At 73.1% G+C, this 57671-nt stretch carries 40 protein-coding genes, 1 tRNA gene and 1 pseudogene (1 of these 42 only partly in view); 18 read left to right on the top strand and 24 right to left on the bottom strand.

All coding sequences use genetic code 11. From position 1 onward, the window contains the following. The 7 genes and pseudogenes from ACFWZH_RS17580 to ACFWZH_RS17550 form a co-directional block, all read left to right on the top strand. Nucleotides 1–754: the 3' portion of a PP2C family protein-serine/threonine phosphatase gene (locus tag ACFWZH_RS17580; RefSeq protein ID WP_384431155.1), read on the top strand. 605 nt of this gene lie to the left of the window's left edge; only the last 754 of its 1359 coding nucleotides appear in the window; its start codon lies off the left edge, out of view; the stop codon is at nt 752–754. Nucleotides 755–780: 26 nt separating this feature from the next. Continuing rightward, nucleotides 781–984 (top strand): annotated as a pseudogene (locus ACFWZH_RS17575) (hypothetical protein); the annotation flags it as partial. 85 nt (nt 985–1069) lie between these two features. Then, nucleotides 1070–2695, top strand: a complete 1626-nt coding sequence (locus ACFWZH_RS17570; protein ID WP_384431152.1) for an FHA domain-containing protein — start codon at nt 1070–1072, stop codon at nt 2693–2695. 133 nt (nt 2696–2828) lie between these two features. Then, complete coding sequence (locus ACFWZH_RS17565) at nt 2829–3233, top strand: globin (protein WP_384431150.1); 405 nt, start codon at nt 2829–2831, stop codon at nt 3231–3233. A 166-nt stretch (nt 3234–3399) separates the two neighbouring features. After that, nucleotides 3400–6795, top strand: a complete 3396-nt coding sequence (locus ACFWZH_RS17560; RefSeq protein ID WP_384431148.1) for an FtsX-like permease family protein — start codon at nt 3400–3402, stop codon at nt 6793–6795. Between the two features lie 61 nt (nt 6796–6856). Further along, the gene (locus ACFWZH_RS17555; protein ID WP_384431145.1) at nt 6857–9586 is read left to right on the top strand and encodes a hypothetical protein; all 2730 of its coding nucleotides are present in this window, start codon (nt 6857–6859) and stop codon (nt 9584–9586) included. Continuing rightward, nucleotides 9583–10656, top strand: a complete 1074-nt coding sequence (locus tag ACFWZH_RS17550; protein ID WP_384431142.1) for an ABC transporter ATP-binding protein — start codon at nt 9583–9585, stop codon at nt 10654–10656. The genes ACFWZH_RS17555 and ACFWZH_RS17550 overlap by 4 nt, the downstream gene beginning before the upstream one ends. On the opposite strand, the gene ACFWZH_RS17545 is transcribed toward ACFWZH_RS17550, so the two are convergent. The 7 genes from ACFWZH_RS17545 to ACFWZH_RS17515 form a co-directional block, all read right to left on the bottom strand. Then, nucleotides 10643–11374, bottom strand: coding sequence for a hypothetical protein (locus ACFWZH_RS17545; protein ID WP_384431139.1), 732 nt, complete (start codon nt 11372–11374; stop codon nt 10643–10645). The two genes, ACFWZH_RS17550 and ACFWZH_RS17545, sit on opposite strands and share 14 nt — an antisense overlap. Then, nucleotides 11371–11805: an acyl-CoA thioesterase gene (locus ACFWZH_RS17540; RefSeq protein ID WP_384431136.1), complete on the bottom strand. Its 435-nt coding sequence runs from the start codon at nt 11803–11805 to the stop codon at nt 11371–11373. The genes ACFWZH_RS17545 and ACFWZH_RS17540 overlap by 4 nt, the downstream gene beginning before the upstream one ends. Before the next feature lie 5 nt (nt 11806–11810). Continuing rightward, nucleotides 11811–13475 (bottom strand): energy-dependent translational throttle protein EttA, encoded by a 1665-nt coding sequence (gene ettA / locus ACFWZH_RS17535; RefSeq protein ID WP_384431133.1) that lies wholly within the window; start codon nt 13473–13475, stop codon nt 11811–11813. A gap of 229 nt (nt 13476–13704) precedes the next feature. Next, complete coding sequence (locus ACFWZH_RS17530; RefSeq protein ID WP_384431131.1) at nt 13705–15102, bottom strand: LAETG motif-containing sortase-dependent surface protein; 1398 nt, start codon at nt 15100–15102, stop codon at nt 13705–13707. A 233-nt stretch (nt 15103–15335) separates the two neighbouring features. Beyond that, nucleotides 15336–15950 (bottom strand): single-stranded DNA-binding protein, encoded by a 615-nt coding sequence (locus tag ACFWZH_RS17525; RefSeq protein ID WP_384431128.1) that lies wholly within the window; start codon nt 15948–15950, stop codon nt 15336–15338. A 144-nt stretch (nt 15951–16094) separates the two neighbouring features. Continuing rightward, nucleotides 16095–17660 (bottom strand): YfjP family GTPase, encoded by a 1566-nt coding sequence (locus ACFWZH_RS17520; protein ID WP_384431125.1) that lies wholly within the window; start codon nt 17658–17660, stop codon nt 16095–16097. 782 nt (nt 17661–18442) lie between these two features. Then, entirely contained in the window at nt 18443–20272 is a 1830-nt protein-coding gene (locus ACFWZH_RS17515; protein ID WP_384431244.1) for a dynamin family protein, read from the bottom strand. Between the two features lie 310 nt (nt 20273–20582). Between ACFWZH_RS17515 and ACFWZH_RS17510 the strand changes: the two genes are divergently transcribed. Together ACFWZH_RS17510 and fxsT are read left to right on the top strand one after the other, a co-directional pair. Then, a tRNA-Arg gene (locus ACFWZH_RS17510) sits at nt 20583–20658 on the top strand. Between the two features lie 173 nt (nt 20659–20831). Further along, on the top strand, nt 20832–23732 hold the full coding sequence (fxsT, locus tag ACFWZH_RS17505; protein WP_384431122.1) for an FxSxx-COOH system tetratricopeptide repeat protein: 2901 nt from the start codon (nt 20832–20834) through the stop codon (nt 23730–23732). A gap of 102 nt (nt 23733–23834) precedes the next feature. Here fxsT and ACFWZH_RS17500 read toward each other — a convergent pair whose 3' ends face one another. From ACFWZH_RS17500 to ACFWZH_RS17490, 3 genes are all read right to left on the bottom strand, one after another. Next, a complete protein-coding gene (locus ACFWZH_RS17500) occupies nt 23835–24872 on the bottom strand; it encodes an alpha/beta fold hydrolase (protein WP_384431119.1) in 1038 nt (345 codons plus the stop codon). Nucleotides 24873–25008: 136 nt separating this feature from the next. Next, a complete protein-coding gene (locus ACFWZH_RS17495) occupies nt 25009–26088 on the bottom strand; it encodes a rod shape-determining protein (RefSeq protein ID WP_384431116.1) in 1080 nt (359 codons plus the stop codon). 214 nt (nt 26089–26302) lie between these two features. After that, nucleotides 26303–28486: an FUSC family protein gene (locus ACFWZH_RS17490; RefSeq protein WP_384431113.1), complete on the bottom strand. Its 2184-nt coding sequence runs from the start codon at nt 28484–28486 to the stop codon at nt 26303–26305. 290 nt (nt 28487–28776) lie between these two features. Between ACFWZH_RS17490 and ACFWZH_RS17485 the strand changes: the two genes are divergently transcribed. Beyond that, nucleotides 28777–29799, top strand: a complete 1023-nt coding sequence (locus ACFWZH_RS17485) for an alpha/beta hydrolase (RefSeq protein ID WP_384431110.1) — start codon at nt 28777–28779, stop codon at nt 29797–29799. Nucleotides 29800–29835: 36 nt separating this feature from the next. Here ACFWZH_RS17485 and ACFWZH_RS17480 read toward each other — a convergent pair whose 3' ends face one another. The 10 genes from ACFWZH_RS17480 to iolC form a co-directional block, all read right to left on the bottom strand. Beyond that, a complete protein-coding gene (locus tag ACFWZH_RS17480) occupies nt 29836–30306 on the bottom strand; it encodes a hypothetical protein (RefSeq protein WP_384431106.1) in 471 nt (156 codons plus the stop codon). 143 nt (nt 30307–30449) lie between these two features. Beyond that, nucleotides 30450–31310, bottom strand: a complete 861-nt coding sequence (locus ACFWZH_RS17475; protein ID WP_384431103.1) for an ABC transporter permease — start codon at nt 31308–31310, stop codon at nt 30450–30452. Then, nucleotides 31307–34015, bottom strand: a complete 2709-nt coding sequence (locus tag ACFWZH_RS17470; RefSeq protein WP_384431100.1) for an alpha/beta fold hydrolase — start codon at nt 34013–34015, stop codon at nt 31307–31309. Before ACFWZH_RS17470 ends, ACFWZH_RS17475 begins: the two co-directional genes overlap by 4 nt. Nucleotides 34016–34144: 129 nt before the next feature. Next, nucleotides 34145–34696: a GNAT family N-acetyltransferase gene (locus ACFWZH_RS17465; protein WP_384431097.1), complete on the bottom strand. Its 552-nt coding sequence runs from the start codon at nt 34694–34696 to the stop codon at nt 34145–34147. A 232-nt stretch (nt 34697–34928) separates the two neighbouring features. After that, entirely contained in the window at nt 34929–36032 is a 1104-nt protein-coding gene (locus ACFWZH_RS17460; protein ID WP_384431094.1) for a hypothetical protein, read from the bottom strand. Nucleotides 36033–36169: 137 nt separating this feature from the next. Then, nucleotides 36170–37663 (bottom strand): CoA-acylating methylmalonate-semialdehyde dehydrogenase, encoded by a 1494-nt coding sequence (locus ACFWZH_RS17455; protein ID WP_384431091.1) that lies wholly within the window; start codon nt 37661–37663, stop codon nt 36170–36172. Between the two features lie 44 nt (nt 37664–37707). Beyond that, nucleotides 37708–39591 (bottom strand): 3D-(3,5/4)-trihydroxycyclohexane-1,2-dione acylhydrolase (decyclizing), encoded by a 1884-nt coding sequence (gene iolD / locus ACFWZH_RS17450; RefSeq protein WP_384431088.1) that lies wholly within the window; start codon nt 39589–39591, stop codon nt 37708–37710. Then, nucleotides 39588–40511 carry a 5-deoxy-glucuronate isomerase gene (iolB, locus tag ACFWZH_RS17445; RefSeq protein ID WP_384431086.1) on the bottom strand — a complete coding sequence of 308 codons (924 nt, stop codon included), beginning with the start codon at nt 40509–40511 and terminating at the stop codon, nt 39588–39590. The genes iolD and iolB overlap by 4 nt, the downstream gene beginning before the upstream one ends. Nucleotides 40512–40609: 98 nt before the next feature. Continuing rightward, nucleotides 40610–41497, bottom strand: a complete 888-nt coding sequence (locus ACFWZH_RS17440; RefSeq protein WP_384431083.1) for a deoxyribose-phosphate aldolase — start codon at nt 41495–41497, stop codon at nt 40610–40612. Nucleotides 41498–41588: 91 nt separating this feature from the next. Then, complete coding sequence (gene iolC / locus ACFWZH_RS17435) at nt 41589–42581, bottom strand: 5-dehydro-2-deoxygluconokinase (protein WP_384431080.1); 993 nt, start codon at nt 42579–42581, stop codon at nt 41589–41591. 547 nt (nt 42582–43128) lie between these two features. Between iolC and ACFWZH_RS17430 the strand changes: the two genes are divergently transcribed. The 5 genes from ACFWZH_RS17430 (at nt 43129) to ACFWZH_RS17410 (ending at nt 48750) form a co-directional block, all read left to right on the top strand. After that, nucleotides 43129–44049, top strand: coding sequence for a sugar phosphate isomerase/epimerase family protein (locus tag ACFWZH_RS17430; RefSeq protein WP_384431078.1), 921 nt, complete (start codon nt 43129–43131; stop codon nt 44047–44049). 214 nt (nt 44050–44263) lie between these two features. Next, entirely contained in the window at nt 44264–45283 is a 1020-nt protein-coding gene (locus tag ACFWZH_RS17425) for a Gfo/Idh/MocA family protein (protein ID WP_384431075.1), read from the top strand. Nucleotides 45284–45711: 428 nt separating this feature from the next. Next, nucleotides 45712–47256: a sugar porter family MFS transporter gene (locus ACFWZH_RS17420; protein ID WP_384431073.1), complete on the top strand. Its 1545-nt coding sequence runs from the start codon at nt 45712–45714 to the stop codon at nt 47254–47256. A gap of 210 nt (nt 47257–47466) precedes the next feature. Next, nucleotides 47467–47661 (top strand): AlpA family transcriptional regulator, encoded by a 195-nt coding sequence (locus ACFWZH_RS17415; RefSeq protein ID WP_033265761.1) that lies wholly within the window; start codon nt 47467–47469, stop codon nt 47659–47661. Nucleotides 47662–47757: 96 nt separating this feature from the next. Continuing rightward, nucleotides 47758–48750 (top strand): 2-dehydropantoate 2-reductase, encoded by a 993-nt coding sequence (locus ACFWZH_RS17410; protein WP_384431070.1) that lies wholly within the window; start codon nt 47758–47760, stop codon nt 48748–48750. Here ACFWZH_RS17410 and ACFWZH_RS17405 read toward each other — a convergent pair. Continuing rightward, on the bottom strand, nt 48747–49793 hold the full coding sequence (locus tag ACFWZH_RS17405) for a LacI family DNA-binding transcriptional regulator (RefSeq protein ID WP_384431067.1): 1047 nt from the start codon (nt 49791–49793) through the stop codon (nt 48747–48749). The two genes, ACFWZH_RS17410 and ACFWZH_RS17405, sit on opposite strands and share 4 nt — an antisense overlap. 249 nt (nt 49794–50042) lie before the next feature. Here ACFWZH_RS17405 and ACFWZH_RS17400 point away from each other — a divergent pair, with 249 nt between their 5' ends. Continuing rightward, the gene (locus ACFWZH_RS17400; protein WP_384431064.1) at nt 50043–51074 is read left to right on the top strand and encodes a Gfo/Idh/MocA family oxidoreductase; all 1032 of its coding nucleotides are present in this window, start codon (nt 50043–50045) and stop codon (nt 51072–51074) included. Then, nucleotides 51071–51937, top strand: coding sequence for a TSUP family transporter (locus ACFWZH_RS17395; protein WP_384431061.1), 867 nt, complete (start codon nt 51071–51073; stop codon nt 51935–51937). Before ACFWZH_RS17400 ends, ACFWZH_RS17395 begins: the two co-directional genes overlap by 4 nt. Nucleotides 51938–52143: 206 nt before the next feature. Here ACFWZH_RS17395 and ACFWZH_RS17390 read toward each other — a convergent pair whose 3' ends face one another. Beyond that, nucleotides 52144–52770 (bottom strand): DedA family protein, encoded by a 627-nt coding sequence (locus tag ACFWZH_RS17390; RefSeq protein WP_384431059.1) that lies wholly within the window; start codon nt 52768–52770, stop codon nt 52144–52146. Between the two features lie 278 nt (nt 52771–53048). On the opposite strand from ACFWZH_RS17390, the gene ACFWZH_RS17385 reads away from it, so the two are divergent. Next, entirely contained in the window at nt 53049–53336 is a 288-nt protein-coding gene (locus tag ACFWZH_RS17385; RefSeq protein WP_384431056.1) for a heavy-metal-associated domain-containing protein, read from the top strand. A gap of 521 nt (nt 53337–53857) precedes the next feature. Here the strand turns inward: ACFWZH_RS17385 and ACFWZH_RS17380 are convergent. Together ACFWZH_RS17380 and ACFWZH_RS17375 are read right to left on the bottom strand one after the other, a co-directional pair. Next, complete coding sequence (locus tag ACFWZH_RS17380; RefSeq protein WP_384431053.1) at nt 53858–55147, bottom strand: citrate synthase; 1290 nt, start codon at nt 55145–55147, stop codon at nt 53858–53860. 177 nt (nt 55148–55324) lie between these two features. Then, nucleotides 55325–57532 (bottom strand): ATP-dependent RecD-like DNA helicase, encoded by a 2208-nt coding sequence (locus ACFWZH_RS17375; RefSeq protein WP_384431050.1) that lies wholly within the window; start codon nt 57530–57532, stop codon nt 55325–55327. Between the last annotated feature and the right edge of the window lie 139 nt (nt 57533–57671).

The following is a 57671-nucleotide window of genomic DNA, read 5'->3' as shown; positions in this document are numbered from 1 at the left end:
CTTCTTCGCGCTGCGGGCCACCGCGCTGCCGGACGGTTCGCCCGCCGTGGCCGCGGTGGTCTGCGACGGCGTCTCCTCCGCGACGCGCCCGGACGAGGCGTCCAAGGCGGCGTCGGAGGCCGCCGGCGAGGCGCTGCTGGCGTCGCTGCCGCGCGGTACGCACCCCCAGCAGGCCATGCACGAGGCCGTCCTGGCGGCCTCCGCCGCGGTCGACTCGCTGGCCGCCGACCCGTCCCTGGCGCATGACGAGCACCGTCAGCAGAACGCCCCGGCCTGTACCTTCGTCGGCGCGGTGGTCGGTGGCGGACTGCTGACCGTCGGCTGGGTCGGCGACAGCCGCGCCTACTGGATCCCCGACGACCGCACGGCGCCGCCCGTACGCCTCACCGAGGACGACTCCTGGGCCGCCCAGATGGTCGCCAACAACCTGATGTCCGAGGCCGAGGCGAACGCCGACGAGCGGGCGCACGCCATCACCGGCTGGCTCGGCGCCGACGCCTACGAGGTCGAGCCGCACACCGCGACGTTCAAGCCGGACGGCCCCGGCATCGTGGTGGTGTGCACGGACGGGCTGTGGAACTACGCCGAGTCCGCGGAGCAGATGGCCGCGGTGCTGCCCCACGACGCCCCCACCCGGCCCCTGAACGGCGCCCGCACGCTGGTCACCCACGCCCTCGACGGCGGCGGGCACGACAACGTAACAGTGGCGCTGGTGCCGTTCCCCGCGCCGTCGATGCGGGCAGGATCGGTCTGACCGGACCAAAACCGAACGAGTCGGCCGATGTCTCCCGCGCGACGGCGCAACCGGGTCGCGGGGGACAGCGCGCCGACACCTGGGGGAACGGGGAGTCGGCGAAACTCCTTGCGAAGGTGGTGGGCGTCGCCGACAGGGCGACCGGTACTGTGCGACTGAAGGCGAAGGTCGCCGAGGCGGACGAGATGACTCTCGAAACGCCCTCGACGAAAACCATTCGCAGTGAGAAACAGCCACAAAGAATCACAATCAGTACCGACACAATCAGTACCGAGCAGTGCCCCAAAGAAACGGTACGGAGGGGGAAATACCGACATGCCGACCTGCCCGAGCGGCCACCAGTCGGTGGCCGAAGACTGGTGCGAGGTGTGCGGCCAGCGGATGGCGGGTGCTGTCCCCCCGCCGCCCTCCCTGCCTGCCGGCTTCCTGAACACACCGCCGCCCAGCCAGCCCGGCCCGCCGCCCGGCCAGGCCGGACCGCCACCGGGTCAGGCCGGACCGCCGCCCGGCGGCCCCGGTCCCGGCCCCGCCCCCGGCGGCATGGGCCCCGGCGCCCCTGACATGCAGGGCGGTCAGGGCGGCTACGGCTTCCCGCCCCCCGCACCCGGTCCCGCCCAGCCCGGCCCCGGCACACAAGGCGGCCAGGACGGCTACGGCTTCCCGCCGCCCGCACCGGGTCCCGCCCAGCCCGGCCCCGGCACGCAGGGCGGCCAGGGCGGCTACGGCTTCCCACCCCCCGCACCGGGCCCCGCCCAGCCCGGCCCCGGCCAGCAGGCGCAGCCCGAGCTGTGCCCCCAGTGCCGTACCCCGCGTGCGGCGATGGCGCCCTTCTGCGAGGAGTGCCGCTACAACTTCCTCACCAACTCCCCGATGTCCTACGCCCCGGCGCAGGGTCAGCAGCCGGGTCCGCCGCCCGGTATGCCCGGCCCCGGCGGCCAGGGCGGCGGCTACGGCTTCCCGCCGCCCGCACCGGGCCCCGGCCAGCCCGGCCCCGGCACGCAGGGCGGCCAGGGCGGTTACGGCTTCCCGCCGCCGCAGCCCCAGCAGCCGCAGCCCCCGCAGCAGGACATGGCGCCGCCCGGCTTCCCCGACCAGCCCGGACCCGGCGGTTTCCCCGACCAGCCCGGTCCCGGTGGATTCCCCGACCAGCCCGGTCCCGGTGGATTCCCCGACCAGCCCGGTCCCGGTGGTTTCCCCGGCCAGCCCGGCCCGCCGCCGCAGCAGCAGGGCGTCGACGACTGGACACTGAACCCGCCGAGCGCCCAGGCCGCGCCCCCGCCCATGGCGCCCGCGCCGCCCGCGCCGCCCGCACCCGGTCCGCAGGCCCCGTTCGAGCAGCAGCCGCCCGCGCCGTTCCCGCCGCAGCAGCCGGGACCGTACGAGCAGCAGCAGGCTCCGTACGAGCAGCAGCCGCAGCCCCCGTACGAGCAGCAGCAGATGCCGCCGCAGCAGGGGCCCGGACCGGACCAGCAGTGGAACGGCGGCCCCGGTCAGGGTCCCGCGGCACCGCCGCAGGGCCCGCAGCCGGTCGTCGGCGCCGGCTGGGTGGTGGCGGTCGCGCCGGACCGTGAGTACTTCATGGCGATGATGGGCCGCAGCGGCCCGGAGGCGGCGGGGCTCAACCTGCCCTCGTACTCCCCCGAGCAGGTGCTCCCGCTCGCCAACGGCCAGGTCGCGGTCGGCCGCCGCCGCAACAGCACCGGCGAGTCCCCGGACATCGATCTGGGCAGTGCGCCGGAGGACCCGGGCGTCTCGCACCAGCACGCCCTGCTGGTGCAGCAGCAGGACGGCAGTTGGGCCGTGGTGGACCAGAACTCCACCAACGGCACGACGATCAACCTCGGCGAGGACCCGATCCAGCCCTATGTGCCGGTGCCGCTCCATGAGGGCGACCGGGTGCACGTCGGCGCCTGGACGACGCTGACCGTCCGCCGGGGCTGACCCACCGGCAGCACACCAGGCGAACGCGGGGCGTGATCAACCGATCACGCCCCGCTCGCCTTTGCGGCGCCTGCGCACCCCCGGATCGTCCTACGACCGAAGTCCTAGCCGCGGCGTCTGCCACCATGGACGGGTGAACAAGATTCCGCGCGGCACGCTTCAGGAGCAGACCTTCTACGAGCAGGTCGGTGGCGAGGAGACCTTCCGCCGCCTGGTGCACCGCTTCTACCAGGGAGTCGCCGAGGACCCGCTGCTGCGGCCGATGTACCCGGAGGAGGACCTGGGTCCGGCCGAGGAGCGCCTCGCGCTCTTCCTCATGCAGTACTGGGGCGGCCCCCGTACGTACAGCGACGGCCGTGGGCACCCCCGGCTGCGGATGCGGCACGCCCCGTTCACCGTCGACCGGGCCGCGCACGACGCCTGGCTGCGGCACATGCGCGACGCCGTGGACTCCCTCGGACTGTCCGAGGAACACCAGACGCAGCTGTGGAACTACCTCACGTATGCGGCCGCCTCGATGATCAACTCCGCGGACTGAGGAACGCGTCACACCGGGCGGCCCCGCGCCCGACCGCCCTTCCCCGTCACGATCCGGTCAAGGACTCCCGCAATCCGCTCACCGGACACCGCACACTCTGACAGCATCCGTTCATCTGTTTGGTGCTGTCGGTGGGGTGGGTGCTGCGAGCCTGGCAGGGGGGACCATGGCCGGCTTCGTCTTCGTACGGGTGCGGGCCCACCGTCTGCTGGTGGCCGCCGCGCTGGTGTCGGTGCTGCTGACCACCACGGTGCTGGCGACCCTCACCGCCTTCTCCGACGCGGTCGGGGACGCCGGGCTGCGCACGACCCTGCACACGCGCTCGGCGGCGGCCGCCGCGCTCCAGGTGAAGGCCCAACTGCCCGCGCAGCAACAGGGGCAGGCCGACCGCGCGGTGCACACGGGAGCCCGGCGGGCCTTCGGCGGTCTGCCGTTCGCGGTGCGCACGCTGACCCGCTCCGGGCCGTACGCGCTGCCCCGTTCGCTCCGGCCGCCGCGGGCCCGTAAGAGCGAGCCCGATCTGACCCACCTCGCGGCCCTGGACCGCTCCCGCCTCACGCTCACCAAGGGGAGCTGGCCCGCGCCCGCCGCCCGCGGGCCGCTGTCGATCGCCGTGCCCGAGGCCGCGGCCGCCCGGCTCAGCATCGGGCCCGGCCGGCGACTGGCCCTCGACAACCGGCTGTCCGGCCCCGCCCGCCTGACGGTCGAGGTCACCGGCGTCTACCGGCCCAAGGACCGCACCGACCCGTACTGGAAGCTCGACGACCTCGGCGGGCGCGGGGTGCGCACCCTCGACTTCACCACGTACGGGCCGATGCTCACCGACCCGGCGGCGTTCCGCGGCGGACCGCTGGTGCAGGACTCGGCCGGCTGGCTCGCCACCGCCGACTTCCGCTCGCTGACCGCGGACCGGCTGGACGCGCTGCGCGCCGCCGCCGGACGGGCCCCCAAGGCGCTGATGGCCGATCCGGCGTTCGGGGGCCGGGCCACCGCCACCACCGATCTGCCCGACGCGCTGGGGCGGTTGCAGCGGGCGCTGCTGGTGAACCGCTCGACGATCCTGATCGTCGCGCTGCAGCTGATCCTGCTCGCCGGGTACGCGCTGCTGCTGGTCGCCCGGATGCTGAGCACCGAGCGGACCGGCGAGACGGCGCTGCTGCGGGCCCGCGGCGGCTCCCGGGGGCGGATCGCGGGGCTGGCCCTGGCCGAGTCGCTGCTGCTCGCCGCCCCGGCCGCGCTCGGCGCGCCGCTGCTGGCCGGCCCGCTGATGCACCTGCTGGCCGGCAGCGGAGCGCCGGCCCGTATCGGGCTGCCGCTGGACACCCGGCTCACCGCCGCGACCTGGCTGACGGGGGTCGGTGTGGCCCTGGGCTGCGCGCTCGCGGTCGCCGCGCCCGCGCTGCTGCACGGCGGGGGCGACGGTCCACCGCGGCGGCGGGCGCTGCCCGGCGCCCTCGGGGGCTCCCCCGGGCGGACGGAGTGGCGGGCCTGGGGAAGGACGGGCGCGGACCTCGGGCTGCTGGTGCTGGCCGGGGTCGCGTACTGGCAGCTCCGGCGGCGGACCGCGGGCGGCGACGGGCCGGACGGCGGCAGCGGCGGGGTGCTGACCGGCGACACCGCCGGCCGGCTCGGTATCGATCCCGTCCTGGTGGCCGCCCCGGCGCTGGCGCTGCTCGCCGGAACGGTGCTGACGCTGCGGCTGCTGCCCCTCGCCGCCCGGCTCGCGGAGCGGGCCGCGGCCGGCGGCCGGGGCCTGACCACGGCGCTGGCCGGCTGGCAGATCAGCCGCCGCCCCGTGCGCGGCGCGGCCGCCGTGCTGCTGCTGGTGCTGGCCACCGCGCTGGGCATGCTGGCGATCGGCCAGCGCGCGTCCTGGGACCGCTCGCAGGACGACCAGGCCGACTTCCGGGCGGGCGCGGCGGTGCGCGTACTGGCCGGCGGGACGCCGCAGTGGGGCCAGGGCGGGGCGTACGCGGCGGTGCCGGGGGTGGCCGCGGCGCTGCCCGTCGGGCAGGCCACCTTGAACCTGTCGGGCGGCCGGACCTCCTCGCTGCTCGCCCTGGACGCCCGGCGGTCGGCGGGGGCGCTGCTGCCGCGCGGAGACCTGATGGGCGGCGGTCCGGACGACAGGTCGGGCCGGGCCGCGGACCGGGTACTGCGGGCGGTGGCACCGCACGACGGCACACCGGTCGGCCTCGAACTCCCCGCGGACACCGACCGCTTCCGGCTGACCGCCACCCTGCGCTCCTTGAAGGAGCTGCCGTCCGGGCCGGACGCCGCCGGGCGCGGCACCGGGCCGGTGCCCGCCGCCCTCTCCGCCCTCGTCACCGACCGCTTCGGCACCCCGTACACCCTGCCGCTCGGCACACTCGCCCCGGACGGCGCCCCGCACGCCCTGGGCGCGGACCTCGCCGCCGCGGCCGGCGCCCCGGCGGCACGCCCGGCCGGCCCCCTGCGGCTGACCGGTCTGGTCGCCGACATGGAGCAGTCGGCGGTCTCCCACCGTCAGCGGCTGACCGTCACCGGCGCACAGGCCCTCACCGCATCGGGCCGGCCCCGCCCCCTGGCCGCGCCCGCCGCCCTGTCCTGGCGGGCGCAGATCGCCGGCGGGAGCGGCTCCGCGGGCGCGGAGGCCGGGCCCGCGGCCGGCCGGGCCGAGGTCCCCGCGGGCGGTCTGCTGTCCCAGACGTACGACACCGGCACCCGGCCGGACCCGTGGAGCGCCGCGGTGACGACGGTGCGGATCACCGCCGCACACCCCAAGCGCCCGCCGCTCGCCGCGGTCGCGACCGAGGCGTTTCTGCGCGACAGCGGCTCGAAGACCGGCGCCACCGTCGAAGTGCCGGTCAACGGGGAGCCGTTGAGGGCGCGGATCGTGACGGCGGTGCGCGCGCTGCCGGCCGGGGCGGACAGCGGTCCGGGCACCACCGGGCTGCTGGTGGACTTCGGCGCCGTCAACGAGGCGCTGGCCGATCGCGGCGCCGCGCCGCTGACCGCGGCCGAGTGGTGGCTGCGCCCTGAGCCGGGTGCGGCGGCCAAGGCCGCGAGCGCGCTGCGGGCCCGCCCGGACATCGATCCGGGCCAGGTCCTGGTCCGGGACGAGATCGCCCGGCAGCTGCACGACGATCCGCTGGGGCTCGGTCCGCAGACGGCGCTGACGGCCGCGGCGGTGGTCGCGGTGGCGCTGGCGGCGGTCGGCTTCGCGGTCGGCGCCGCCGGGTCGGTCCGCGAACGGGCCGGGGAGTTCGCCGTGTTGCGGGCCCTGGGCGCGCCGCGCCCGCAGCTGGCCCGGATGATCGCCGCCGAGCAGGGCGTGCTGATCGCGCTGGCGCTGGCCGTCGGCGTGGCGCTGGGGACAGTGCTCACCCGGGCGGTGGTCCCGCTGATCGTGCTGACCCAAGAGGCGGGCCGTCCGGTGCCGCCGGTCGTGGTGGAGTTGCCGGCCGGTCAGGTGGTCGCGCTGCTGGCGGCGGTCGCCGCGGTGCCGCTGCTGATCGTCGCGGCCCTCGGACTGCGCCGCGGCGACCCGGTACGGGCCCTGCGCGGCCAAGGAGCACCATGATGAGGACGAGGACGGCGACGGGGACGGCGACGGGGACGCGGCGGCCGGTGGGTGAGGGCCGGTGAACGCGCTCACCTGGACGGCCTGGCTGCGCGTCCGACTGCGGACCTCGCGCGCGGCGGCGACGGCGCTGGGGGCGCTGGTGCTGGTGACGGCGTTCCTGGCGGCCGCGTTCCCGCGCGGGGTCGAGGCGTACGAGACGCGCGGGGTGCGCCATGCGATCGGCTCGGCGCCGCCCGTCGACCGGACGGTGGAGATCTCCGTCTCGCCCGCCGACGTGCCCGGCACCGACCCGGTGGCCGCCCTCGCCGCCGACGAGGTCGATCGCCAGGACCGGGCGATCCAGCGGCAGTTCGCCGCCCCGCTGCGGATCACGGCGGGCGAGGCGGTCCACGGTGTCCGCACCACCAAGCCGCTGGCCGCCCACGATCCCCGGCTGCCCCGGCCGAACGGCGTCGACCCCGTCCTGTCGCTCCGGGCGGCCTCCGGCCTCGCCCGGCACGCCACGCTCACCAAGGGCCGGCTGCCGCGGGGCGCGGCCCCCGGAGCGCGCACCCTGGAGGCGGCGGTGACCGTCGCCACCGCGCGGACGCTGGCCCTGCGCGTCGGCAGCGAACTGCATCTGGACGACCTGACCCTACGGATCTCGGGTCTGTTCACCCCGCGTGCCCCGGACGGCGCGTACTGGGCCGTGGACCCGGTGCTGACCGCCGCCCGCAGGGACACGACCATGGGGCCGCCGCCGAAGAAGTTCTGGCACGCCGGTCTGCTGCTGGCGCCCCAGGACGGCCCGGCGCTGCTGTCCACCCAGGGCGCCCCGGAGAAGTTCTGGCGCTACCCGGTCGACGCGCGCACGCTGACCTCCCAGGAGGCCCCGCTGCTGCACGCCCGGCTGCTCTCCCTCGAACACGGCGCGGCGCTCACCCGGCTGCGCGCGGTGGCGGGCGGCGGTGCGCTGGTCGACAGCGCGGTGGACGGCCTGCTGGACGGCCATGCCCGGTCGCGGGCGGCGATCGCACCGGTCATCGCGGTGGCCGCGGCCGGGATCGGCACCGTCGCCTGCGTGGTCCTGCTGATGTCCGGTGCGCTGACGGCGGCCCGGCGGCGGCCGGAGCTGGCGCTGCTGCGGGCCCGCGGCGCCTCTCTGGCGTCGCTGACCGGGCAACTGGCGGCGGAGACCGCCGTGGTGGCGCTGCCCGCGGCGGCGGCCGGCGGAGCGCTGGCGCTGGCGCTGCTGCCCGGCGAGCGCGTCTGGCCCTCGCTGGCGGCGGCGGCCGGGGCCGGTCTGCTGGGCACGCTCGCCCTGCCGCTGCGGGCCGCCGCCGCCCACCGGCGCCCGCGCCCCGCCGAACGCGCCGACCTGGCGCACGCCCGCCCCTCCCGGCGCCGTACGGTCGCCGAACTGACCGTGCTGGCATTGGCGGCCGGCGCGGTGGTGGCGCTGCGCCGCCGCGGCACGACGGCCGGCGGCGGGGTGGACGTCCTGGTCAGCGCCGCCCCGGTGCTCGTCGGCGTGATCACCGCGCTGCTGCTGATGCGGCTCTGTCCGCTCCCGCTGCGGCTGGCCGCCCGCCCCGCCGCCCGCGGCTCGGGGCTGATCGGCTTTCTCGCGCTGGCCCGCGCGGGCCGCGCGCCGGCCGCCGCCGGACTGCCCCTGCTCGCGCTCCTGGTGGCGCTGACCACCGCGTCCTTCGGCGGCTCGGTGCTCGCGGGGATCGACGCGGCCCGCGACCACGCGGCGCTGACCGCGGTCGGCGCCGACGTCCGCATCGTCGACGACCGGCCCCTCCCCCGGGACCTCCAGCGCGCCGTCGCCAAGGTGCCGGGCGTCGAGCACGCGGTGGCGATACGGATCGCCGTCCAGGCCGCCGACGACGGTGGTCCGCCCCTCTACCTGGTCATCGCCGACGCCGAGGCCTACTCCCGGCTCGCCCGCGCCACCGGACTGGGCGCCTTCCCCGCCCGGGAGCTGGCCGACCCCGGCGGCGACCGGCCACTGCCGGCGATCGTCTCCCCCCGCGTCCTGGCCCGGTTCGGGCACGCCCCGATGGCGCTGCAGCCGGACTTCGGGCAACTCGTCGTCCGCCCCACCGCGGTACGCGCCGACACCCCGGCCCAGCCCGGCGGCGACTTCGTCCTGATCAACGCGGAGAGCGTGGCGCGCCGCCACCCGGACACCTACGCCGAACCCGCCAACGGCCCCGCCGTCCTGCTGCTGTCCGGCCGCCGGCTGGACACCGAGGCGCTGCGCCGCACCGTCCGCGCGCACACCCCGGCGTCGTCGACCGCCCGGCTGGTGCTGCGCTCCACCGAACGCGCGCGGCTCGCCGATCCGCCCCTCCAACAGGGCGCACAGCGCCTGTACACCGCCGCCGTCGCGGCCGGCGCCGGACTCGCGCTGCTGGCCCTGCTCCTGGCGCGCCTCCAGGCCGCCCCGCAGCAGGCCCATCTGCTGTCCCGGCTGCGCGCGATGGGCCTGACACCGGCTCAGGGACGGCGCCTGATGGTCCTCGAAGCGCTGCCACCGGCGCTGCTGGCGGCGCTCGGCGGCGCGCTGGCCGGCGCCGTCACGATCCGGTTGCTGCGGCCCGGTATGGACCTCACCGCGCTCGCCCTGGCCGGGGCCGCGGGGGACGCGCCGGACACCGTACGGCTGCGGTCCGATCCCGCGTCGCTGCTGCTGCCGTCGGCGGGCGTGGTCGCGCTGGCGCTGGCGGTGGCACTGGTCCAGGCCTGGCTGAGCGAACGGCGACGCGGGCGCACCGAGTGGAGAACGGAGGATCTGGGATGACCACACCGTCCGACCACGGCGAGGGCGCCTCCACGGCGGCGGCCGGCGCCGGGGCGCCCGCCGGGCCCGCGAGCCTCGCCGAGCTGGAGCGGCGCGCGGCCGCCCGGCGCCGACGCCCCGCCTACGGGCACGACGCACTGATCGCCTGCGACCGGCTGGTACGGGTCTTCACCACCGACGGCGTCGAGGTGCAGGCCCTGCAGGGGCTCGATCTGCTGGTCGCCGAGGGCGAGTTGATGGCGCTGGTGGGCACGTCCGGCAGCGGCAAGTCCACGCTCATGAACATCCTGGCCGGTCTGGACGTGCCGACCGCCGGCGCCGCCAGGGTCGCCGGCCGCGATCTGCTGACGATGGACGCCCGGGCCCGGCTGGGCTACCGCCGCGAGGTCGTCGGCTTCGTCTGGCAGCAGACCGCCCGCAACCTCCTGCCGTACCTCACCACGCTGCAGAACGTCACGCTGCCGATGCAGCTGAGCGGTGGCCGGCGCCGGGCGGCCCGTACGAAGGCCGCCGAGCAGCTGCTGTCGATGCTCTCCCTGGACCACTGCCGGGACCGCCGCCCGCACCAGCTCTCCGGCGGTGAGCAGCAGCGCACCGCCATCGCGGTGGCGCTGGCCAACACCCCGTCGGTACTGCTGGCCGACGAGCCGACCGGCGAGCTGGACTCGCACACCGCCGAGCAGGTCTTCACGGCCTTCCGCACCGCCAACGAGGAGCTGGGCACCACGATCGTGATCGTCACCCACGACCAGGCGGTGGCGAGCGAGGTGCGGCGCACGGTCGCGATCCGCGACGGCCGTACGTCCTCCGAGGTGCTGCGGCGCACCGAACGGGACGCCGCGACGGGCCGGGAGTCCCTGGTCGCCCGCGAATACGCGATGCTCGACCGCGCGGGCCGCCTCCAGCTGCCGGCCGAGTACATAGGCAGCCTGGGCATGGAGCACCGCGTCCTGCTGGAGCTGGAGAGCGACCACATCGGGGTGTGGCCGGACCGGCCGGCCGATGAGGGACGGGCGCAGGAGGGTTCCGGGGAGGGGCCCGGGGACGAGTCCGGCCTCAGACCGGCGTGACCGTGAGCCCCGACAGGCCCGTGAGCCCGGCCGGTCCCCCGGTCCGTACGGCGATCGAGCCGTACGGGGTGCTCAGCCGCAACCAGCCGCCGGCGGAGAGCAGGCTCAGCGGCTGCACCCCGGATCGCTCGTCCTGCGCGCCGGTGGTGGTGGGGCCGCCGGCCAGCGCCCCGGCCCGCGCCGGTCGCAGAAAGCCCAGCGACTGGGCGGCATGCGCGGCACGCAGCGGGAGGTGGGTGTCGCCGAGGGTGCGCGACCAGATCTCCCGGCCGATGCGGTCGCGTTCGGCGCGGGTGCGGTGCTGCGGCGGCAGCGCCTCGTCACGGGCCCGGAACTCGGCGACCGCGGCGGCCACCGCGCGCACCAGCGCCTCGGGCGCCGGCAGTCCCGGCACCCGCTGCCAGCCACCGCGCGGCGGCAGCAGCCCGGTCCACGGCGGGCCCGTGACGGCGGCGGGCACGGTCAGCGTCCCCGCCGACTGCTCGATGCCTTCGAGGAGTTCACCCGCCGAGACGGTGGTGTCCAGGCCGGCGTCCCCGGCGAGCCGGGCGGTGCGGATCGCCAGCACCTCGAAGGACGGCGGGCGGCCGAAGACGGCGAGCACCCCGCCGCCGGCCTGGAGCCGTACCGCCGCGGCGCGGTCGTAGTGGATCAGCCGGGCGAGGAAGGCGGCGAGGTCCGCCGCCTCCCCGGCATCGGCCAGATGCAGCGCCGTCATACCGCGACGGTTCCCTCCTGACGCGATGCGTCGTCCAGATACTCCTTGAGGATGCCCTTCTCCTCCGCGCTGAGGCGCCGCGGACGGCCCTCGGCGAAGTCGAACGGGACGACGACGGTCGCGGCCCGCGCATAGAGCGCGTCCTCGTCCTTGACCTCGTAGCCGACCGTCAGCGACGCGGCGCTGATCCTCGTCACCCACAACTCGACGGTCACCGGGGAGTGCCGGTGCACCAGCGGCCGCAGATAGTCGATCTCGTGCCGGGCGACGACCGAGCCGCCCTTGAACGACGGGCTGCCGCCCCCCGGCGCCAGCCGGCGCATGAAGTCGATCCGCGCCTCTTCGAGGTAGCGGACGAAGACCACGTTGTTGACGTGGCCGAACGCGTCCATGTCCGACCAGCGCAGGGGGCAGGAGTAGAGGTGACGCACGACGGTCAGCCCCGGGTCAGCTTCTTGTACGTGGCGCGGTGCGGGCGGGCGGCATCCGCGCCGAGCCGCTCGATCTTGTTCTTCTCGTACGACTCGAAGTTGCCCTCGAACCAGAACCACTTGGAGTCGCCCTCGTACGCCAGGATGTGGGTGGCGACGCGGTCGAGGAACCAGCGGTCGTGGGAGACGACCACGGCGCAGCCCGGGAACTCCAGCAGCGCGTTCTCCAGCGAGGAGAGCGTCTCGACATCGAGGTCGTTGGTCGGCTCGTCGAGGAGGAGCAGGTTGCCGCCCTGCTTGAGGGTGAGCGCCAGGTTCAGGCGGTTGCGCTCACCACCGGAGAGCACCCCGGCCGGCTTCTGCTGGTCCGGGCCCTTGAAGCCGAACGCGGAGACATACGCCCGCGAGGGCATCTCGACCTGGCCGACGTTGATGTAGTCCAGCTCGTCGGAGACCACGGCCCACAGGGTCTTCTTGGGGTCGATGTTCTCGCGGCTCTGGTCGACGTAGGAGATCTTGACGGTGTCGCCGACCTTGATGTCGCCGGAGTCCGGGGTCTCCAGGCCCTGGATCATCTTGAACAGCGTGGTCTTGCCGGCGCCGTTCGGGCCGATGATGCCGACGATGCCGTTGCGCGGCAGCGTGAAGCTCAGGTCGTCGATCAGGACCTTCTCGCCGAAGGCCTTGTTGAGCTTCTCCACCTCGACGACGACGTTGCCCAGGCGCGGGCCCGGCGGGATCTGGATCTCCTCGAAGTCCAGCTTCCGCATCTTGTCGGCCTCGGCCGCCATCTCCTCGTAACGCGCCAGACGCGCCTTGGACTTGGCCTGCCGCCCCTTGGCGTTGGAGCGCACCCACTCCAGCTCTTCCTTCAGGCGCTTGGCACGCTTGGCGTCCTTCTGGCCCTCGACCTTCAGACGGGTCTGCTTGGTCTCCAGGTACGTGGAGTAGTTGCCCTCGTAGCCGATGGCGCGGCCGCGGTCGAGCTCCAGGATCCAGCCGGCGACGTTGTCGAGGAAGTACCGGTCGTGGGTGACGGCGACGACGGTGCCGGGGTACTTGGCCAGGTGCTGCTCCAGCCACTGCACGGACTCGGCGTCCAGGTGGTTGGTGGGCTCGTCGAGCAGCAGCAGGTCGGGGGCCTCCAGCAGCAGCTTGCACAGCGCGACCCGGCGGCGCTCACCACCGGAGAGGTTGGTGACCGCCCAGTCGCCGGGCGGGCAGCCCAGCGCGTCCATCGCCTGCTCCAGCTGGGTGTCCAGGTCCCACGCGCCTGCGTGGTCGAGGTCCTCCTGGAGCTTGCCCATCTCCTCCATCAGCGCGTCGGAGTAGTCGGTCGCCATCAGCTCGGCGACCTCGTTGAAGCGGTGCAGCTTGCCCATGATCTCGGCGGCGCCGTCCTGGACGTTCTGCAGCACGGTCTTCGACTCGTCCAGCGGCGGCTCCTGCAGGAGCATGCCCACGGTGTAGCCGGGGGAGAGGAAGGCGTCACCGTTCGACGGCTGCTCGAGACCGGCCATGATCTTCAGCACCGTGGACTTACCGGCGCCGTTGGGACCCACGACACCGATCTTCGCGCCCGGCAGGAAGCTCAGCGTCACGTCATCAAGGATGACCTTGTCGCCGTGCGCCTTGCGCGCTTTGCGCATCGTGTAGATGTACTCAGCCAAGAGAAACCGTCCGGCAGATTGGATCGAAAAGGGTCTGTGAGCGGCACCGCCCGGGGCCTTCGTAGGACATGGCCGAGGGAGGGCAGATACACCCCATCTTGCCGTACGTCCATCCCAGGAAGGAAACGGGTTCCGACGGGCGGACGCCCGTGGCCCCGGAGCAGTACAACGCTCCGGGGCCACGGGATGTTCCTCGACCACCGCCCGGTCACCGGACGGTCGCCGATTGTTACTGGGCGGGGGTGCCGGTCTTCTTCTTACGGAGGAAGAACACCGCGGCGCCGCCGACCACGACCAGGACGACCGCGATGCCCGCGATCATCGGCGTGGCATTGCTGGAGCCGGTCTCGGCGAGGTCGCCGTGGCCGCCACCGGTGCTGCTGCCGCCGACCGAGGCCGGGCTGGGCTGGGGGGAGGGCTTGCCGCCGCCGCTACCGGCGGTCTTGCAGTCCAGAACACCGGTGAAGGTCTTCTTGAAGCCGCCCGCACCCTTGATCGTGATCTCGTACGGCTGGTCCTCGGCCACCGGGACGGTCACGGTCTGCGACTTGCCCGGGGCGACCTCGTACTGCTTGCCGGACAGCTGGAAGCCGAAGGCCTCGTCGCCCTTGTTGGTCGCCGTGACGTCGACGCCGCCCTTGGAGCAGTTCTTCTCGGCGGTGATCGCCGGGATGGCGCCCTGCTTCTTCCAGGAGACCGTGGCGGCCGCGGAGACCGTGGACTCGCTGGAGCCGGCCAGGATCTGGGTCTGGCTCTTGGCGTGCTCACCGATGCCGGTGAAGGCCCGGCCGACCGGGACCTTGGTGGCGGCCTGCGCGCTCAGCGAGGTGCTGCCGTCCGCGGCGCCCTTGGGCACGTCGAAGAAGAGCTGGGTGCCGTCGGTGGCGCTGGTGACCGGCTTGCCGTCCTTGCCCACGACCTTGACGCCGGCCGGCACGTCGGCGGCCGGGGAGATCGTGACGCTGTCGGCGTTGGTGTGCACGGTGACCGGGCCGAGCTTGCTGCCGGACTTGCCGGAGACGGCCGGCGGGTCCAGCGTCAGCGAGGCCTTGGGCTCGGCGACGTTCTGCGCGTTCTTCTCCAGGAAGTCGGCGAGCTTCTCGGCCGCCGGGTCGACCGCGTCCACCTTGGCGTGGTCGGAGAAGCGCCAGATCGCGACCTGGGTGCCGGCCGCGGCGGTCTTCTCGGTGAGGTTCCCGGCACCGGCCTTGGCGGCGAGCGCGGCCAGGTCGTTCACCTGCGGGTAGGAGTTCTGCAGGATCCAGCGGATCTTGCCGGCGTCCCCGTTGTTGTGCAGCGACGAGGCGCTCCAGGGCACTTCCTGGTACTTCGCCTGCTGCTGCGTCGGGTTGTGGATGTCGATGCAGTACGTCTGGAGGGTGCCGCCGTTGTCGACCGACATCTCGAAGAGCCCGGCGCCGACGCGCTGGTCCCCACCCTCGTTGTGCACGACCGCCTGGTCGAAGGTCTTCAGACCACCGAGCGTGGCGGTGGCACCTCCGTGCGCGGGGGTCGTCTCGTCCGCCGCGGCAGTGCCCGCGGTGGCTATCGCACCGGCCGCGACCAGGCCCGAGGCCACGACCGCGGCGGCAAGGCGGGCTGCGCCCCGCCCCTTCATCGAAAGCATGAATTTCCCCTCTGGGCGAGGCGGTCGAGTGGGGAAGATGCCTCGCCGAAAAGATCGCAAAGAACTCAGCAGCCGAACGTCAGCCCCCGTGAGCCCCCGTGAGTACGTGTCGGATCTTATGGAGCGGGCGCATCAGGGTCCCCACTAATGGCATCTCATAAGCGATCCGAATCGCAATCGTTACCGACATCAAGCATCCTGACCTGGCATTATCGACAAATCCCTGACCCCTTTCAGGGCACTGACGCCGTCTGCGGCGAATTGCCCGTATCCCCGGGGGTCGATGCGGCGCCGACGGACAACGGGGTTGCCTGCGGGTGTGGTTGGCGCGGGGCCGGAGGGCGCGGCTTCGGCTTCGGCTGGGGCTGGGGCTGCTCAGGTGACTCGGACCGCGGGTGCGGGTGCGGCCGCGCCTGCTCCTCCGACTGCGGCGGTGGTGTGCTCCGCGGCGCGAGGTCCCCTTCCGTACGCGCCGCGCGCAGGACCCTGCGGAACGCCGCGGTGCCGCGCGCGAGATCGTGACCGATCGCCACGGCGTCGACCTCGGCCGAGAACCAGCGCTGCCCACCCCGCTCGGCGGACTGCTCCCCCTCGCGCAGCCGCAACCGTCCCTGGACCACGAGTGGTTCGCCCACCGCCACCGACGCGGCGACGTTGTCCGCCAGCGCACGCCACGACCGGACCGTGTAGAAACTCGTCTCCCCGTCCGTCCAACGCTCCTGCGCCTTGTCCCAGCGCCGGGACGTCGCCGCCAGCCGGAACCTCGCCACCGTCACGCCCGCCGTCGTCTGCCGGTGCTCCACCGCCGTCGCGGCGTTGCCCACCAGCGTCACCATCGTGTCGTTCACGGAACACGCCTCCCCCGCGTCCTGCGCGCTCGCCCTGTGCCGCGTGCGCTGCGTTGCCCTCATGCTGCACGCATCCGGCACGGCCCGCGGCGGCCTGTGGACAGGCGGCCGAGTGTGGACAACTCGGCCACCCGTCAAGGGGAGTCACACGCCCGACGCCACCGCGTACTGCTCGCGCACCTCCCGATAGCGCAGCAGCTCGGCGGCGACCGGCTCCAGCACCCGGGCCCGCCCGCACCCGGCCGCCGCACCGCGCAACCGCCGCTCGGCGTCCTGCCCGTAACGCCTGGCGGGACCGCGCGCCACCACCTTGCACAGCCACAGCAGGGCCGGTCCGCCCACCGAGCCGATGACCGCGAGCAGCAGCCCGAAGAGCCAGGCCGTCGCGCCGACCACGCCGGTGAGCGCACCCAACAGCCACAACACCCCGACGACTTGGAGCACGGACAGCATCCCCTGCAACGTGGCGGCCACCGTCCACCAGCGCGGCTTCACCACCGGCCCGGCCCGCAGCGACTCCTCGGCGTCGGCGGCCACCTTGTCCAGCGCCTCCGGCAGGCCGTACGCGCCCCGTTCCGCGGCCTCGCGGACCGCCTGCGCCCACGGCGCCGGCAACCCGTGCGCCGCCTCACCGGCAACGGCCCGTACGGCCTGCTCCACCACGGGCCGCGCCGCCGCCCGGCCGTCTCCCGCCGCCTCACCGGCACCGCCCGCCGCCCCGAGGCCGATCACCGCCTTGGCGCCCCGGCTCCTGCCCCGCCGGCCCCGCATCCGCGCCCACGGCGAGCCGCACGCCCGCTCCGCGTGGCGCAGCCAATCGCGTTCCGCCGCGCGCCCGGTGGCCACCGCCCCCACCGCCTCGGCCACCCGGTCGTCGAACTCCTCCCGGGCCCGCTCCGTCAGCCCGACCCGGCTGCGCGCCACGTACACCGACCGCAACCGCTCGGCCGCCGCATCGACGTCGGCCGCCAGCCGCCGGTCCGCCGCCCCCCGTTCCGCGACGAACTGCGCGAGCGCCTCCCGTAGTTCCCCCACGCCCTGGCCGGTCGCGGCGGACAGGGTGAGCACCGCCGCCCCGGGCTCCCCGTGCTCGCCGAGCGCGAGTCCGTCCTCGTCCAGCAGCCGGCGCAGGTCGTCCACCACCTGGTCCGCGGCGTCCCCCGGCAGCCGGTCCACCTGGTTGAGGACGACGAACATCACCTCGGCGTAGCCCGCCAGCGGCCGCAGATACCGCTCGTGCAGCACCGCGTCCGCGTACTTCTCCGGGTCCACCACCCAGATCACCGCGTCCACCAGCTCCAGCATCCGGTCCACCTGGGCACGGTGCTCGGTGGCCGAGGAGTCGTGGTCGGGCAGATCGATCAGGATGAGTCCGCCCAGCCCGGCGCTGCCGTCCGCGGGGGCGTGCCGACGGTGCGCGGGCACGCCCAGCCGGTGCAGCAGCCCCTCCGCGCCCGGCATGCCGCCCGGCCACACACAGGCCACCGGGTCGGCGGTCGTCGGCCGCCGCGGACCGACCTGCGAACGGTGCGCTCCGGCCAGCGCGTTGAACAGCGACGACTTGCCGCTGCCGGTGGCCCCGGCGAGGGCGACGACGGTGTGCTCACCGGAGAGCCGATACCGCTCGTCGGCCACCTCCAGCACCCGGCCCGCCGCCTCCAGCGTCCGCCCGTCCAGCCGCGTCCGCGACAGCGCGATCAACTCCCGCAACGCCTCCAGCCGCCCCCGCAACCCGCCCGCGGCGGCCCGCGGCCCCCCATCGGCGACCCAGCGGTAGCCGCCCCCGCCCTCCCCGGGCGAAGGGCCCCACGACGCGTCGCACGCCGTGTCATGCGACGCCGACTCGGCGCATGCTCCGGCGCCCGAACCGGCGTGCGCGCCGACGTATGACGGGGTACGCGACCCGGCGGGCGAAGACCCATGCGAAACCCCACGCGAGGCGGTACGAACGCCGCCTGGCCCGACGCCCCCATCGATGCACGAGCCGGCGGGCGAACCCGTGCCGTGCCCGCCGCGTCCATCGGCGGGCGAGACGGTGCGCGAGCGCGCGCGGGACCCGACGCGCGCCCCGGCCCGCGGCGCGCCACACGATGCGGCGCCCGATACGCCACCCGATGCGTCCTGCGTCTCGACGCATGACTCACCACCCACTTCCGCACCCCCCGCCGCACCACCCGGTGCGGGCCCGTCGGTCGACGGCTCCGCCCCGGCCTCGTCCCCGCCCCGCCGCACGCCCGGCCTGGGCACTCCCCCGTCCCGCACCCGCCGCGCGATCAACCCGTCATCCCACGCCCGCCCCTCTGCTCCCCCCGCCGGCCCCACCCCACCAGCCGCCTCACCTCTCACATCCTCCTCTCGCGCCTCGTCTCCGTCCGCCCTCACCTCACCCGCCCGCTCCCCCGTCTCCTCCTCCCCGGTCCCGTCCTTGCCGCTCTCCCGTTCCCCGGCCGCCCGGCCGATCCCCGCTCCCGGCCCCGTCACCGTCGATCCGCTCACCCCGACACCTCCTCCTTCGCCATCTGAAGCCCCAGCCCGCCCCCGGGCACCGCACCCACCGCCATCTCCTCCCGCTCCCGCCGCTTCTCCGGCTCCCCCCGCCTCCTCGTCCCCCTCTGCCGCTCCCGCTGCAATACGGACACCGCGGCGATCAGCTCGGCCTGCTGTTCCGGCGGGACCGTCAGCCGGTCCAGCGGCGCCAGCCGCCGCTCGCGCTCACCGTCCAGCGCACGCTCCAGATAGGTGGTCAGCAGCCGCCTGCCCCGCTCGCAGAGCCGCAGCGCGGCCTGCGCCCCCAACAGGTCGGCGAGGTTCTCGCCCGCCGTACGGGCGCGCCGCCCGCCCAGCAGCTCGGCGGCCAGCAGGGCCGCCGATTCCTCCGGTTCCACCGAGCCGACCCGGTCGCCGGCCTGGCCGCCGCGCGCCTCACGGGTCTCCTCCTCCGCCAGCTCCTCCAAGCACCGCCGCCAGCGACGGACGACCACCCCCAGGCGCCCGGCCGCGCCCGCCGCGCCCGCGGCCGCCGTCAGCGAGACCTCCGCCGCCGCGGGATCGCGCCGCCAGGCGTCCGCGGCCCGCTCGTCGGCCTCCTCGACGGCGCAGGTCAGCAGCGAGGCGAGCCCATGGGTCAGCGCGTCGAGCAGCTCGTCCGGCCGGCCGCCGAGCCCGTGGTCACGCCAGTGGGCACGCGCGTCCCCGGCCAGCACCTCACCGGCCGCGATCTCCCGCCGTACCCGCATCGCGGCCCGCTCGTACGCCTCTTCGACCCGTCCGGTCAGCCTCAGCGCCGCGGCGTGCTGGGCGGCGGCGGCCCCGGCCAGCGCCGGCAACCGGCTGCCCAACGAGGTGATCACACCCGCGGCGGTACGTTCCGCGGCGGCGACACGGGCCACGGGGTCCTGGGCGTGCCGCTCCAGCCACTCCCGCAGCGCCGCGACGGCCGTGGCCGGCAGCAGTCCGCTGCCGCCGCCCGCCGACTCGGGCAGCTCGGGAATGGTGAAGCGCGGCACCTGGCCGAGCCCGGCGCGCTGCAGCAGTTCCGCGTACCGCCCGGAGATGTCGGTGGCGATCTGATGCGGCACCCGGTCCAGCACGGTCACCAGCGTGACGTCGTACTCCTTGGCCGTACGGAGCAGATGCCAGGGCACCGCGTCCGCATAACGGGCGGCCGTGGTGACCAGCACCCACACGTCCGCCGCACAGATCAGCTCGGCGGCCAGCTCCCGGTTGCGCGCGACCAGCGAATCGATGTCGGGCGCGTCCAGCAGCGCCACTCCGCTGGGCACCGCCGCGTCCGCCTCGATCCGCACCGTCAGCGCCCCGGCCTCCCCCGCCGCTCCCCGCCCGCCCCCGTTCCCCTTCTCCTCTTCCTCCCCCGTACCGCCGTACCCCCCGTACGCACCCGTCGCCCCACCCCCCTCCCTCTCGTACTCGCCCTCACCGCCGTCGTCCTGCTCGGGCACCCACACCCGGGTGAGCTGCGGCAGCACCCGGGGCCCGGCGAACCAGTGGACGTCGTCCGGATGGCAGACCAGCACCGGCGTACGGGTCGTCGGACGCAGCACCCCGGCCTCCGAGACCCGCCGCCCCACCAGCGAATTGACCAGCGTGGACTTGCCCGCCCCGGTCGATCCCCCGATCACCGCGAGCAGCGGGGCCTGAGGTGCGTGCAAGCGGGGAATCACATAGTCGTCGAGCTGGGCGAGCAGCTCGTCCCGGTTTCGCCGGGCACGGGCCGCGCCCCTGAGTGGCAGCGGAAAGCGTGCGGCATCGACGCGGTCGCGCAGAACGGACAGTGCGTCGATCAGCCGGGGTCGTACGTCCAAGGTCGCCACATGTGCAGAATGCCCAATTTCGTTGGGTTTTTGAAGCGTATAACCCCTCGTGCGCGCCGCAAGAACCCCCACAGAACGGGACGAGTGACGCATGGGACGATCGCGACAAGCGAGACGCAGGCATAACGAGTGCACAACACCCGACGCACGAGACGTCAAAAGCGGTGCAGGATTCGTACCTGCCTGCGATTATCGGGACCGCTTCACCGAACCTCCACAACGTGCCACGGAGGTGAAGCAACCGGGACGAGGCACCCGGACCTCTATCCTTGTCCGCGGTCCGTGATCCACGCCCACACCGGCCCCCGTAGCTCAGTGGATAGAGCAGGTGCCTTCTAAGCACTTGGCCGCAGGTTCGAGTCCTGCCGGGGGCGCCAGGCGAGACCCTTCCTTCGGGGAGGGTCTTTTTGCTGTTCAGGTGGGCTTTCCGGGCCTCCGGCGCGGGGTGTCGGCCGGGCGGTGGCGGCCTTCACATTCTCCTGCGTCGCGCACGTCGGACGCGGGATGATTGCCGCGACACGACAAGCACATGGTGACTCGGGGGGCCTCGATGACCGACACCACGCAGCAGTTCTTCATCAGCTACGCGGGTCCGGACCGCCCCTGGGCCGAGTGGGTCGGCTGGCATCTCCAACAGGCCGGTCACCAAGTCGTCCTCGACGTATGGGAATGGCGCGCCGGAGACGATTTCGTGCACCACATGGATCGCGCCCTCGAACGGGCCGACGCCGTCGTGGCCCTGTTCTCCAAGTCGTACTTCGACCCTGAGCGATGGACGCGGGAGGAGTGGACCGCCACGGTGGCCCGAAGGGACCGCATCGTCCCGCTCGCCCTCGAACCCATCGCCACCGCCGATGTCCCCCCTCTCCTGGCCGCGAAGCTCCGCAAGGACCTCCACGGCCTGGACGAGACCGCGGCCCTCACCACCCTGCGGGAGGCCGTCAACGGCGGGGCCCGTCCCACCAGCCCCCCGCCGTTTCCCGGCACGCCCCCGGCCACGGACCCGGCCGCGGTCTCCAGCGGCACGAAGCCCCGGCTGCCCAGTAGCACCGGTCGGCCCGACGTCTGGAACGTGCGCCGCCGCAACCCCGACTTCTCCGGTCGTGAGGCGGAGATCGCGCAGCTCCGCGACGGGCTGCTCAGCGGGCGGCAGGCCGTCGTGCGTGCGCTGCACGGCATGGGCGGTATCGGCAAGACCCAGATCGCGCTGGAGTACGCGCACCGGTTCGCCGGCCAGTACGACGTGGTGTGGTGGATCGACGCCGAACAAGCCGACCAGGTGCCCGTCCACTACACCGAGCTGGCCGACCGTCTCGGCATCGCCAGACCCGACGCCGGATCCGAGCACAACGCCCGCGCCCTTCTCCAGCACCTGCGCACCGAACAGCGCTGGCTCATCATCCTCGACAACGCCGAAGATCCTGGTCAGACCGCCCCCTGGCTCCCCGAGGGATCCGGCCACGTGGTGATCACCTCGCGCAACCCCGACTGGCGGGGCATCGCCCACCAGGCCAGCTTGGACGTCTTCAGCCGCCCCGACTCCGTCTCGTACCTGGCGGCCCACATTCCCGGCATCACTGCCGAAGAGGCAGACCTCCTCGCCGGGGACCTCGGCGACCTTCCGTTGGCCCTCGCCCAGGCCGTGGGCATCATCGGCAGCGGAATGACCCTCTCCCGCTACCGCCAACTCCTGAGCACGAGCACCGCACGGATTCTCAAAGAGGGCGACGCCCCCGGCTACCCGGCGTCGCTGGCCGCCGCGGTCGGCATCGCCACCACGGGCCTGGAGAACGAATGCCCCGAGGCTGCGGCCCTGTTACGGCTCGGCGCCTTCTTCGGGCCCGATCCCATACCCACGAGCTGGCTGGAGAACGCCCGCCCACGGCTCTCCACCATTCCCGGTGATCCGGGCGATCTCATGTGGCCGCACGCCGCCCTGCAGCCTGTCAGTCGCTATGGACTGGCCCGCCTGGACCACGAGACCTTCCAGATCCATCGCCTCACCCAGGCGGTCCTCCGCGACCAGTCCGGCCCCGAGCAGGCGGAACGGATCCAGAGCGATGTCGCCGCTGTCCTGAGCAGCACCGATCCGGGCAACCCGGAAGCACCGGAGACATGGCCCGCCTGGGCCTCTTTGACCTCACACCTCATCGCGCATCACGTCGTCCTCACCAACCGGCCCGAGCTACGGCCGATCCTGCTCAAGGCGGCTTCCTTCCTCATCAGAAGCGGACAGTCACGCAGCGCGCAGAGCCTCACCTCACCGCTACGCGAGGTGTGGGCAGCCGAATTGGGGCCGGACCACCCCGACACCCTCAGCTGTATGCAGTACTTCACCCATGCGACAGCCGATATGGGAGAGGTCGCCGCGGCTCTGCCCTTCGCCGAAGACACCCTCGCCCGTCGACGACGCGTTCTCGGTGAGGACCACCCCGACACCCTTCATTCGGCCAACGACCTGGCCGCCACCACATCGAGGCTCGGCAGGTACGCCGAGGCCCGTCCGATGCACGAGGAAACCCTCCAACGTCGACGACGCGTCCTCGGTGACGACCACCCCGACACCCTGCAATCCGCCCACAACCTCGCCGTATCCCTGGATCACGCGATGGACCACGTGGGAGCCCTCCACATGAAGGAGGACATCCTCCGACGACAGCGGCGCATCCTCGGCGAGGACCATCCCCACACCCTCGAATCCGCCCGCAGTCTCGCCATCACACTGAACAACCTCGGCAGGCACGAGGAGGCCCTCCCCATGTTCGAGGACATCCTCCGACGACAGCGGCACATCCTCGGCGAGGACCATCCCCACTCCCTGGAATCCGCCCACAGCCTCGCCTCGACCCTGAGCAACAACGGCAGGTACGAGGAGGCCTGTCGCATGCACGAGGACACCCTCCGACGACAGCGGCTCCTCCTCGGCGACGACCACCCGGCCACCCTGCAGACCACCCACAGCCTCGCCACCGCCCTGAACAACCTCGGCAAGCGGGAAGAGGCCTGTCGGATGTACGAGGACACCCTCCGGCGACAGCAGCACATCCTCGGCGACGACCACCCGGAGACCCTGCAGACCGCCCACAACCTCGGCTTCGCCCTGAACAACCTCGGCAAGCGGGAGGAGGCCCGTCGCAGGTACGAGGACACCCTCCGGCGACAGCGGCGCACCCTCGGTGAGGACCACCCCAGCACGCTGCAGACCGCCCACAACCTCGCCATCGCCCTGCACGGCCTACGCCAGTATCCGGAGGCGGCCGAGCTGCTTCAGGACGCGCGCCAACGCCTGTGCCGCACGCTCGGCGAGGACCACGTACAGACCTTGGCCACCACGGAGACTCTGGCCCGCACATGGACCGACATGGGCAGGCGATTCGCCGCCCAGCGTCTGTTGGCGGGCCAACGCAAGCAGGCCAAGCGCCGGCTCGATCGCAAGAAGAAGCGTCGGTAGGCAACGGGTACGCGCGACCGGGCCGCACTTGACCAGGCCCGGGAGTTCGGCCTGGAGCGGATCATGGACGGCCTGGAGGTCTGTCTGGGCAGGGGGTGAGGCCTACGGTGCGCCGACGGGTGCGGGCAGGGTGCGCAGCCAGTCGAGCAGGAGGTGGTTGACCTCCTCGGGGCGTTCCTGCTGGACCCAGTGGCCGCAGCCTTCGAGGATGTGGGAGGAGGACAGGGCGGGGAGGGTTCGGGGGAAGGCCTTGATGGCGTCGGCCATCCAGTTGGTGGGGGCGTCGAGTTCGCCGCCGATGAAGAGGGCGGGCTGGGTGAGCGGAGCGCCCTGCCAGGCGGCGAGGTCCTCCCAGTCCCGGTCGACGTTGCGGTAGCGGTTGAGGCCGCCGGTCAGGCCGGTCCGCTCGAACTCGGCGGCGTAGAAGTCGAGGTCGGCCTCGGTGAGCCAGGAGGACGGGTTGGTGTCGGCGGGGAAGCGGTCGGAGAGCTTGCCGCCCGGGGGCACCGAGAAGAGCGGCGAGACGCCCCCATCGGAGGGGGACTTGGCCTCGCCCGAGAGGCCGGCGTAGAAGCCCGCGAGCCAGCCGCGGACGTCCGGTTCGATCTCTGCCTCGGCCCGGCCGGGCTCCTGGAAGTAGTTGATGTAGAACTCCTCGGCGCCGCCGAGCATCCTGAAGGCTTCGGTGGGCCGGATCGCGCCGCGCGGGGCGTACGGCACGCTCAGCAGCGCCACGGCGGTGAAGAGGTCGGGCCTGAGCAGCGCCGTGTGGGCGGCGATGGGTGAGCCCCAGTCGTGGCCCACGACGACCGCGGTCTCCTCGCCGAGCGCGCGCAGCACGCCGACGTTGTCGGCCACATGGGCCAGCATCCGGTAGGCCGGGATCTCGCGGGGCTTCGACGAGCGGCCGTAGCCGCGGACGTCGATGGCGACCGCCCGATAGCCGGCGGCGGCGAGCGCGGGAAGCTGGTGGCGCCAGGAGTACCAGGACTCGGGGAAGCCGTGGACCATCAGGACGAGGGGGCCGCTGCCCTGCTCCACCAGGTGGATGCGGCCGCCGGGGACCTCCACCGAGCGGTGCACCGCGTCCGGGAGCGGGGATACAGGTGGGGTGGGCGTCGGCTGGGCGGGCTGCGACATGCGTCCTCCTTGGGGGCGGGGGTGGCCGGGGCTCTCACCGGCGCTGCTGATCCACCCTGACCGGTCCGCCGCGATCATGGGGCGCATTTCACGGGACCGGCTCCGTGGGGCACCGTCTGTTCGCGCCCCGCCGCCCCTACAGCCGGACCGTCTTCCTGGGCTGTTCCTTCGCCCCCGTCAGCAGGCCGTGCAGCGTGGCGAATTCGTCGACGCACTTGGCGGTGCCGTTGACCACGCAGTCCAGGGGCTCGTCGGCGACCGTCACGGGGACGCCCATCTCCTGGCGCAGCCGCTGGTCCAGGCCGCGCAGCAGGGCGCCGCCGCCGGTCAGCGCGATGCCGTGCTCGATGATGTCGCCGGAGAGCTCCGGGGGGCAGGCGTCGAGGGTGCGATGGACGGCCTGGACGATCGCGTCGACCGGTTCGGCCAGCGCGTCGCGGATCTCCTCCTCGGTGATCTCCTGGATCCGGGGCAGGCCGCTGACGTGGTCGCGTCCGCGGACGGTGTACGACGCGCGGCGTTGCGGTGCGCCGTCCTCGTCGACGTCGACGGGCGTCCAGGCCGCCGAGCCGATGGCGATCTTGATGTCCTCGGCGGTGCGCTCCCCGATGGCCAGTGCGTGCTTCTTCTTGACGTAGGTGGTGATCGCGGCGTCCAAGGCGTCCCCGGCCACCCGTACGGACTGCGCCGTGACCAGGCCGCCCATGGAGACGACGGCGACTTCGGTCGTGCCGCCGCCGATGTCCACCACCATGCAGCCGACCGGCTCGTCCACCGGGAGGCCGGCGCCGATCGCCGCGGCCATCGGCTCCTCTATCAGGTGCACTTCGCGGGCACCGGCACCCCGGGCGGAGTCGATGACCGCGCGCCGTTCGACGCCCGTGATGCCGGACGGGACGCAGATGACCACCCGGGGCCGGGAGAAGCGGCGGCTGGGCAGGGCCTTCTTCATCAGGGCGCGCAGCATCTGCTCGGCGGCGTCGAAGTCGGCGATCACGCCTTCCCTCAGGGGGCGCATCGCGGTGATCCCGGAGGGCGTGCGGCCGATGGTGCGCTTGGCCTCCAGGCCCACGGCGATGACCTCGCCGGAGGCGTTGACGGCGACGACGGACGGCTCGTTCAGCACCACGCCCTTGCCGCGGGCGTACACCAGGGTGTTGGCGGTGCCGAGGTCGATGCCTATGTCGTACGTACCGGACGAAGTGCTGGACGCCATGGGGAGTTCGTGTGCTCTCTCGCGACGGGGACGGGGGGAGGAGGGGACGGGGGAAGGGCGACGTAGGGGGACGGGGGCACACCCCCGGGGGCGGGCGGTGAGGAGCGGGGCGGGCGGGCGGCTTCTCGGTCATCGGGCTTGTCGAACGGGCGGCTGTGCGCGGCAGAGGACCCCATTGGTCACCAATGGGGTTCAATGCGGGCAATTAATAAGACTACTGAGGGCCCGGGATGGTTCCCGGTGTCGCCCGGTCGCCTTCCCGCGACGGCGGGGACAGCGCCTCCGCCAGGTCGTCGAGGGCGTCCAGCAGCAGATCGGCGGCGCGCACCGCGACGCCCTGGCTCTCGTCCTCGGCGTCCCACCGCTCCCACACGGTGCGTGGTGCGCTCCAGTCCAGGTCGCGCTCCTCGCGTACGGCCTGCGCGGCGCGCTCCAGGGCGGGGCGCAGTTCGGCGGCGAACGCGGCGGCGCCGGCGGAGGGTTCGGCGTCCTTGTCGGGGAGGTGGGCCTCCACGATCATCGTGACCCGGCCCATCGTGGCGAGCGCGGCGCTGGCCGCCTTCGCCGCCGTGAGCGACAGTCCGCGATGGCGTACGGGCTCCTTCTCGGCCCGGGCCTCGCTCTCCTCCCACGCCGCGCGGGCGGCGCGGGCGTCCAGCAGGGCCTCGCGCACCTGCCGCGGGCGGCGCCCGGCGGGCCGGGCACAGGTCTCGAACACCGCCAGCGCGTAACGCCCGTTGGCCTCCAGCCACTCGGCGAGGCGGTCGCGCAGCCTGGGAGTCTCCCAGGCGGGGAACAGCGCGTACGACAGCATCGCGAGCAGTCCGCCGACGAGGGTGAGCACGATGCGCTCCTGGACGGTCTGCTCCCAGCCCTCGCCGGCGATGCCGAGCAGGAAGACGACGTAGGCGGCCACGCACGCCGAGGTCACCGAGAAGCCGGTGCGCATCAGCAGATACATCAGCCATACGCAGACCACGGCGAGTGCGGCGCTGAGGTACTCGCTCGGGTGCGCCAGGGCCATCAGCGCGCCCGCGACGGCGACGCCGACGAGGGTGCCGCTGAAGCGGGCGACGCCCCGGGAGTAGGTCTGGGCGAAGTCGGGGCGCATCACCATCACGGAGGCCAGCGGCGCCCAGTAGCCGTGGCCGAACGGCAGCGCGGTGCCCAGCAGATAGCCTACGGCGGCGACCGCGGCGACCCGCAGGGCGTGCCGGAAGATGTGCGAGGACCAGCGGGCCTCGCGGCGCAGGGCGCGCAGCGCGACCGGTACGAGCTTGGGGACGCTGGGGCGCAGCAGATGACTGCCCGCTTCCCGCCCGCCCTGGCTGCCTGCTTCCCGCCCACCCCGGCTGCCTGCTTCCCGCCCACCCTGCCCGCGTTCTGCCTCGGTGGTGGGGCGGGTGGCCTGGACCGGCTCGTCGGTGAGCTCGACGGCGTCGGCGAGCAGGGAGATCAGGCGGTAGGCGGAGCGGCGGGCGGCGCCCTTGAGCATCGGCCCGGTCGCCGGGACTTCGAGGGTGGCCATCGCCTCGGGGGGCAGCCGTACGGGCTTGGCGTGCCGTACGGCGTGCGCGACGGCGTCCAGGACGGTGGCCGCGGCGCCCAGCAGGTCGCGGGCGCGGTCACGTTCGGGGCCCTCCAGGGGGGCGCCGACGACGGGATCGGCGAGCGAGGCCAGGACCGGCCGGACGCGTTCGGCAAGGCCGCGGGGGCCGTGCAGCTGGACGGGGCGGCGCCTGGCCTGACGCGGCGTCACGGTGGAGGCGAGCCGGGCGTCCATCAGGGGCGCCGGGTCGAAGGCCGCGACGGGGTCCTGCCGCAGCCGGCGGGCGTAGTCCGCCTCGGCGGCCAGGGCGTCGGCGAGCGCGTCGCGCTGGGTGCCCCAGGGGCGGACCGGGAAGACGACGATGAGGGCGGCCTGGACGAGACCGCCGAAGAAGATCAGGGCGGCGTGCACCAGGGCGCCCCCGACGGTGGTCGGCAGGGTGACGGTGACCAGCATGATCGCCACGGTCTGGGTGCCGGCCAGCCCCGAGACCGGGCCGATCGCCCAGGCCATCCCCGCCAGGAACGTCCAGCCGGCGAGCAGCAGGACGAACCAGGCGGTATGGGCGGCGGCCAGGTAGCCGAGGAAGGTGGAGACCGCCAGCGCGCCGGCGACGGCGAGCGCGAGGACCGGACGCGGCCGCATGCTGCGCTGGAAGGTGACGATGCCGGAGGCGAACGCGCCGAAGGCGGAGGAGACCGCCAGGGTCGGATCGCCCCGCCACAGGCACAGCCCGATGACGATGGCGACACCGGCCGAGCCGCGGACGGCGATCAGCGGGGTGAGCTTGGTCCGCTCGATGGTCAGCCCGGAGCGGGCGGCTTCCTTCAGCGCACTCGACCAGGTCATAGCGGCAGGATACGGGCCACGGAGGACGGTTCCGCAGTGGCGGGGAGGGGTCTCGTCCGCGCGCGTCCCGGCCACCGCCCGCCGGGAAAATCCTGGCAAAACCACCCTCCGCCCCGCGTAAAACATCCCAGGTCACAAGGGGATTTCCGGATTCCGGTGCGGGCGGTGCGAGCAACCCGACACCCCGGAGGGGAAACCCGCACCCGCCCCGGCCCCCTCTTGCCCGGTGTCCGGGACGACTCCCGGGCGGCCGGGAGGGCTCCCGGCAGGTTCGGCAAGGAGAAGGCCCCGTGCGCACAGCCCTGTTCCGTCCGGTGATCGCAATGATCACCCTCACCGTGCTCGCCGCCACGGCCGGCTGCGGCACCGACGCCCCGCCGGCCTCCCCCGTACGGTTCGACGACGGCCCCAAGGCGGGCGCCGCGCTGCACACCAGCACCAAGGGCAGGCACTCGCTGGTGCAGTGGCCCAGCCGCCCGATCACCTTCACCGAGCAGAGGCGGGTCGGCGGCGCCGGCCGGAACACCCCGATCGGCATGACCACCCTGCACGGCCCGAAGTCCGGCTTCACCGGCAAGGTGTGGGTGTGGGCGCCGCCGGAGTACTACGACAAGCGCAACGCCGACAAGGGCTTCCCGGTCATGGAGGCGCTGCCCGGCGCCTACGGCTACCCCGTCAACTACTGGATCGGCTCCGACCTCAAACTGCAGGAGAACCTCGCCCAGTGGTCCAAGGACGGCACCAGCCTGCCGTTCATCGTCGTCATGCCGGTGCTCAACCCCGACAACAAGCAGTACTACGACGGCAGCGACATACCGGGCCGGCCCAAGATCGGCACCTGGCTCAGCCAGGACGTGCCCGACCTCGTACGGCAGAACTTCCGCACCCTCAAGACCCGCGACGCCTGGGCGATCATGGGGTCCTCCTCGGGCGGGTTCGCGGCGCTGAAGAACGTGCTGCAGAACCCCGGCACCTTCAAGGTGGCGATCCCCAACGGGCCGGACATCGTGCCCGACTCACCGCTGTGGAACGGCCACGCCCGCGAGGAGCGGGAGAACAACCCCGAGGCGCTGGCCCGCCGGCTGATCGCCCGCGGCGGACCGCCGGTCTACCTCGCCTTCCAGGACGGCTCCCAGGAGCACACGGTGCTGCCGAAGGTCCACCGGTTCATCGCGCAGTACGGGCGCGGCCCGGTGCGCACCCGGCTGCAGATCGTCCCCGGCGGCACGCACAGCGCGGCGACGTACGTGCGGGGCCTGGGCGAGGGCACGATGCGCTGGGTCAGCGCGCACATGCAGGGGCCGACCGCCTGACCGCGGCGGCCGGCCCGGGACGTGGCGACGCGTGGATCACCGGCCGCAGTCGACGTCCTGCAGCTCGATCGGGTGGGAGTCCAGGCCCACATAGGCGGTGAAGGAGTCGCGGCTCCCACCGCCCCACACGGTGGTGACCGTCGCCCAGCCGACCCCGGCGGACTGGGCGGTGGTCACCCTGCCGACGGTGATCTCCCGCGGGACGTTCTGGGCGCACAGCAGCAGGTCGTAGCCCTCGGTGTGGGCGGCCCGGTCCTTGAGGTAGGCGGAGACCTGGTGCTCGCGGGAGGAGTCGCTCGGCCCGTGGTGGCCGTAGAAGGCGGACAGGAAGCGGTGGATCTCGGCGGCGGTGTGCCGACCGCCGGCATCCGGGCGGACGGTGCCGGCGGCCGGGCCGGTGCGCGGGTGGGCGGCGGCCGGGCCGGAGGCGGCGAGGGGCAGGGTCAGGCCGAGGGCCGCGGCACAGGCCGCGGCGACGGCGGTGGTACGCGAAGCGGTACGGAGCATGGGATGTCCTCGAACTTCGGGCATGTCGAACCTGTGCCCACACAGACACCCGGCCGCGCCGAATGGTTGCGCCCCGACGCCCGGCCCCGCCGCGCCGGATGGCGGCACCCCCGCGCCCGGCCCGGCCGCCCCTCACCCCGCCGTCACGACACCACGTCCTTGCGGGCGAACCCCCGGAACGCCAGCGCGCACAGCACCAGCGCATACGACACCGACACCGCCGAGCCCTGGATCATCCCGGACCACTCCATCCGGGGCTGCAGGGCGTCCGCCCAGGAGTACTGCCAGTGGGCGGGCAGCGCGTCGCGCCAGCCGCCCAGGGCGGTGACCTGGTCGAGGACGTTGCCGACGATGGTCAGCCCGACGGCGCCGCCGACCGCGCCCAGCGGCGCGTCGGTCACCGTCGACAGCCAGAACGCGAGCGCCGCGGTGACCAGCTGACTGACGAAGATGTAGCCGACCACGACCGCCAGCCGCACCGCCGCCTCCCCCGCCGGCAACGCGCCGCCGGTGGGCAGCTGCAGCGGCCCCCAGCCGTAGGCGGCGGTGCCCACCCCCAGTGCGACCAGCGGCAGCAGCAGCATCGCGGCGGCGCTGAACGCCAGCGCGACGGTGAGCTTGCTCAGCAGCAGCCGGGCCCGGGGCACCGGCGCGGCCAGCAGATAGCGCAGCGAGGACCAGCTCGCCTCCGAGGCGATCGTGTCGCCGCAGAACAGCGCCACCGGGACCACCAGAAGGAAGCCCGCGGAGACGAACAGCGCGGTGGCGGCGAAGTTGGCGCCGGAGGCGGTGGCGCTGTCCATCAGGGTGATCCGGCCGTTGCCGCGGCCGGACGGGTCGCCCCCGATCGCGAACGCCGCCACCAGCACGAACGGCAGCAGCGCCAGGATCGCGGCGATGACCAGTGTGCGCCGGCGGCGCAGCTGGCGGCGGGCCTCCACACGCAGCGGGAGGGTGCGGCGCGGGCGGTAGCCCGGCGCCCGCGCCGTGGTGGTCGCGCTCATCGGTCGCCTCCGATCAGGGTGAGGAAGGCGTCCTCCAGACGCCGGTGCGGGCCGATCCGGTCCACCGCGATCTCCAGCCGCAGCAGCTCGGTCAGCAGCCCGGTGGTGCTGAGCGTGCCGTCCAGCCGCACCAGCAGGCCGCCCTCGGCGCGGACCGCCGAGGCGACCCCCGGCAGCGCGTCGACCTTCTCCACGACGGCGTCGCCGACCGGTTCCGCGACGCCGACCAGCAGGGTGTCGCCGGAGCCGGTGATCTCGGCGACCGGGCCGGCCTGCACCAGCCGCCCGCGGTCCATGACGACCAGATGCGTACAGCTCTGCTCGACCTCGGACAGCAGATGGCTGGAGACGATGACGGTGCGGCCGGCGGCGGCGTAACGGATCATCACGTCCCGCATCTCGCGGATCTGCGGCGGGTCCAGGCCGTTGGTCGGCTCGTCGAGGATCAGCAGATCCGGCAGGCCCAGCATGGCCTGGGCGATGGCCAGGCGCTGCCGCATGCCCTGGGAGTAGGTGCGCACCGCACGCTGCAGCGCGTCGCCGAGGCCGGCGATCGCCAGCGCCTCGTCCAGGTGCGCGTCGGCGGCGGGCCGGCCGGTGGCCTGCCAGTACAGCTCCAGGTTGGCGCGGCCGGACAGATGTGGCAGGAAACCGGCGCCCTCGACGAACGCGCCGACCCTCGACAGCACCGGGGCGCCCGGTCGGACCGCCTGCCCGAAGATCCTCATCTCTCCGTCGTCGGGCGTGATCAGGCCCATCAGCATCCGCAGCGTGGTGGTCTTGCCCGCGCCGTTGGGCCCGAGCAGACCGAGCACCTGCCCCTTCTCCACACGGAAGGACAGCTCCCGTACGGCATAGCGGTCCGCGGACCCGGCATAGCGCTTGCTCAACCCGCTGATCCGCAGCGGGACATCGGCGAGCGCCGGGTCGGGGGCGGGCGCCGCGGTGCGGCGGCGGGCGGTGAGCACCAGCAGCGCCGCGACGACCGCGGCCGCGGCGGGCAGCACCCAGGTCCAGGCCGGCAACGGGGCGGCCGCGCTGCGCACCTGGGGCGCGATCGGCACGCCCAGCGCGCCGCCGCCCCGCAGCGCGACGCTGTAGGTGGTGGGTTCGGCCGGTGAGGCGTAGCCGAGGTCGGTGGCCGAGAGCACCAGCCGCAGCCGGTGCCCGGCGGCGAAGTCATGGTCGACGGCGGGCAGCCGGAGCCGGACGGTCCGGCCCTCCTGGGCGCCGACGACGCGGTACGGCGCGACGAGCTGGGCGGGCAGCACCTGGCGCCGGCCGCCGGGGGCGACGTCGTAGAGCTTGGCGAAGAGCACCGCGTCCGGGGACTTCGAGCGCACCCGCACCGTGGCGGTGGGACTGCCGGTGAGCCGGACGGAGTCGGTCAGCGGCGCCGAGTCGAAGCGGGCGTACTGGCCGGGGAAGTCCAGGGACAGACCGCCGGTGCCCAGGGCGGAGAGAGTGCCGAGCGCGCCGACGCCGGGCACCGCGGAGATGGCGGGCGGACCGGCGCCGGCCGGGTTGCGGAAGGTCTGCGCGGGGCCGGCCAGCGGGATGCGCCGCACCTCGCCCGCGAGCCCCGGGTAGTCCTCCGCGCTCGCGCCGCGCAGCCGCACCGTGCCGTCGGTCGAGTCCACTCCGCCGGTCCGGCTGATCCGGAACGCCGGCCCGGTGTCGGCGCCCTCGTCGCCCTTGAGGTAGCGGTCGAACCAGGCCTTCGTACGTGCCTGGAGCCGGGCGCTCTCGCGGTCCCCGCCGTCGTGGCCGCCCGCGATCCAGTCGACGTCCACCGGCGCCCCGTTGCGCCGGATCGCCTTCTGCGCGGCGTCGGCCTGGTCGAGGGGGAACAACGAATCGGTCTGGCCCTGCATGATCAGGGTCGGCACCTTGATGCGGTCGCCGACCGCGGACGGGCTGCGGTCCGCCAGCAGCCGCCGGGCCGCGGCGTCCGGCGTGCCGCTCTCGGCGACCCGCTCGTACATCCGGCACAGCGCGGGCTCGAACCTCCCGCAGCCGCCGGACGTCGTGGGGGCGGCGCGGGGCGCGCCGGTGGGGGCGCCCGCCGAGCCGGTGGTGAAGAAGATCCCCGCCCACAGCTTCTTGAACACACCGTGCGGGAAGAGGGCGTCGGCGAGGTTCCAGTACGTGATCTGCGGGGCGATGGCGTCGACGCGCCGGTCGTGGCCGGCCGCCAGCAGCGAGATCGCACCGCCGTACGAGGCACCGGCGACGCCCACCCGGGGGTCGCCGGCCTTGTCGAGCCGCACCTCGGGGCGCTCGGCCAGCCAGTCGATCAGCCGGCTGGCGTCGGCGACCTCGCCGTCCGCGGCGTTCAGCCCGATCTTCCCGGTGGACTTGCCGAAGCCGCGCGCCGACCAGGTCAGCACGGCGTACCCGTCCCGGGCCAACTGCTCGGCCTGCGGGCGCAGATCGGCCTTGCTGCCGCCGAAGCCGTGGCCGAGCAGCACCGCGGGCCGCCGCCCGCCAAAGCCCTGCCGCGCGGTGAAGAAGGAGGTGTCGATCCGCACGTCCTTCGTGCCGCCGGGCGTCCGCGGCATCGTCAGCAGCCGGTCCTCGCGGTGGACGACGGGCGCCGCGTCCGAGGAGGCGGCAGCCCATGTACCGCCGCCCACCAGCACGGCCAGCGCGCCCACCGCGGCGTACAGCCGCCGCCCGCGCAGTCTGAGACCTCGGAGATCCATACCGGAAATCCTAGGTACCGGCCGCGGCGGGCGGCCGGTACCCCGGGCGGAATCCGGCGGTCTCCCCGGGGAGTAGGGTGCGCCGGTCGCGTACCACGAACGCGGTACGCGACCGGCCCGGCCGGGGCGCTACTCTCCGGCCGCCGTCATACGGAACCGCGCCGAGCCCTCGTCGCCGCTCCAGCGCTCCAGCCCGGCCTTCTCCAGGACGCGGCGGGACGCCGGGTTGGTCGGCTCGACGTCCGCGTACACCGTGTGCACCCCGGGTGCGGTGAGCGCGAACGCCACCAGGGCGCGGGCCGCCTCGGGCGCATAGCCGCGCCCCCTGCGGGACGGCACGATGCCGTAGCCGAACTCGACCGCGCCGTCGACCGGCGGCCAGAACAGCCCGATGCCGCCGACCACCAGGCCGCTCGCCCGCTCGACGATCTGCCGCTGGCCGTGGACGCCCCGGGCGGCCGGATTGCCGGCGGTGAAGCCGGCGATGACCCGGTCGCCGTCGGCGGGGAAGTCCGCCGCCCAGTGCGGCCGGCGCTCCTCGCCGGCGACCGCGGCCAGCTCGTCGTCGGACCAGGGCCGCAGCAGCAGCCGGTCGGTGAGCAGTTCGCCGTCACGGGACGGATCCGGGGACGAAGGGGAGGGAGAGGAGGAAAGGGAAGAACGGGAGGAAGAAGAAGACACGCGTCACTCCTGGTCGTCTGTGGGCGACCGGGCCGCGCTGAGGTGTGCGGACGCAACGACGTCCGGCTCAGACCGCCGCCCGGTCAAGGGCATGCTGATGAGGCGTCCGGCGGGCCATATTCATCAACCTCCCTTGCTCCAGCAGTGCTCGCGCTGCGTGCGCGCGGGGAGCGTACCAACCCGGCGCGCGCCCGGCACACCGCTTTTTCGCGGGTGCCGGGCGACCGCCTCGTCAGTACTGCGGCGGCCCGAAACCGCCCTGCGGGGGCGGCGGGTTGCCGGGCGGCTGCCAGGCGGGCGGGGCCGGCGGGACCGGCGGGCCGGGCGGCGGCATCTGCGGGCCGGGCGGCGGCACGAAGCCGGGGACGGCGAACTGCGGAGCCTGGGCCGGCGGGTACCAGGCCGGGGCGACCGGCTCGCCACGGCCCATCAGCGCCAGCAGCGCCACCGAACCGAGCAGGTCGAGCAGCAGCTGGATGTCGCCGATGATGCTCAGGCCCGGCATGCTGTCGCTCAGCTCGAACAGGGCGCCGTTGCCGGCCAGCCCGATCACCGTCAGCAGGGCGCTGGGCAGCGTCACCATCGACAGCCCCATGGCCAGACCACGGGCCGCGCTGCCCCGCATCAGGCTGTTGAGCCCCGCCAGCGCGGTCAGCACGAGGAACACCAGGGACGACCAGCCGGGCGACATGGCCAGCAGGGAGCTGAGCACGCCCCGGCCGAGGTAGAGCATCTCGAAGGAGCCGGTGCCGCCCTCCACCAGCATGTACAGGTGCCAGGCCACATTGCACAGGACCATCGCGCCGAGCAGCAGCCCGGCCACCACGCCCGCCGTCGGCGCCGGGCGCATCGGCGGGTCGCTGGGGGAGGTGCGCGGCCAGGACCGCATGCCGGCGAGCAGCACGATGCCGGCGACGAAGGTCACCAGGAACAGCAGCACACTGCTGATGAAGACGCTGTCGAACGTCGAGGTGTTGGTCTCGGCGTGCAGGAACCACTTGTCGTCGCTGGTGTGGCTGCCGACGCTCACCGCGGCCTGCAGGGCGGTGGCCCAGGTGAAGGTGGTGGCGACGGCCAGCAGCCCGCCGGCCACCCGCTGCCCGGCGAACGCGGCGAGCGCCGCCGCCAGCTGCACGACGGCGAGGCCGAGGTGGAACGGCCCGGTGACCTGGTTGGTGCCGCCGCGGCTCTGGAAGGTCCAGGAATCCCAGAGGCCGACGAGACCGAACTCACCGACGTCGACGGCCAGCCAGTACGCCGTGTAGAGGAAGAACAGCAGGCAGAACGCCCCGCCGGTGATACGGGCGCCCTTGGCGAGCGCCATGGATTGGTGCATTGCTTCCCCCGATGGAGTTGGTGTGCGGCGAGGATGCACGGTAGCAACGGGCCGAACCCCCTGCCGAGGGGGTCCGGCAAGGGGTTCGGCAGGGGGCCCGGTCAACGCGTCCGGCAGGGCGTCCGTCGGCGGTGACCTCAGTGGTTGCTGGGGAAGCCCAGGTTGATGCCACCGTCGGACGGGTCGGGCCAGCGAGTGGTGACGACCTTGCCGCGGGTGTAGAAGTGCACGCCGTCGTTGCCGTAGATGTGGTGGTCGCCGAAGAGCGAGTCCTTCCAGCCGCCGAAGGAGTGGTAGCCCACCGGAACCGGGATCGGCACGTTCACCCCGACCATGCCGGCCTCGACCTCCAGCTGGAAGCGGCGGGCGGCACCGCCGTCGCGGGTGAAGATCGCGGTGCCGTTGCCCCACGGCGAGTTGTTCATCAGCGCGATGGCCTCGTCGTAGCTCTCGACGCGGACCACCGACAGCACCGGGCCGAAGATCTCGTCCCGGTAGGCGTCCATCTCGGGCGTGACGTTGTCCAGCAGGGACACACCGATCCAGTGGCCGTCCTCGTAGCCCTCGACGGTGTAGCCGGTGCCGTCGATGACGACATCGGCGCCCTGGGCCGCGGCACCGGTGACGTACGAGGCGACCTTGTCGCGGTGGACCTTGGTGATCAGCGGGCCCATCTCGGAGGCCGGGTCGTCGCCGGGACCGATCCGCAGCTTGTCGGCCCGCTCCTTGATCTTGCCGATCAGCGGGTCGGCGGTCTCCCCGACCGCGACGACGACCGAGATCGCCATGCAGCGCTCGCCGGCCGAGCCGTACGCGGCGTTGATCGCCGAGTCCGCCGCCAGGTCGAGGTCCGCGTCCGGCAGGACCAGCATGTGGTTCTTGGCACCGCCCAGCGCCTGCACCCGCTTGCCGTTGGCGGTACCCGTGGTGTGGATGTAGCGGGCGATGGGGGTGGAGCCGACGAAGGAGACCGCGGCGACGTCGGGGTGCTCCAGGATGGCGTCGACCGCCACCTTGTCGCCGTTGACGATGTTCAGCACGCCGTCGGGCAGCCCCGCCTCCGCGGCCAGCTCGGCGAGCTTGAACGCGGCGCTGGGAACCTTCTCGCTCGGCTTGAGCACGAAGGTGTTGCCGCACGCGATGGCCAGGGGGAACATCCACATCGGCACCATCGCCGGGAAGTTGAACGGCGTGATGCCGGCGACCACACCCAGCGACTGGCGGATCGCCGCCACATCGACCCGGGTGGAGACCTGGGTGGACAGCTCGCCCTTGAGCTTCTCGGGGATACCGCAGGCCAGCTCGACGATCTCCAGACCGCGGGCGACCTCGCCCAGCGCGTCGGAGTGCACCTTGCCGTGCTCCGCGGTGATCAGCCGGGCCAGCTCCTCGCGGTGCGCGTCGACCAGCTCGCGGTACTTGAACAGCACCGACGTGCGCTTGGCCAGCGAGCTGGTGCCCCACGTCCGGAACGCTTCCTTGGCGGCGCGGACCGCCGCGTCGACCTCGTCGACCGACGCGAAGGCGACCTGCTTCTCCTGGGCACCGGTGGCCGGGTTGTAGACCGGGCCGAAGTTGCCGGAGACACCCTCGACGGGCTTGCCGCCGATCCAGTGGCTGATGGTCTTCATGCGAGGGGCCTTTCTGGGGTGACGACTTCGAACGGGGGTCAGGGTCAGAGGTGGCGGCGGCGCCCGGCGGCGTACCGGTCGTACGCCTCCCGGGCGGCGACCGCCGCCGGACGTGTCGCGGTCTCGGCAACAGGAACATCCCACCAGGCCTGCGCCTCCGGCGCGCCCGGCACAGTGTCGGCCGTTTCGGTCTCGACATAGACACATGTGGGCCGGTTCGAGCTCCGCGCCTCGGCGAGCGCGGTGCGCAGCTCGGCGACGGTGGCGGCACGCAGGACCCGCATACCGAGCGAGGCGGCGTTGGCGGCCAGATCGACGGGCAGCGGCGCGCCCGTGTACGTACCGTCCTTGTCACGGAAACGGTACGCCGTTCCAAAGCGTTCGCCGCCGGTCTGCTCGGACAGACCGCCGATCGACGCATAGCCGTGGTTCTGGACGAGGACGATGTTGATGTTGATGCCCTCCTGGACCGCGGTGACGATCTCGGTGGGGTTCATCAGATACGTACCGTCGCCGACCAGCGCCCACACCGGCCGGTCGGGCGCGGCGAGCCGGACCCCGATCGCGGCGGGGATCTCATAGCCCATGCAGGAGTAGCCGTACTCCAGGTGGTACTGCCGAGGCGACCGGGCACGCCAGAGTTTGTGCAGGTCACCGGGGAGGGACCCGGCCGCGTTGATGATCACGTCGGTGTCGTCGACGAGGGCGTCCAGCGCACCGAGGACCTGCGTCTGGGAGGGGCGCACGGAGTCGTCCGGGGCGCCGTACGCGGCGTCCACCCGGCGCTCCCAGTCCGCCTTCGCCGCCCCGTAGGCCGCCTCGTACCCCTCCTCGACGCGGTGCCCGGACAGCGCCAGGGTGAGCGCTTCGAGCCCGGCGCGGGCGTCGGCCACCAGGGACAGGGCACCGAGCTTGTGGGAGTCGAAGGGGGCGATGTTGAGGTTGACGAAGCGGACGTCCGGCGCGGCGAAGAGCGTCCCGGAGGCGGTGGTGAAGTCGGTGTAGCGGGTCCCGACACCGATGATCAGATCCGCCTCGCGGGCCAGCGCGTCGGCGGTGGCGGTACCGGTGTGCCCGATGCCGCCCACGTCGGCGGGGTGGTCGTGGCGCAGCGAGCCCTTGCCCGCCTGGGTGACGGCCACCGGGACGCCGGTGGTGTCGACGAAGGCCCGCAGCGCCTCCTCCGCCTCCGAGTGGTGGACCCCGCCGCCCGCGATCAACAGGGGCCGCCGGGCCCCGCGGATCGCCCGTACCGCCTCGGCCAGGGCGCCGACGTCGGGGGCGGGCCGGGGAACGCGCCAGACCCGGTCGGCGAAGAACTCCTCGGGCCAGTCGTACGCCTCGGCCTGCACGTCCTGCGGCAGCGCCAGGGTGACCGCGCCGGTGTCGACGGGGTCGGCGAGCACCCGCATGGCCTGCAGCGCCGCCGGGATCAGCGCCTCGGGGCGGGTGACCCGGTCGAAGTAGCGCGACACCGGGCGCAGCGCGTCGTTGACCGACACATCCCCCGCGTGCGGAACCTCCAGCTGCTGCAGGACGGGGTCTGCCGTCCGGGTGGCGAAGGTGTCGCCGGGCAGCAGCAGCACCGGCAGGCGGTTGACGGTGGCCAGCGCGGCGCCGGTGACGAGGTTGGTGGCGCCGGGGCCGATGGAGGTGGTGACGGCCTGCGCACCGAGCCGGTCGCGCTGCCGGGCGTAGCCGACCGCGGCATGCACCATGGCCTGCTCGTTGCGGCCCTGGAGGTACGGCAGCGCCTCACCGGACTCCAGCAGCGCCTGCCCGATACCGGCGACGTTGCCGTGGCCGAAGATGCCCCAGCAGGCGTTGATCAGGCGGTGCCGGCGGCCGTCCCGCTCGGTGTACTGGTGGGCGAGGAACTCGACCAGGGCCTGCGCGACCGTGAGGCGGCGCGTGGTGGGAGCGTTCATCGGGCGTCTCCTGCGGGCGCTTGGTAGAGAGGGAGGCGGGCGTCGACGGGCTGGTCCGGCCAGGTGCCGCGGATCCAGCCGTGGTCGGGGTGGTCGCAGATCAGCCATTCGCGGGTCTCGCCGGGCCCGGCCATGACGTTGAGGTAGTACATGGTGTGGCCGGGGGCGGCGATGGACGGGCCGTGCCAGCCGTCGGGGATCAGCACCGCGTCACCGCTGCGGACCTCGGCGAGCACGTCCGTACCGCGGCCGCGCCCCGACGGGCTGACGCGCTGGTAGCCCACACCGTCCGTGCCGTGCGCCGCCGCGATCTCGAAGTAGTAGATCTCCTCCAGCTCGCTCTCCTCCCCCGGGCGGCACTCGTCGTGCTTGTGCGGCGGATAGGACGACCAGTTGCCGCCCGGAGTGAGCACCTCCACCGCGATCAGCCGGTCGCACTCGAAACCCGCTTCGCGCTCGCCTGCGGGGGCCGCGGCCCCGAAGTTGTTGACCTGGCGGGAGCAGTTGCCGGTGCCGCGCAGCTCCACGGGGACGTCACGGGCGGCGCCGTAGCGGGCGGGCAGGCGGCGCTCGCAGCGCGCCCCGGTCAGCGCGAAGCGGCCGCCCGCCCCGCTGGCGATCTGCACATGCGCGTCCCTGGGGACGTAGGCGAAGTCGGTGACCCCGCTGAACACGCTCTCCCGGCCGGTGAGTTCGAAGAACTCGCCGTCGTCGGTCAGCACCGTGCAGCCGCCGGACAGCGGCAGCACGATCCATTCGCTGTCGCCGGTGGCGAAGGAGTGGTGGCCACCGGGCGGCAGGTCCAGCACGCGCAGCGAGGAGTAGCCCCAGCCGGCCCGTTTCGGGTCGATGTCCAGCGCGTACGGTCCCGCGGCCGCCTCACCGGCCCTCAGGTGGAATTCCGTGCTCACATTGCTCATGGATCGAGTCTCCTGCGGAAATCGCGGCGTTTGCAGTACCTCGTCGGTCTCCCCCGGGCTCCGCCCCGGTGCACCGGCGGCCGGGAGGTCCCCCCGGCTCACAGCAGGCCCACGGCGGTGTCCACGGCGGCCGCGACGTCCCCGTCGGCCGGGTAGAGCAGGGAGCGCCCGACGACCAGGCCCTGCACGGTCGGCAGCCGCAGCGCCTTGCGCCACTTCTCGTAGGCGGCCTCCTGGTCCCGGACGGTGCTGCCGATGTCGCCGCCGAGCAGCACGGTCGGCAGGGTGGTGGTCTCGCAGACCCGCGCCATGGCATCGGCGTCCTCGGTGACCGGCAGCTTGAGCCAGGTGTACGCGGAGGTGCCGCCGAGGCCGGAGGCGATGGCGACGGAGCGGGTCACGGCCTCGGGGCTGAGATCGTTGCGGACCTTGCCGTCTATCCGGGAGGAGAGGAACGGCTCGACGAAGACGGGCAGTTCCCGCGCGGCCATCTCGTCGATGGCACGGGCGGTGGCCTCCATGGTGGTCAGCGAGCCCGGGTCGTCGTAGTCGATCCGCAGCAGCAGCTTGCCCGCGTCGAAGCGGAGCCGGGCGAGGTCCTGCGGCCGGTGGCCGGTAAACCGGTCGTCCATCTCGAACGAGGCGCCCGCGATGCCGCCCCGGTTCATCGAGCCCATCACCACCTTGCCGTCGAGGGCGCCCAGCAGCAGCAGGTCCTCCAGGATGTCCGCGGTGGCCAGCACCCCGTCCACACCGGGCCGCGACAGCGCCAGCACCAGGCGTTCGAGCAGGTCGAGACGGTTGGCCATGGCGAGCTGCCGGTCACCGACGGCGAGCGCGCCGCGGGCCGGATGATCGGCGGCGACGATCATCAGCCGGCCGCTGTCGCCGAGGAGCGGGCGACGGGCGCGGCGCGCGGCGGCCTCCGCAACGGCTCCGGGGTGCCGGGCCCGCAGCGTCGCGAGGTCACTGATCCGAGGGGTCAAGGCTCAACTCACCTTCTTGAGTGCACAGGTGGGGCGGGGGTGGCGCGGGGCCGCGCCGTCGACGGCTGCCGGCGGGCCACGGCCATGGGGGCTACCGCCCCGCGAGGAACGCCTCGACCTCGTCGGCCGTGGGCATGGCGGAGGAACAGGCCAGACGGGAGGCGACGATGGCACCGGCGGCGTTGGCGTACCGCATCATCGGCTCCAGCTCCCAGCCGGAGAGCAGCCCGTGACACAGCGACCCGCCGAACGAGTCGCCCGCACCGAGCCCGTTCACGACCTCGACGGGGGTGGGCGGGACCTCGGCGGTGCGGCCGTCGCGGTGGACGGCGAGCACGCCCTTGGGCCCCTGCTTGATGACGGCGAGCTCGACGCCCATCTCCAGCAGCGCCTGGGCGCACTCCTTCGGCTCGCGCACTCCGGTGGCGACCTCGGCCTCGTCGACGTTGCCGACCGCCACGGTGGCGTGCCGCAGGGCCGCTTCGTAATACGGGCGGGCGGTGGCCATCGCCGCCGCGCCGCTCGCCCCGCCGTCCCCGGAGGCGCCGCCCTCGCCGCCCCAGAACATCGGCCGCCAGTCCAGGTCGAAGACGGTCGTGCCGGCCTTGGCGCGGGCCTCCAGCGCGGCGAGGGTGGCGCCGCGGCTGGGCTCCTCGCACAGCCCCGTACCGGTGATCCAGAAGATCCGGGCCGCCGCGATGGCGTCCAGATCCAGTTCCTCGGGGTGAATGACCAGGTCGGGGGCCTTGGGGCGACGGTAGAAGTAGAGCGGGAAATCGTCCGGCGGGAAGATCTCGCAGAAGGTGACCGGCGTCGGATACTCCTCGACGGGGGTCACCCACCGGTCGTCCACCCCGAACCCGCGCAGCGCCTGATGGACGTAGTCCCCGAACGGGTCGCGCCCGGTGCGGCTGATGACCGCGCTACGGCGCCCGAGCCGGGCGGCGGCCACCGCGACGTTGGTGGCCGAACCCCCGAGGAACTTCCCGAACGTCTCCACCTGCGCCAGTGGCACACCGGTCTGCAGCGGATAGATGTCGACTCCGATGCGGCCCATGGTGATCAGGTCGTACGGCTCGGTCATATGCGCCCCTTCGGGTCGGCCGGCGCGGCGGGTTCGGCGAGTTCGCCGGGTTCGGCGGGTTCGACTCTGAGGAAAGGTCTAACGGTGAGCATCAGACCCTGTCAACAGTTTGTCCTTACATTCTGACGTCAAGGATTGCGAGAGCCGCGCCCAAGATGCCCGTCGAGCCCCTTCAGGGACACCCCGAGACGCCCCCGAGGTGCCCCTGAGACACCTCCGGACACACCCCACCCGAGGCGCTGCCGAGGCGCCCCCGGACGCGCCCCACCCGAGGTAGTACTGAGGCACCCTCGGACACACCCCACCCGACGCCCTCCCCCATCGCGCCACACCACGCCCCGCGCCCCCACCCGTGCACTCCAACCCCCACGCACCCCCCACGCACCCGCTCCCACACACCCGCTCCCGCATACCCACCCCGACAAAGTCCTTAAGTCCTTATGTCAGGACGAAGTCTTGACACTCCCCGGGGCGCCAGAGAGGCTGTGCCCCACAACCCGCCCAGCGCCTCCCGGTCACCGCCGACCGGCGAGAGGAGAGCCGCAGCATGACCGTTCCCCATGCCGCCCCCCGCGTTCTGGACCGCCTCCGCATCGGTTCCGCCCCCGACTCATGGGGGGTGTGGTTCCCCGACGACGACCAGCAGGTCCCCTGGCAGCGCTTCCTGGACGAGGTCGCCGAGGCCGGCTACGAGTGGATCGAGCTCGGCCCGTACGGCTACCTCCCCACCGACCCCGCCGTCCTGCACGACGAGATCGCCCGCCGGAGTCTGAAGGTCTCGGCCGGCACGATCTTCACCTCGATGCACCACGGCCCGTCCGTCTGGGACAAGACCTGGGCGCACGTCTCCGAGGTCGCCACCCTCACCCAGGCCATGGGCGCCAAGCACCTGGTCGTCATCCCCTCCTTCTGGCGGGACGACAAGACCGCCGAGGAGCTCGAACCGCGCGAGCTGACCGTCGAGCAGTGGAAGCACCTGACGACCGGCATGGAGCGGCTGGGCAAGCGCGTACGGGACGAGTTCGGGCTGGACATCGTCGTGCACCCGCACGCCGACACCCACATCGACACCGAGGAGCACGTCGAGCGGTTCCTGCACGTGACCGACTCCGACCTGGTCAACCTCTGTCTGGACACCGGCCACTACGCCTACTGCGGCGGGGACAGCGTCAAGCTGATCCGCACCTACGGCGAGCGGATCGGCTACCTCCACCTCAAGCAGGTCGACCCGGACATCCTCAGCGACGTCGTCGCCAAGGGCACGCCCTTCGGCCCGGCCGTCCAGCAAGGCGTGATGTGCGAACCGCCGCTCGGCGTGCCCGCGCTGCCGCCCGTCCTGGAGGCCGCGCAGGAGCTGGACGTCGACCTCTTCGCCATCGTCGAGCAGGACATGTACCCCTGCCCGCCCGACCAGCCGTTCCCCATCGCCGAGCGCACGCGCCGCTTCCTGCGCTCCTGCGGCGCCTGAGCGGGCCGGCAGCCGAGTCCACCCGCGGTCGTCTGCACTCGTCGCCCGCACTCACCTACTGCAGTCGCCTGCTGCACTCATCTGCCGCACTTGCCTGCTGCGCTCGCCTCGCGACGCCTCCTCATATCTCCGGCAACGATTACGGAGAGTAATCAGTTCCCAGAGTACATCACACTCTGTAGCCCTCTGAAGCACGTAAGGACTTGAGGACGACATGACTTCGTACGGAACGCTCGGTGTGGCGGTCATCGGCACGGGCCGGATGGGCGCCGACCACGTACGCCGGATCAACGAGGTGATCAGCGGCGCCCGGGTGGCCGCGGTGGTCGATATCGACGCGGCCCGGGTCAAGCACCTCGCCGACGGCATCGAGGGGTGTACCCCCTACACCGACCCCGCCGCCGCCATGGACGACCCCTCGGTGGACGCCGTGCTGATCGCCTCGCCGGGCCCCGCGCACGAGGCGGCACTCCTGGAAGCCTTCGCGCGCGATCTGCCCGTCCTGTGCGAGAAGCCGCTGACGCCGGACGCCGCCTCCGCGCTGCGCGTCCTGGAAGCCGAGCAGGCGCTGGGCCACCGCCGCGTACAGGTGGGCTTCATGCGCCGCTACGACGCCGACTACCGCGCCCTCAAGTCCCTGCTGGACCAGGGGACTCACGGGCGCCCGCTGATGCTGCACAACAAGCACCGCAACGCCGACACCCCGCCCGGCTTCACCAACGCGATGATGATCAACGACTCGGTGGTGCACGAGATCGATGTGACCCGCTGGCTGCTGGAGGAGGAGATCACGGCGGTACGGGTGCTGCGTCCGGCGCCCACCGGGAACGCGCCCGAGGGCCTGAGCGACCCGCAGCTGGTCCTCTTCGAGACCGCGGGCGGCCAGGTCGTGGACACCGAGATCTTCGTCAACTGCGGCTTCGGCTACCAGGTCGTCTGCGAGGCGGTCTGCGAGAACGGAACCGCCCGGATCGGCGACGACCACGGGGTGTTCACCAACGCCGCCGGCCACTGGGGCGGCGCCATCACCCCCGGCTTCGTGGAGCGCTTCGAGCAGGCCTACGACCGGCAGGTGCAGCGCTGGGTGAACGCCACCCGGCGCGGCGAGGTCGAGGGCCCCAGCTGCTGGGACGGCTATGCGGCGGCCGCGGTGTGCGAGGCGGGCGTACTCGCCCAGGCCAGCGGCGAGCGGGTGGCGGTCGAGCTGATCGAGCGGCCGGCGCTGTACCGGTAGGGGCGGTGGCGGCGCACGGTGTGCCAGCAGGGGTCCGTGGCGTCGCACGCTGCGCCAACCGTGGGCGATGACGGCCCTTGTCGGGGTGGTGGTGGCCGGTGTCGCGCCGCGCTGCTGGGGCGTGTCTCGTGCCGTGCTGCTGAGGTGTCCCGTGCCGCGCCGCGCTGTGCAGCCGAGGCGTGTCGCGCCCTGCTGCCGGGGCGCGTTGCGCCGCCCGTTCCTCGTCACGTATCTGCTCGCTTCTGATCCGTTGAAAGGCCCCCGCACATGCATTCCGCGCCGGACGCCGTTCCGTTTCGCCGTACCGTGCACCTCGCCCGTGGCGCCGACCCACGACGACGCTCCATACCGGTCCGCGGCGCCCTCCCGGCGCCCGAACCACCCTCCACGGGCGATGGGTTGACCGCCCGGACGGGCCGGAGCTGACGATGGCCGCTCCGACCAGCCAGGCGGCGTCCGCCGACCCGCATGTCGGCCCGCGGTCCCGCCGCGCCCAACGCTTCATCGTCGCCATCGCCGCCATCGCCGCGCTCGGCGGCGCCCTCTTCGGCTACGACACCGGAGTGATCTCCGGCGCCCTCCCCTTCATGGAGGCCCACTTCGGCCTCACCTCCCTGGGTGAGGGCGTCATCACCAGCGCGCTGCTGATCGGCGCGGCCTTCGGCTCGCTGATCGGCGGCCGGATGTCCGACGCGCTGGGCCGGCGCGACTCCCTGCTGTGGGCGGGCGCCGTGTTCATCGGCGGCGCGCTGGCGGTGGCGCTCTCCCCCACGGTCGCCGTCATGACGGCGGCGCGTTTCGTCCTCGGCCTCGCCGTCGGCAGCGCCTCCGTCATCACCCCGCTCTACCTCTCCGAGATCGCGCCCCCGCACATTCGCGGCCGGCTGGTCTCCTTCAACTCGCTGATGATCGTCAGCGGTCAGCTGCTCGCCTACCTGATCAACGCCGTGCTGGCGCGGTGGGAGGCCTGGCGGTGGATGCTGGGTCTTGCCGCGCTGCCCGCGGTGGCGCTGTTCGTCGGCCTGTTCTTCCTGCCCGACACCCCGCGCTGGTACATCAGCAAGGGGCGGCGGGACGACGCGGCCGGGGTGCTCGGCCGTACGCTGCCCGCCGACGACGTCCCCGCCGAGCTGGCCCGCATCGACCGGGCCCGCAGCCTGGAGGCGGGTGCGCAGCGCGGCGCCTGGCGGCAACTGCGTACGCCCTGGGTGCGGCGGCTGCTGCTGGTGGGCATAGGGCTGGCGGCGGTCCAGCAGATCACCGGCGTCAACGCCGTGGTGTACTTCGCGCCCAAGATCCTGGCGTCGACGGGACTGGGCACGGGCGCGGCGATCACCGCCACCATCGCCGTCGGGGCGGTCTCCGTCCTTGCCACCGCGATCGGGATGTCCCTGATCGACCGGGTCGGGCGGCGACCGATGCTGATCACGGGCCTGGCCGGGATGACCGTCTCGCTCGCCCTGCTCGGGGCGTCCTTCCACCTCCCGCACTCCACCGCCGTCAGCGTCCTCGTCCTGTGCCTGATGGTGCTCTACATGGCCTTCATGCAGGCCACGTTGAACACCGGTGTGTGGCTGCTGCTCGCCGAGATGTTCCCGCTCAAGGTCCGCGGACTGGCCATGGGCGCGGCGGTGTTCGTGATGTGGGTGGTCAACTTCGCGGTCGCGCTGGTCTTTCCGGTGCTGCTCGATCTGGCCGGCGCCGGCCTCACCTTCTGGTTCTTCGGCGCGATGTGCGTGGTGTCCCTGGTCTTCTGCAAGCGGTACGCGCCGGAGACGAAGGGGCTGGCGCTGGAAGATCTGGAGCATGAGCTGCGGCGGGCGGCGGGGGCGGGAGAGGCCGAAGAGGCTGAGGAGGCCGAAGAGGCTGAGGAGGTCAAGGAGGTCGGGGAGAACAAGGAGGCTGAAGGGGGTGAAGAGGTCGAAGGAGGTCTGGGGGCGGACGAGGCGGTTCCGGAGGCCTCTGCCCGCTGACGACGAGGTCCCCGCCTCGTCACAGCGGTCCGCGCGCCGTCACGGCTGTCACCGTTGCGCGGGTCTTCCGTCACAGTCGGTCAACAGCCCCTCCCCGGCGGTCACTCGGTGTCGTTGTCCGGGCACAGGGTGAGTGATCACCAGGCCGTACGCGGCCCCCGACGGCTCCCCCGGGCCGCCCCTGCGTACGGCGCTCAGGAGGTGACGGAAATGACCGACCGCAGGCTCTGGTCGTACAAGGAGATCGCCGCGCACATCCAGGTACAGCCGGACACCGTGCGCTCGTACCGCAAGCACGGTCTGCTGCCGGAACCGGATCTGGTCGAGGGCGGAAAACCGTACTGGTTCGCCGACACGGTCAGAGCATGGGTGGCCCAGCGGCCCGGCCAGCGCGGCCGGCGCTGACGCCGCCTGACAGGCCCCCGGGCCCCGGCGCCCGGCCCGGCGCCGGGGCCCGGAGCGCGCGTGTCCCGGCGTATGCCGCGGCTCTACGATCGTGGTATGCCCCAACATCCCCGGCCCGCGGCGCCCGCCCGGATCGCGGTGATCGGCGCCGGCGCGATCGGCGGCTACACCGCCGCCCTCGCCGGGTGGGCCGGCCTCGACGTGACCTTGTGCGTACGCAGCCCGCTGCAGCGTCTGACCATCGAGAGCGGCGGCGAGGTCCGGACCGCGGCGGTGCGGATCGTCACCGACCCGGCGCGGGTGACGCCGGTCGACTGGGTGCTGCTGACCACCAAAGCGCAGGACACCGCGGGCGCCGAGGGCTGGCTGCGGCGGCTGTGCGGCCCCGGCACCGCCGTCGCGGTGCTCCAGAACGGCATCGATCAGGAGGAACGCATCGCTCCGCTCGTGCCCAGGGGCACCGGCATCCTGCCCACCGTCGTCTACATCTCGGCGGAGCGCACCGCGCCCGGCCGGATCCTGCACCACGTCGCCAGCGAACTGCACGTTCCCGAGGGCCCGTTGGGCGACCGGTTCGCCGCCGCGCTCGCCGGTACCGGACTGCGGGTGCACCCGGTGCGCGACTTCGCCACGGCCGCCTGGCGCAAGCTGTTCACCAATCTCGCGGCCAACCCGATCACCGCCCTGCTCCAGCAGCCGATCGGCATCTTCGCCGACCCCGAGATGGCCGCGCTCACCCGTGACCTGTTGTCCGAGGCGGCCGCCGTCGCCCGGGCGGAGGGCGCGGACATCGGTGACGAGGACATCACCAGGACCCTGGAGCTGTACGCCACGGCGCCCGCGGACGGCGGCTCCTCGATGCTCTACGACCGGCTCGCCGGCCGCCCGATGGAGCAGGAGTTCATCACGGGGGCGGTGGTCCGGGCGGGCGAACGGCACGGCATCGCGACGCCGTTGAACGGCATGCTGCTGACGCTGCTGCGGGCGGTGGACCGCGAGCTGCGGGGCGAGCGGGCGGCCCGGGACGCCGGCCCGCCGTCCGGGGCACCCGCCGCGCCCGCCGCGCCCGCTCCGCCGGACGGGTCCTAGCCGCGGGGTGGCGCCGTGGAGCCTCTGATCTCCAGTGCCGGTGCGACGAGTTGGTGGGCGGCCGGGGTGTCCGGGCGGTCCATCCGGTCCAGCAGGCAGCGCGCCGCGCGGCGGCCGACCTCGTGGCTGGCGTTGTTGACCGAGTTCAGCCAGAGGTGTCGGATGCGGGCGAGGTAGGTGTTGTCGTAGCCGACCAGGGAGAGGTCGGTGGGCACGGACAGCCCCAGTTCCTGGGCGGCGGAGAGCGCGCCGACGCAGGATATGTCGTTGAACGCGAAGACGGCGGTGGGGCGTTCGGTCCCGCGCGAGGGGTTGAGCAACCGCACCGCGGCCCGGTAGCCGCCCTCCTCGGTCCCGTCGCCCTGCTCCACGACGGCGCCCGCTGCCCGGCCGTGGGCGCGCAGGGCGGCCTCGAAGCCGCGCCGGCGCAGCTCGCCGACCACTCCCTGCCCGGCGATATGGGCGATCCGCCGGTGGCCGAGGGAGAGCAGGTGCTCGGTGGCGAGGCGGGCGCCGCGCTCGTCGTCGTTGGCGACGATGTCGACGCGCGGCAGCCGGGGTTCGTGGTTGCCCGCGATGACCGTGGGCAGTCGCTCGGCGACCTCGGCGAGGCCGTCGGTGTCCGGGAGGGTGCCGACGACGACGATGCCGTCGACCCGCAGCTCCTGGAAGGTGCGGGCGAAGTCCTGTCCGGCCCGTCGGTCGAGTCGGCCGTCGGCCATCAGCATCCGCAGACCGTGCGCCTGCAGCAGCGAGTCGAGGCCGTCGAGGAGCTCGACGAACCAGGGGTTGCGCATGTCGTTCAGCAGTACGCCGACGGTGTGGGTACGGCGCGCGACCAGGCTGCGGGCGGCGGCGTTCGGCCGGTAGCCGAGTTCGTCGATGGCGTCCATCACGGCCTGCCGCTTGGCGTCGCTGACCCGCGGGGAGCCCTGCAGCACCAGCGACACCAGCGACTTGGAGACGCCCGCGCGCTCCGCGACGCCGCGGATCGTCGGGGGTCGTCCGCCGCGTCCGCCGGCGGGCCCGTTGGACCGTTCCATGAGGGGGAATCCTTCCACTGGGGCGGGGAGGCGTCAATGCGCACACCCCTGCCCCTTGAAGACCCCTTAAAGGCCCCTTGAAGTCCCCTCGATGAAACCCCTCGATGCCCCCCTTGTGGGCCCTTTGAAGGACCTCTTGAAGCTCTGCACAAGGGTTGACATGCGGACATCCGGACATGCAGGGTGCCCGGAACGGCGGGCGTTGGACCGTTCCAACGATTGCCTCTCCCCTCCCTGGAAGGACCGGGCATGAAGATCGGCCTCATCGGCACCGGGCGTATCGGCGCGTTCCACGCCGCGACCCTCCAGAACGTCCCGGGCGTCACCGACCTCGTGGTCGCCGACGCCGAGACCGCGCGGGCCGCCGCGCTGGCGGACACCCTCGGCGTACGCGCGGCCGCGAGCATCGCGCAGCTGTACGCGGACGGCCTGGACGGCGTGGTGATCACCGCCGCGACCAGCGCCCACGCGGAACTGATCCACCAGGCCCTGGACGCCGGCGTACCGGTCTTCTGCGAGAAGCCGGTCGCACTGGACGTCCCGGGCACCGTCGGTGTGGTGGAGCGGGCCCAGGCCGGAGCCGTGCCCGTGCAGATCGGCTTCCAGCGCCGCTTCGACGCGGGCTACCGTGCCGCGCGCGCGGCGCTGCGGTCCGGCGAGCTGGGCTGGCTGCACACGCTGCGCGCCTGCACCAGCGACCGGACCCCGCCACCGGCCGGGTACATCCCCACCTCCGGAGGGCTGTTCCGGGACTGCTCGATCCATGACTTCGACATCCTGCGCTGGCTGACCGGCCGCGAGGTGGTCTCGGTCTACGCCCAGGGCGCCAACCGCGGCGCGTCCTTCTTCGCCGACGGCGACGACGTCGACACCTGCGCGGCGCTGCTGCGCTTCGACGACGACACCCTGGCGACCGTCACCGCGACCCGCTACAACGGCGCGGGCCATGACGTCCGGCTGGAGGTCTGCGGCTCCGAAGGCGCCCGCTTCGTCGGTCTCGACGACCGTGCGCCGCTGCCGTCCGCGGAGCCGAAGCTGTCCTGGCAGCGGGCGGCCGACCCCTACGCCACCTTCATGGAGCGCTTCCACGACGCCTACGTCACCGAGCTGGGCGTGTTCGCCGAGGTCGCCGCGGGCCGGGTGCCGAACCCCTGCCCGCCCGCGGAGGCCCTGGAGGCGCTGTATGTCGCCGAGGCCTGCGAGCGTTCACGGCGGACCGGCGAGCCGGTCGCCGTCGCGGACGTCCGCGGTACGGCCGGCCCGGTGGCCTTGGACGCGTGAGCGACCTCGGGGTCGTATCGCTGGGCACGTTGGTGGTCGCCGCGCTGCTGGTGGGGGTCTCCAAGACCGCCGTCAGCGGCGTCGGCGCGCTGAGCGTGGCCCTCTTCGCCGCCGTACTGCCCGCCAGGGAGTCCACCGGCGTCCTGCTCCCGCTGCTTCTGGTCGGGGACGTACTGGCCGTCCGCGCCTACCGCGAGCACACCGACTGGCCCGCGCTGCTGCGGCTGCTGCCGTCGGTGGCGGCCGGTGTGCTGCTCGGTGCCGTGTTCGTCGCCGGAACCGGTGACGACGTGGTCCGCCGCACGATCGGCGCGCTGCTGCTGACGATCGTGCTGCACCACCTCTGGCGGCGTCGGCGCTCGCGCCGTGGCCGTGGGCCCGGGGCATCGGCAGCGGCCGTCTTGAGCGGCGGGCCGGGTGCGGCGGTGGAGGCGGACACGGGGCGGGCCGCGGCTCGGGGGACGGGCGCGGGGGCCGGGGGCGGTGGGTATACCCGCACCCTGTTGCGCGGTGAGCATGCCCGCACCCTGTTCTTCGGGCTCGTCGCCGGATTCGCCACCATGGTCGCCAACGCGGGCGGTCCCGCGATGTCGCTCTATCTGCTGTCCTCGGGCTTCACGATGCTCGGCTTCCTGGGGACGGGGGCGTGGTTCTTCCTCCTGGTCAATCTCTTCAAGCTGCCGTTCAGCATCGGGCTGGGGCTGCTCACGCCCGACGGTCTCGCGCTGGACGCGGTGCTGGTGTGCGCCGTGCCGGTCGGGGCGCTCCTGGGACGGGCTCTGGTGCGCCGCATCGACCAGGCCCTCTTCGACCGCCTGGTGCTCGTGTGCACCGCCGCCTCCAGCCTCAACCTCCTTCGCTGACCCACCGTCCCGCCGGGGGCCCGCCGTCGGCTCTTCGCCCCGGCGGCGGTCCGGTGGGCCGGTCGGGTGACGGGCCGACGGCAGGAGGGCGCCGCGCAACTCCCCCACCCACTTCATCACTCTCCGTAATCGCTCCATGTCTGAACTGTACGACCGGCCACTGACAATCGCTCCGCCGCGGAACCGCGGGCAGCGTGCCGCCACGCTCAGGCCGCCGCGGTGGACGAGGTCCGGTCGTCGCGGCCCTCGCCGTCCCGTTCGCCGCCCCCCTCGGGCCGCTGTCGCAGCGCCCGGCGGCGGGCCGCCCACTGGATCGCGGTGCCCACCGCGGCGACCGCGCAGGAGACGCCCAGGCCGATCGCGGCGGCGTAGAGGCGGTTGTGGGCGACCGCGCTGCCGACGTAGCCGAGGCCGACGGAGTACGTCGCCCAGGTCGCCTCGGCGATGCCGGCGCCGAGCGCGTACTTGCGCAGCGGATAGCGCAGCACCCCGGAGGCCAGCGCCCCGGCGATCCGGCCGCTGGGCAGGAACCGCACGGCGATCACGAACGGTACGCCGTAGCGCTGGATCCGCTGGGAGGTCCACTCCAGCAGTGCCAGGCGGCGGGGGTTGCGGCGCATCCAGGTGCGTACGGGTTCGCCGAAGCGCCGTGCGGCGAGGTACATCAGCAGGTCTCCCAGCAGGGCGCTGCCCGCCACGACCAGCAGCACCTGGGGCAGGAAGAGCTCGCCGCGGGAGGCGAGCACGCCGGCGGAGACGAGCAGGGCGGAGTTGGGCACCAGCGGCGGCAGCGTGGTGAGCACCAGCAGGCCGTACAGGGCGAGTACATCCATCCGGCCGCCTCCTCGGATCCGCCCCGAGTCCGTAACCCAAGGCTGACGCGGGGTGGGGTGCTCGGCAACGCGGTGGGCGTGGCGAGACACTGGATTGATACCCCCTAGGGGTATACAGTACCGAGGGTCGGGAACACCGGCGTCCGCCGGGGCCCGTGCGCCACCATGTGACACTCCGGCGGCCGCCGGCACATGGCGGCACCTTCGACACCACGACTCGGCACCACGGACCGGCACCAGACACCCGACCAGACACCGGCACCACAAGGAGAACCCCCATGAACGAGAACAGCTCCTGCTGCACCCCGGAAGACTCCCGCCACTCCGGCGGCACCGACGTCCAGGTCGGCGAGGTGACCACCACCTACAAGATCACCGGCATGACCTGCGGCCACTGCGAGGGTGCGGTGTCGTCCGAGATCGGCGAGATCTCCGGCGTCAGCTCGGTGCAGGCGGTCGCGTCCACCGGCCTGGTGACCGTGGTCTCCAAGGCCCCCCTGGACGAGGAGGCCGTGCGCGCGGCCGTCGACGAGGCCGGCTACGAGCTCGTGGGGCAGGGCGTCTGAGGTCTGATCGCCGCTGACGGTGCGAGTACCGTCAGCGGCGGCTCGCACCCCGGCCCGCGACCAAGAACATTCACACAGCCTTTACAACTGCCACAACGCCCCTACCTCGGGGCACAACACCCATACCCCCGGGACCCGATCTCCAGATCGTGGCCCTTGACCGCATTCGCCCCCATATGGCAAGAGACCCAGATCACACTCATCGGAACGTAACCATTGAGGGGGGTCGCGAGTCTAACCGTGCAGTGCAGGCACCCCGGCGGGGCTTGCACTGCGACAGCCGTGTCGATCTTGGGGGATCGTGCCCGGCTACGCGTGGCCGGGGCGACGTGCCCGGGGAGCTTTGAGCGGCCCTCCCGATGTGCGCGTCCCGGCAGAGCGCGGTGCAACCCGGAGCGCCCGGACGGATCCCGTGGGGGGAATCCAACCGGGATATGGGAAGCGCCCCGCACTCTGGACCCGTGGGGGGATCCGGAGGCGGGGCGCTTTCGTCTATCCGGGGCAGCGGCGGCCGAGGACCGTCAGCGCTGCTCGACCGGCACGAAGTCGCGCTCGACGGCGCCGGTGTAGATCTGCCGCGGGCGCCCGATGCGGGAGCCGGGCTCCTTGATCATCTCGTGCCACTGGGCGATCCAGCCGGGCAGCCGGCCGAGCGCGAAGAGCACGGTGAACATCTCGGTCGGGAAGCCCATGGCCCGGTAGATCAGGCCGGTGTAGAAGTCGACGTTCGGGTAGAGCTTGCGCGAGACGAAGTAGTCGTCGGAGAGCGCGTGCTCCTCCAGCTTCAGGGCGATGTCCAGCAGCTCGTCGGACTTGCCGAGCGCGGAGAGGACATCGTGCGCCGCCGCCTTGATGATCTTCGCCCGGGGGTCGAAGTTCTTGTAGACGCGGTGCCCGAAGCCCATGAGCTTCACGCCGTCTTCCTTGTTCTTCACCTTGCGGATGAAGGAGTCGACGTCGCCGCCGTCGCGCTGGATGCCCTCCAGCATCTCCAGCACGGACTGGTTGGCGCCGCCGTGCAGGGGGCCCCACAGGGCGCTGATACCGGCCGAGATCGAGGCGAAGAGGTTCGCCTGCGAGGAGCCGACCAGGCGCACCGTGGACGTCGAGCAGTTCTGCTCGTGGTCGGCGTGCAGGATCAGCAGCTTGTCCAGGGCGCTGACGACGACCGGGTCGAGCTCGTAGTCGGCGGCCGGCACCGAGAAGGTCATCCGCAGGAAGTTCTCGACGTACCCGAGGTCGTTGCTCGGGTAGACGACCGGGTGGCCGACCGACTTCTTGTAGGCGTACGCCGCGATCGTCGGGAGCTTGGCCAGCAGCCGGATCGTGGAGATGTGGCGCTGCTGCTCGTCGAACGGGTTGTGGCTGTCCTGGTAGAAGGTCGACAGCGCGCTGACGACCGACGACAGCATCGCCATCGGGTGGGCGTCACGGGGGAAGCCGTCGTAGAAGCGCTTGACGTCCTCGTGGAGCAGGGTGTGGTACGTGATGTCCTGCTTGAAGGCGGACAGCTGATCGACGGTGGGCAGCTCACCGTTGATCAGGAGGTACGCGGTCTCGACGAACGTGCTGCGCTCTGCGAGCTGCTCGATCGGATACCCGCGGTAACGAAGAATTCCCTGCTCACCGTCGAGATAGGTGATCGCGGATTTATATGCCGCGGTGTTGCCGTAACCGGAGTCCAGGGTCACCAGACCGGTCTGGGCGCGCAGCTTCGAGATATCGAAGCCCTTGTCGCCGACGGTGCTGCCGACGACCGGGTAGCTGTATTCGCCGTCCCCGTAACGCAGTACTACAGAGTTGTCGCTCACGTCATCCCTCACCGACGTTGTGCCTCTTCTTCGAGGTGCCCTGACTGCCTATACCTTCCCCCATTTGGACCTTGGATGTGCACTCGGGGTCGGCCATAGGGCCTCATTACGGCACTCAGTGCCGCGTGAGTGTCCATCCTGCTCCCTTTCGCCCCGATTGGGAAAGAGGAGGTGACATCACATCGCCCCGGCGAGCCGGTGAGCCAGAGCCGTACACCGCCGACCGGCGGATACCGTGCGTACGGCCTGCCCGAGGGCCTTGCGGGAGCCGACCAGCACCACCAAGCGCTTCGCCCGGGTCACGGCGGTATACAACAAATTGCGCTGCAGCATCATCCAGGCACTTGTGGTGACCGGAATCACCACCGCTGGATACTCACTACCCTGCGAGCGATGGATCGTCACGGCATAGGCGTGCGCGAGTTCGTCGAGTTCGTCGAAGTCGTAGGGGACCTCCTCGTCCTCGTCGGTGAGCACCGTCAGCCGCTGCTCGTCGGAGTCCAGGGCCGTGACCACGCCCACCGTGCCGTTGAAGACGCCGTTGCGGCCCTTTTCGTAGTTGTTCCTGATCTGGGTGACCTTGTCCCCGACGCGGAAGACCCGGCCGCCGAAGCGGCGCTCGGGCAGATCGGGGCGGGCGGGGGTGACGGCCTGCTGGAGCAGGCCGTTCAGGGCGCCCGCACCGGCCGGGCCGCGGTGCATCGGGGTCAGCACCTGGACGTCCCGGCGCGGGTCCAGACCGAACTTCGCCGGGATCCGGCGGGCCGCGACATCGACGGCCAGCCGTCCGGCCTCTTCATTGTCCTCCTCCACGAACAGGAAGAAGTCGGCCAGCCCGGTCGTGAGCGGGGGGACGCCGGAGTTGATCCGGTGGGCGTTGGTGACCACGCCGGACTCCTGGGCCTGCCGGAAGATCCGGGTCAACCGGACCGCGGGCACCGGGCCGGGCTCGGCCAGCAGATCCCGCAGCACCTCGCCGGCGCCCACCGACGGCAGCTGGTCGACGTCCCCCACCAGCAGCAGATGGGCGCCCGGCGGGACCGCCTTGACGAGCTTGTTGGCCAGCAGCAGGTCCAGCATCGACGCCTCGTCGACGACCACCAGATCGGCCTCCAGCGGCCGATCGGCATCGTAGGCGGCGTCCCCGCCGGGCTTGAGCTCCAGGAGGCGGTGGACCGTGGAGGCCTCCGCCCCGGTCAGCTCCGCGAGCCGCTTGGCGGCCCGGCCCGTGGGTGCCGCCAGCACCACCCTGGCCTTCTTGGCGCGGGCCAGCTCGACCACGGACCGGACCGTGAAGGACTTGCCGCAGCCCGGACCGCCCGTGAGCACCGCGACCTTCCGCGTCAGCGCCAGGCGCACCGCCTGCTGCTGCTCGGGGGCCAGCTCGGCGCCCGTACGCCGCGCCAGCCACGCCAGCGCCTTGTCCCATTCGACGTCCCGGAACGCCGGCATCCGGTCCTCGTCCGTCCGCAGCAGCCGTGTCAGCCGGCCGGCCAGCGACATCTCGGCGCGGTGGAAGGGCACCAGATAGACGGCGGTGATCGCCGCGCCGTCCTCGCCGGGCACCTTCTCGCGGACCACGCCCTCGGGGTCGGCGGCCAGCTCGCCCAGGCAGTCGATGACCAGGCCCGTGTCCACCTGGAGCAACTTCACCGCGTCCGTGATCAGTTGCTCCTCGGGCAGGAAGCAGTGGCCCTGGTCGGTGGACTGCGACAGGGCGTACTGCAGGCCCGCCTTGACGCGGTCGGGGCTGTCGTGCGGGATGCCGACGGACTGGGCGATGCGGTCGGCGGTCAGGAAACCGATGCCCCAGACGTCCGCGGCGAGGCGGTAGGGCTGGTTGCGGACGACGGAGATCGAGGCGTCGCCGTACTTCTTGTAGATCCGCACCGCGATGGACGTGGACACCTCCACGCCCTGGAGGAAGACCATGACCTCCTTGATGGCCTTCTGCTCCTCCCAGGCGTCGGCGATCTTCTTGGTGCGCTTGGGGCCGAGGCCGGGGACCTCGATGAGCCGCTTCGGCTCGTGTTCGATGATGTCGAGGGTGTCCACGCCGAAGTGCTGGGTGATGCGGTCGGCGAAGACCGGGCCGATGCCCTTGACCAGGCCGGAGCCGAGGTAGCGGCGGATGCCCTGGATCGTCGCGGGCAGGACGGTGGTGTAGTTCTCCACGGTGAACTGCTTGCCGTACTGCGGGTGCGAGCCCCAGCGGCCCTCCATCCGCAGCGACTCCCCCACCTGCGCCCCGAGCAACGCGCCGACGACGGTCAGCAGATCGCCCGCGCCGCGGCCGGTGTCGACGCGCGCGACGGTGTAGCCGCTCTCCTCGTTGGCGTAGGTGATCCGCTCCAGGACCCCTTCGACCACGGCTGCGTTGACCATGACCCGACCGTACCGCCGGGGTCTGACACCGCGCGTGGTGCCACCTCGGCCCGGGCGCCGTCGAAGAGGCCGGGCACCATCGAGGGGCCCGTCCGATGGTCGGGCCCCTCGATTCCCCCTCCGCGCCGGTCCCTGATCC

Source organism: Streptomyces sp. NPDC059008 (genome assembly GCF_042749045.1).
Classification (GTDB): Bacteria; Actinomycetota; Actinomycetes; order Streptomycetales; family Streptomycetaceae; genus Streptomyces.
Note: the sequence above shows the minus strand (reverse complement) of the source record. Positions and strands in the feature narration are given on the sequence as shown.

What these genes read in the sequence shown, in the direction of transcription:
- ACFWZH_RS17570 (WP_384431152.1), top strand. Translation starts at nt 1,070, where the DNA reads ATGCCGACCTGCCCGAGCGGCCACCAGTCGGTGGCCGAAGACTGGTGC.
- ACFWZH_RS17560 (WP_384431148.1), top strand. Translation starts at nt 3,400, where the DNA reads ATGGCCGGCTTCGTCTTCGTACGGGTGCGGGCCCACCGTCTGCTGGTG.
- ACFWZH_RS17550 (WP_384431142.1), top strand. Translation starts at nt 9,583, where the DNA reads ATGACCACACCGTCCGACCACGGCGAGGGCGCCTCCACGGCGGCGGCC.
- ACFWZH_RS17545 (WP_384431139.1), bottom strand. Translation starts at nt 11,374, where the DNA reads ATGACGGCGCTGCATCTGGCCGATGCCGGGGAGGCGGCGGACCTCGCC.
- ACFWZH_RS17530 (WP_384431131.1), bottom strand. Translation starts at nt 15,102, where the DNA reads ATGCTTTCGATGAAGGGGCGGGGCGCAGCCCGCCTTGCCGCCGCGGTC.
- fxsT (WP_384431122.1), top strand. Translation starts at nt 20,832, where the DNA reads ATGACCGACACCACGCAGCAGTTCTTCATCAGCTACGCGGGTCCGGAC.
- ACFWZH_RS17500 (WP_384431119.1), bottom strand. Translation starts at nt 24,872, where the DNA reads ATGTCGCAGCCCGCCCAGCCGACGCCCACCCCACCTGTATCCCCGCTC.
- ACFWZH_RS17495 (WP_384431116.1), bottom strand. Translation starts at nt 26,088, where the DNA reads ATGGCGTCCAGCACTTCGTCCGGTACGTACGACATAGGCATCGACCTC.
- ACFWZH_RS17490 (WP_384431113.1), bottom strand. Translation starts at nt 28,486, where the DNA reads ATGACCTGGTCGAGTGCGCTGAAGGAAGCCGCCCGCTCCGGGCTGACC.
- ACFWZH_RS17480 (WP_384431106.1), bottom strand. Translation starts at nt 30,306, where the DNA reads ATGCTCCGTACCGCTTCGCGTACCACCGCCGTCGCCGCGGCCTGTGCC.
- ACFWZH_RS17475 (WP_384431103.1), bottom strand. Translation starts at nt 31,310, where the DNA reads ATGAGCGCGACCACCACGGCGCGGGCGCCGGGCTACCGCCCGCGCCGC.
- ACFWZH_RS17470 (WP_384431100.1), bottom strand. Translation starts at nt 34,015, where the DNA reads ATGGATCTCCGAGGTCTCAGACTGCGCGGGCGGCGGCTGTACGCCGCG.
- ACFWZH_RS17460 (WP_384431094.1), bottom strand. Translation starts at nt 36,032, where the DNA reads ATGCACCAATCCATGGCGCTCGCCAAGGGCGCCCGTATCACCGGCGGG.
- ACFWZH_RS17455 (WP_384431091.1), bottom strand. Translation starts at nt 37,663, where the DNA reads ATGAAGACCATCAGCCACTGGATCGGCGGCAAGCCCGTCGAGGGTGTC.
- iolD (WP_384431088.1), bottom strand. Translation starts at nt 39,591, where the DNA reads ATGAACGCTCCCACCACGCGCCGCCTCACGGTCGCGCAGGCCCTGGTC.
- iolB (WP_384431086.1), bottom strand. Translation starts at nt 40,511, where the DNA reads ATGAGCAATGTGAGCACGGAATTCCACCTGAGGGCCGGTGAGGCGGCC.
- iolC (WP_384431080.1), bottom strand. Translation starts at nt 42,581, where the DNA reads ATGACCGAGCCGTACGACCTGATCACCATGGGCCGCATCGGAGTCGAC.
- ACFWZH_RS17430 (WP_384431078.1), top strand. Translation starts at nt 43,129, where the DNA reads ATGACCGTTCCCCATGCCGCCCCCCGCGTTCTGGACCGCCTCCGCATC.
- ACFWZH_RS17425 (WP_384431075.1), top strand. Translation starts at nt 44,264, where the DNA reads ATGACTTCGTACGGAACGCTCGGTGTGGCGGTCATCGGCACGGGCCGG.
- ACFWZH_RS17420 (WP_384431073.1), top strand. Translation starts at nt 45,712, where the DNA reads ATGGCCGCTCCGACCAGCCAGGCGGCGTCCGCCGACCCGCATGTCGGC.
- ACFWZH_RS17415 (WP_033265761.1), top strand. Translation starts at nt 47,467, where the DNA reads ATGACCGACCGCAGGCTCTGGTCGTACAAGGAGATCGCCGCGCACATC.
- ACFWZH_RS17410 (WP_384431070.1), top strand. Translation starts at nt 47,758, where the DNA reads ATGCCCCAACATCCCCGGCCCGCGGCGCCCGCCCGGATCGCGGTGATC.
- ACFWZH_RS17405 (WP_384431067.1), bottom strand. Translation starts at nt 49,793, where the DNA reads ATGGAACGGTCCAACGGGCCCGCCGGCGGACGCGGCGGACGACCCCCG.
- ACFWZH_RS17400 (WP_384431064.1), top strand. Translation starts at nt 50,043, where the DNA reads ATGAAGATCGGCCTCATCGGCACCGGGCGTATCGGCGCGTTCCACGCC.
- ACFWZH_RS17390 (WP_384431059.1), bottom strand. Translation starts at nt 52,770, where the DNA reads ATGGATGTACTCGCCCTGTACGGCCTGCTGGTGCTCACCACGCTGCCG.
- ACFWZH_RS17385 (WP_384431056.1), top strand. Translation starts at nt 53,049, where the DNA reads ATGAACGAGAACAGCTCCTGCTGCACCCCGGAAGACTCCCGCCACTCC.
- ACFWZH_RS17375 (WP_384431050.1), bottom strand. Translation starts at nt 57,532, where the DNA reads ATGGTCAACGCAGCCGTGGTCGAAGGGGTCCTGGAGCGGATCACCTAC.